The sequence below is a fragment of the Streptomyces sp. NBC_01092 genome (assembly GCF_045039535.1).
Taxonomy (GTDB): Bacteria; Actinomycetota; Actinomycetes; order Streptomycetales; family Streptomycetaceae; genus Streptomyces.
Map to the genome: position 1 here is coordinate 7400313 of NZ_CP108659.1, position 57211 is coordinate 7457523.

Annotated in this window: 52 protein-coding genes (2 of these 52 only partly in view); 37 read left to right on the top strand and 15 right to left on the bottom strand. The window is 71.2% G+C overall.

The window, feature by feature from the left end; all coding sequences use genetic code 11:
• The 3 genes from OG254_RS33740 to OG254_RS33750 form a co-directional block, all read left to right on the top strand.
• A protein-coding gene (locus tag OG254_RS33740; protein ID WP_405589319.1) for an ABC transporter ATP-binding protein crosses the window boundary here: on the top strand, positions 1-943 show its 3' portion. Its footprint begins 140 nt before the window's first position; the window shows 943 of its 1083 coding nt (coding positions 141-1083); the start codon falls outside the window, past its left edge; the stop codon is at positions 941-943.
• A gap of 14 nt (positions 944-957) precedes the next feature.
• Positions 958-2211 (top strand): ABC transporter ATP-binding protein, encoded by a 1254-nt coding sequence (locus OG254_RS33745; protein ID WP_405589322.1) that lies wholly within the window; start codon positions 958-960, stop codon positions 2209-2211.
• 63 nt (positions 2212-2274) lie between these two features.
• Positions 2275-2931 (top strand): trimeric intracellular cation channel family protein, encoded by a 657-nt coding sequence (locus OG254_RS33750; RefSeq protein WP_147993875.1) that lies wholly within the window; start codon positions 2275-2277, stop codon positions 2929-2931.
• On the opposite strand, the gene OG254_RS33755 is transcribed toward OG254_RS33750, so the two are convergent.
• The gene (locus tag OG254_RS33755; RefSeq protein WP_405589326.1) at positions 2840-4093 is read right to left on the bottom strand and encodes an alpha/beta hydrolase; all 1254 of its coding nucleotides are present in this window, start codon (positions 4091-4093) and stop codon (positions 2840-2842) included. The genes OG254_RS33750 and OG254_RS33755 overlap by 92 nt on opposite strands.
• Positions 4094-4217: 124 nt before the next feature.
• On the opposite strand from OG254_RS33755, the gene OG254_RS33760 reads away from it, so the two are divergent.
• Both OG254_RS33760 and OG254_RS33765 read left to right on the top strand, forming a co-directional pair.
• Positions 4218-5093: a thioesterase family protein gene (locus OG254_RS33760; protein WP_405589329.1), complete on the top strand. Its 876-nt coding sequence runs from the start codon at positions 4218-4220 to the stop codon at positions 5091-5093.
• A 127-nt stretch (positions 5094-5220) separates the two neighbouring features.
• On the top strand, positions 5221-5604 hold the full coding sequence (locus OG254_RS33765) for a hypothetical protein (RefSeq protein ID WP_405589332.1): 384 nt from the start codon (positions 5221-5223) through the stop codon (positions 5602-5604).
• A gap of 102 nt (positions 5605-5706) precedes the next feature.
• Here the strand turns inward: OG254_RS33765 and OG254_RS33770 are convergent, their stop codons facing one another.
• A complete protein-coding gene (locus OG254_RS33770) occupies positions 5707-6333 on the bottom strand; it encodes a TetR family transcriptional regulator (RefSeq protein WP_351188156.1) in 627 nt (208 codons plus the stop codon).
• Positions 6334-6397: 64 nt separating this feature from the next.
• Between OG254_RS33770 and OG254_RS33775 the strand changes: the two genes are divergently transcribed.
• From OG254_RS33775 to OG254_RS33785, 3 genes are all read left to right on the top strand, one after another.
• Positions 6398-6631 (top strand): DUF3099 domain-containing protein, encoded by a 234-nt coding sequence (locus OG254_RS33775; protein WP_405589335.1) that lies wholly within the window; start codon positions 6398-6400, stop codon positions 6629-6631.
• Positions 6632-6674: 43 nt separating this feature from the next.
• Complete coding sequence (locus tag OG254_RS33780) at positions 6675-6947, top strand: DUF4190 domain-containing protein (protein WP_147993880.1); 273 nt, start codon at positions 6675-6677, stop codon at positions 6945-6947.
• Between the two features lie 166 nt (positions 6948-7113).
• On the top strand, positions 7114-8289 hold the full coding sequence (locus OG254_RS33785; RefSeq protein WP_405589338.1) for a cysteine desulfurase family protein: 1176 nt from the start codon (positions 7114-7116) through the stop codon (positions 8287-8289).
• A gap of 43 nt (positions 8290-8332) precedes the next feature.
• Here OG254_RS33785 and OG254_RS33790 read toward each other — a convergent pair whose 3' ends face one another.
• The gene (locus OG254_RS33790; RefSeq protein ID WP_351188164.1) at positions 8333-9004 is read right to left on the bottom strand and encodes a peptidoglycan recognition family protein; all 672 of its coding nucleotides are present in this window, start codon (positions 9002-9004) and stop codon (positions 8333-8335) included.
• 60 nt (positions 9005-9064) lie between these two features.
• On the opposite strand from OG254_RS33790, the gene mnmA reads away from it, so the two are divergent.
• On the top strand, positions 9065-10195 hold the full coding sequence (gene mnmA, locus OG254_RS33795) for a tRNA 2-thiouridine(34) synthase MnmA (RefSeq protein ID WP_405589342.1): 1131 nt from the start codon (positions 9065-9067) through the stop codon (positions 10193-10195).
• 61 nt (positions 10196-10256) lie between these two features.
• Here mnmA and OG254_RS33800 read toward each other — a convergent pair whose 3' ends face one another.
• Entirely contained in the window at positions 10257-11036 is a 780-nt protein-coding gene (locus OG254_RS33800; protein ID WP_405589344.1) for an alpha/beta fold hydrolase, read from the bottom strand.
• Between the two features lie 37 nt (positions 11037-11073).
• Positions 11074-11397 carry a DUF427 domain-containing protein gene (locus OG254_RS33805; RefSeq protein WP_405589346.1) on the bottom strand — a complete coding sequence of 108 codons (324 nt, stop codon included), beginning with the start codon at positions 11395-11397 and terminating at the stop codon, positions 11074-11076.
• Positions 11398-11448: 51 nt separating this feature from the next.
• On the opposite strand from OG254_RS33805, the gene OG254_RS33810 reads away from it, so the two are divergent.
• The 5 genes from OG254_RS33810 (at position 11449) to OG254_RS33830 (ending at position 18492) form a co-directional block, all read left to right on the top strand.
• On the top strand, positions 11449-11988 hold the full coding sequence (locus OG254_RS33810) for a TIGR00730 family Rossman fold protein (protein ID WP_405589348.1): 540 nt from the start codon (positions 11449-11451) through the stop codon (positions 11986-11988).
• An 18-nt stretch (positions 11989-12006) separates the two neighbouring features.
• Positions 12007-12705 (top strand): SDR family oxidoreductase, encoded by a 699-nt coding sequence (locus tag OG254_RS33815; protein ID WP_405589351.1) that lies wholly within the window; start codon positions 12007-12009, stop codon positions 12703-12705.
• A gap of 61 nt (positions 12706-12766) precedes the next feature.
• Positions 12767-13777 (top strand): methionine synthase, encoded by a 1011-nt coding sequence (locus OG254_RS33820; RefSeq protein ID WP_405589354.1) that lies wholly within the window; start codon positions 12767-12769, stop codon positions 13775-13777.
• Between the two features lie 15 nt (positions 13778-13792).
• Entirely contained in the window at positions 13793-15985 is a 2193-nt protein-coding gene (ligA, locus tag OG254_RS33825; protein WP_405589357.1) for an NAD-dependent DNA ligase LigA, read from the top strand.
• Positions 15986-16257: 272 nt separating this feature from the next.
• Positions 16258-18492 (top strand): putative bifunctional diguanylate cyclase/phosphodiesterase, encoded by a 2235-nt coding sequence (locus OG254_RS33830; protein ID WP_405589360.1) that lies wholly within the window; start codon positions 16258-16260, stop codon positions 18490-18492.
• 58 nt (positions 18493-18550) lie between these two features.
• Here the strand turns inward: OG254_RS33830 and OG254_RS33835 are convergent, their stop codons facing one another.
• Entirely contained in the window at positions 18551-19132 is a 582-nt protein-coding gene (locus tag OG254_RS33835) for a TetR/AcrR family transcriptional regulator (RefSeq protein WP_405589363.1), read from the bottom strand.
• An 87-nt stretch (positions 19133-19219) separates the two neighbouring features.
• On the opposite strand from OG254_RS33835, the gene OG254_RS33840 reads away from it, so the two are divergent.
• The 6 genes from OG254_RS33840 (at position 19220) to gatB (ending at position 23798) form a co-directional block, all read left to right on the top strand.
• Positions 19220-19591: a DUF4267 domain-containing protein gene (locus OG254_RS33840; RefSeq protein ID WP_405589366.1), complete on the top strand. Its 372-nt coding sequence runs from the start codon at positions 19220-19222 to the stop codon at positions 19589-19591.
• Between the two features lie 37 nt (positions 19592-19628).
• Positions 19629-20123 (top strand): cupin domain-containing protein, encoded by a 495-nt coding sequence (locus OG254_RS33845; protein ID WP_405589369.1) that lies wholly within the window; start codon positions 19629-19631, stop codon positions 20121-20123.
• A 104-nt stretch (positions 20124-20227) separates the two neighbouring features.
• Positions 20228-20524: an Asp-tRNA(Asn)/Glu-tRNA(Gln) amidotransferase subunit GatC gene (gene gatC / locus OG254_RS33850; RefSeq protein WP_405589372.1), complete on the top strand. Its 297-nt coding sequence runs from the start codon at positions 20228-20230 to the stop codon at positions 20522-20524.
• Between the two features lie 5 nt (positions 20525-20529).
• Positions 20530-22032, top strand: a complete 1503-nt coding sequence (gatA, locus tag OG254_RS33855) for an Asp-tRNA(Asn)/Glu-tRNA(Gln) amidotransferase subunit GatA (RefSeq protein ID WP_351188187.1) — start codon at positions 20530-20532, stop codon at positions 22030-22032.
• Positions 22029-22268 carry a hypothetical protein gene (locus OG254_RS33860; protein WP_228625348.1) on the top strand — a complete coding sequence of 80 codons (240 nt, stop codon included), beginning with the start codon at positions 22029-22031 and terminating at the stop codon, positions 22266-22268. The genes gatA and OG254_RS33860 overlap by 4 nt, the downstream gene beginning before the upstream one ends.
• 15 nt (positions 22269-22283) lie before the next feature.
• Entirely contained in the window at positions 22284-23798 is a 1515-nt protein-coding gene (gatB, locus tag OG254_RS33865; protein WP_405589375.1) for an Asp-tRNA(Asn)/Glu-tRNA(Gln) amidotransferase subunit GatB, read from the top strand.
• A 62-nt stretch (positions 23799-23860) separates the two neighbouring features.
• Here gatB and OG254_RS33870 read toward each other — a convergent pair whose 3' ends face one another.
• On the bottom strand, positions 23861-24664 hold the full coding sequence (locus tag OG254_RS33870; RefSeq protein ID WP_405589378.1) for an SAM-dependent methyltransferase: 804 nt from the start codon (positions 24662-24664) through the stop codon (positions 23861-23863).
• 188 nt (positions 24665-24852) lie between these two features.
• Between OG254_RS33870 and OG254_RS33875 the strand changes: the two genes are divergently transcribed.
• From OG254_RS33875 to OG254_RS33905, 7 genes are all read left to right on the top strand, one after another.
• Positions 24853-25185 carry a hypothetical protein gene (locus OG254_RS33875; RefSeq protein ID WP_405589380.1) on the top strand — a complete coding sequence of 111 codons (333 nt, stop codon included), beginning with the start codon at positions 24853-24855 and terminating at the stop codon, positions 25183-25185.
• A 213-nt stretch (positions 25186-25398) separates the two neighbouring features.
• Positions 25399-27627 carry an MMPL family transporter gene (locus OG254_RS33880; protein WP_405589382.1) on the top strand — a complete coding sequence of 743 codons (2229 nt, stop codon included), beginning with the start codon at positions 25399-25401 and terminating at the stop codon, positions 27625-27627.
• On the top strand, positions 27605-28180 hold the full coding sequence (locus OG254_RS33885; protein WP_405589386.1) for a GNAT family N-acetyltransferase: 576 nt from the start codon (positions 27605-27607) through the stop codon (positions 28178-28180). The genes OG254_RS33880 and OG254_RS33885 overlap by 23 nt, the downstream gene beginning before the upstream one ends.
• 35 nt (positions 28181-28215) lie before the next feature.
• Positions 28216-28788 carry a hypothetical protein gene (locus OG254_RS33890; RefSeq protein WP_147993901.1) on the top strand — a complete coding sequence of 191 codons (573 nt, stop codon included), beginning with the start codon at positions 28216-28218 and terminating at the stop codon, positions 28786-28788.
• Positions 28789-28995: 207 nt separating this feature from the next.
• Entirely contained in the window at positions 28996-29193 is a 198-nt protein-coding gene (locus tag OG254_RS33895) for a hypothetical protein (protein ID WP_405589390.1), read from the top strand.
• Between the two features lie 128 nt (positions 29194-29321).
• On the top strand, positions 29322-32417 hold the full coding sequence (locus OG254_RS33900; RefSeq protein ID WP_405589393.1) for an AAA family ATPase: 3096 nt from the start codon (positions 29322-29324) through the stop codon (positions 32415-32417).
• A 39-nt stretch (positions 32418-32456) separates the two neighbouring features.
• Entirely contained in the window at positions 32457-32675 is a 219-nt protein-coding gene (locus OG254_RS33905) for a DUF6191 domain-containing protein (RefSeq protein WP_147993904.1), read from the top strand.
• Between the two features lie 6 nt (positions 32676-32681).
• Here the strand turns inward: OG254_RS33905 and OG254_RS33910 are convergent, their stop codons facing one another.
• Both OG254_RS33910 and OG254_RS33915 read right to left on the bottom strand, forming a co-directional pair.
• The gene (locus tag OG254_RS33910) at positions 32682-33842 is read right to left on the bottom strand and encodes a PQQ-dependent sugar dehydrogenase (protein WP_405589396.1); all 1161 of its coding nucleotides are present in this window, start codon (positions 33840-33842) and stop codon (positions 32682-32684) included.
• 128 nt (positions 33843-33970) lie between these two features.
• Positions 33971-34969: an aldo/keto reductase gene (locus tag OG254_RS33915; protein WP_405589399.1), complete on the bottom strand. Its 999-nt coding sequence runs from the start codon at positions 34967-34969 to the stop codon at positions 33971-33973.
• Positions 34970-35044: 75 nt separating this feature from the next.
• Here OG254_RS33915 and OG254_RS33920 point away from each other — a divergent pair, with 75 nt between their 5' ends.
• The 6 genes from OG254_RS33920 to serA all read left to right on the top strand — a co-directional run bounded on the left by OG254_RS33920 (position 35045) and on the right by serA (position 45047).
• The gene (locus tag OG254_RS33920) at positions 35045-35995 is read left to right on the top strand and encodes a 2-hydroxyacid dehydrogenase (protein WP_405589401.1); all 951 of its coding nucleotides are present in this window, start codon (positions 35045-35047) and stop codon (positions 35993-35995) included.
• 451 nt (positions 35996-36446) lie between these two features.
• A complete protein-coding gene (locus OG254_RS33925) occupies positions 36447-39464 on the top strand; it encodes a putative bifunctional diguanylate cyclase/phosphodiesterase (RefSeq protein WP_405589404.1) in 3018 nt (1005 codons plus the stop codon).
• Between the two features lie 237 nt (positions 39465-39701).
• Entirely contained in the window at positions 39702-41558 is a 1857-nt protein-coding gene (locus OG254_RS33930; RefSeq protein ID WP_351188212.1) for an acetolactate synthase large subunit, read from the top strand.
• A gap of 22 nt (positions 41559-41580) precedes the next feature.
• Positions 41581-42108: an acetolactate synthase small subunit gene (gene ilvN, locus OG254_RS33935; protein WP_147993910.1), complete on the top strand. Its 528-nt coding sequence runs from the start codon at positions 41581-41583 to the stop codon at positions 42106-42108.
• 119 nt (positions 42109-42227) lie between these two features.
• Positions 42228-43226: a ketol-acid reductoisomerase gene (ilvC, locus tag OG254_RS33940; RefSeq protein ID WP_351188214.1), complete on the top strand. Its 999-nt coding sequence runs from the start codon at positions 42228-42230 to the stop codon at positions 43224-43226.
• A gap of 231 nt (positions 43227-43457) precedes the next feature.
• A complete protein-coding gene (gene serA / locus OG254_RS33945) occupies positions 43458-45047 on the top strand; it encodes a phosphoglycerate dehydrogenase (RefSeq protein ID WP_405589408.1) in 1590 nt (529 codons plus the stop codon).
• A gap of 63 nt (positions 45048-45110) precedes the next feature.
• Here serA and OG254_RS33950 read toward each other — a convergent pair whose 3' ends face one another.
• Entirely contained in the window at positions 45111-46649 is a 1539-nt protein-coding gene (locus tag OG254_RS33950) for an MFS transporter (protein ID WP_405589410.1), read from the bottom strand.
• An 83-nt stretch (positions 46650-46732) separates the two neighbouring features.
• On the opposite strand from OG254_RS33950, the gene OG254_RS33955 reads away from it, so the two are divergent.
• Positions 46733-47317, top strand: coding sequence for a TetR/AcrR family transcriptional regulator (locus OG254_RS33955; RefSeq protein ID WP_405589412.1), 585 nt, complete (start codon positions 46733-46735; stop codon positions 47315-47317).
• Here the strand turns inward: OG254_RS33955 and OG254_RS33960 are convergent.
• From OG254_RS33960 to OG254_RS33975, 4 genes are read right to left on the bottom strand one after another with little or no spacing between them, the layout of a single operon-like run.
• Positions 47304-47975 (bottom strand): ATP-binding cassette domain-containing protein, encoded by a 672-nt coding sequence (locus OG254_RS33960; protein ID WP_405589415.1) that lies wholly within the window; start codon positions 47973-47975, stop codon positions 47304-47306. The genes OG254_RS33955 and OG254_RS33960 overlap by 14 nt on opposite strands.
• Positions 47968-48921 carry an ABC transporter ATP-binding protein gene (locus OG254_RS33965; RefSeq protein ID WP_405589418.1) on the bottom strand — a complete coding sequence of 318 codons (954 nt, stop codon included), beginning with the start codon at positions 48919-48921 and terminating at the stop codon, positions 47968-47970. Before OG254_RS33965 ends, OG254_RS33960 begins: the two co-directional genes overlap by 8 nt.
• The gene (locus OG254_RS33970) at positions 48911-50659 is read right to left on the bottom strand and encodes an ABC transporter permease subunit (protein WP_405589421.1); all 1749 of its coding nucleotides are present in this window, start codon (positions 50657-50659) and stop codon (positions 48911-48913) included. The genes OG254_RS33965 and OG254_RS33970 overlap by 11 nt, the downstream gene beginning before the upstream one ends.
• Entirely contained in the window at positions 50656-52149 is a 1494-nt protein-coding gene (locus tag OG254_RS33975; RefSeq protein WP_405589424.1) for an ABC transporter substrate-binding protein, read from the bottom strand. Before OG254_RS33975 ends, OG254_RS33970 begins: the two co-directional genes overlap by 4 nt.
• Before the next feature lie 122 nt (positions 52150-52271).
• Here OG254_RS33975 and OG254_RS33980 point away from each other — a divergent pair, with 122 nt between their 5' ends.
• Positions 52272-53840 carry an FAD-dependent monooxygenase gene (locus OG254_RS33980; protein WP_405589427.1) on the top strand — a complete coding sequence of 523 codons (1569 nt, stop codon included), beginning with the start codon at positions 52272-52274 and terminating at the stop codon, positions 53838-53840.
• Positions 53841-54144: 304 nt separating this feature from the next.
• Here OG254_RS33980 and OG254_RS33985 read toward each other — a convergent pair whose 3' ends face one another.
• Positions 54145-55341: a PucR family transcriptional regulator gene (locus tag OG254_RS33985; RefSeq protein ID WP_405589430.1), complete on the bottom strand. Its 1197-nt coding sequence runs from the start codon at positions 55339-55341 to the stop codon at positions 54145-54147.
• A 181-nt stretch (positions 55342-55522) separates the two neighbouring features.
• On the opposite strand from OG254_RS33985, the gene OG254_RS33990 reads away from it, so the two are divergent.
• On the top strand, positions 55523-56449 hold the full coding sequence (locus OG254_RS33990) for a proline dehydrogenase family protein (protein WP_405589433.1): 927 nt from the start codon (positions 55523-55525) through the stop codon (positions 56447-56449).
• Positions 56450-56480: 31 nt separating this feature from the next.
• On the top strand, positions 56481-57211 hold the beginning of the coding sequence (pruA, locus tag OG254_RS33995) for an L-glutamate gamma-semialdehyde dehydrogenase (RefSeq protein WP_405589436.1). 901 nt of this gene lie beyond the right edge of the window; the window shows 731 of its 1632 coding nt (coding positions 1-731); its start codon is at positions 56481-56483; its stop codon lies off the right edge, out of view.

Sequence of the window (57211 nt, forward strand, 5' to 3'; positions counted from 1 at the left end):
CAGCTTCGACGTGCGGCGGGGCAAGACCCTGGGCATCGTCGGCGAGTCCGGCTCCGGCAAGTCCGTCACCTCGCTCGGCGTGATGGGCCTGCACCGCTCGGCCAACGCCAAGGTCACCGGCGAAGTCTGGCTGGACGGCCAGGAGTTGATCGCCGCCGACCCCGACGACGTACGCCGGCTGCGCGGCCGCAAGATGGCGATGATCTTCCAGGATCCGCTGTCCGCGATGCACCCGTACTACTCGGTGGGCCAGCAGATCATCGAGGCGTACCGGGTCCACCACAAGGTCAGCAAGAAGGAGGCCCGCAAGCGGGCCGTCGAGATGCTGGACCGGGTGGGGATTCCCGAGCCCGACAAGCGCGTCGACGGCTACCCGCACGAGTTCTCCGGCGGTATGCGCCAGCGCGCCATGATCGCCATGGCGCTGGTGAACAACCCCGAGCTGCTCATCGCCGACGAGCCGACCACCGCCCTGGACGTCACCGTGCAGGCGCAGATCCTCGACCTGATCCGGGATCTGCAGAAGGAGTTCGGCTCCGCGGTCATCATGATCACGCACGACCTCGGTGTCGTCGCGGAGATGGCCGACGACCTGCTGGTGATGTACGGCGGCCGGCCCGTGGAGCGCGGCCCCGCCGACTCCGTCTTCTCCGAGCCCCGCCACCCCTACACCTGGGGCCTGCTCGGCTCGATGCCGCGCCTGGACCGCGAGGACACCGACCGCCTCATCCCGATCAAGGGGTCCCCGCCCTCTCTGATCAACGTCCCGTCGGGCTGTGCCTTCAACCCGCGCTGCCCGTACGCCGACATCCCGAAGGACAACGTCACCCGCACGGTCCGCCCCGAGCTGACCGAGGTCGGCGAGCGGCACTGGGCCGCCTGCCACATGGGCCAGGAGCAGCGGGAGCGGATCTGGACCGAAGAGATTGCGCCGAAGCTGTGAGCGACGAAAAAGCGGTGAGCATCCCGAAACAGAGCGGTCCGCCCCTGACCGAGGACAGTGCCGGCGACGGCGAGGTCCTGCTGAAGGTGACCGGTCTGAAGAAGCACTTCCCGATCCGCAAGGGCCTGCTCCAGCGGCAGACCGGCGCGGTCCGGGCGGTCGACGGCATCGACTTCGAGGTGCGCAAGGGCGAGACGCTGGGCGTCGTCGGTGAGTCGGGCTGCGGCAAGTCGACGATGGGCCGGCTGATCACCCGGCTGCTCGAACCGACCGGCGGCTCGGTGGAGTTCGCGGGCCGGGACATCACGCACCTCGGCGTCGGGCAGATGCGCCCGATGCGCCGTGACGTGCAGATGATCTTCCAGGACCCGTACTCCTCGCTGAACCCCCGGCACACCATCGGCACGATCGTCGGCGCCCCCTTCAAGCTCCAGGGCGTCGCTCCCGAGGGCGGCATCAAGAAGGAGGTCCAGCGACTGCTGTCGGTGGTCGGCCTCAACCCCGAGCACTACAACCGCTATCCGCACGAGTTCTCCGGCGGCCAGCGTCAGCGCATCGGCATCGCGCGCGCCCTCGCGCTCAACCCCAAGCTGGTCGTGGCCGACGAGCCCGTCTCCGCCCTGGACGTGTCGATCCAGGCGCAGGTGGTGAACCTGCTGGACGACCTCCAGGAGGAGCTCGGCCTCACGTACGTGATCATCGCCCACGACCTGTCCGTCGTACGGCATGTCTCGGACCGCATCGCGGTGATGTACCTCGGCAAGATCGTCGAGCTCGCCGACCGTGAGTCGCTGTACAAGGCGCCGATGCACCCGTACACCAAGGCCCTGCTGTCGGCGGTGCCGATCCCGGACCCCAAGCGTCGGGGCGTCAAGAGCGAGCGCATCCTGCTGCGCGGCGACGTGCCCTCGCCGATCTCCCCGCCGAGCGGCTGCCGCTTCCACACGCGGTGCTGGAAGGCGACGGAGATCTGCCGGACGACGGAGCCGCCGCTGCTGCAGCTGCGGCCCGGGCAGCAGGTGGCGTGCCACCACCCCGAGAACTTCGAGGACCAGCAGCCGCAGGACACCGTCCTGCTGACCGTGGCCAAGGAGGCGGCGGAGCTGGTGGCCGACGAGGTGCTCGCGGAGTCGGCGGCCACTTCGGCCACGGCGGAGGTGACGGAGGCGGAACCCGAGGGTGCCGTGTCCGACGAAGCCACGGAGGAGACGGCGGCCACGTCCGAGAACGAGGCCGAGGCGTCTTCCGCCGAAACCACCGAGAAGTAACCCAAGCCGGGCCCCCGCCTTCCTTTGCAAGGCGGGGGCCCGGTGCTGGGTGAGAATGTACGGGTGCTCCATCAACTGTTCAGCCCGTCCGTCCAGCACACGCTCGACCTGATCGGCATCTTCGTCTTCGCGATCTCCGGCGCCCTGCTGGCCGTTCGCAAGAACTTCGACGTCTTCGGCATCGCCGTCCTCGCCGAGGTCACCGCCCTGGGCGGCGGACTGTTCCGGGACGTGGTCATCGGCGCCGTGCCGCCGGCCGCCTTCACGGACCTGGGGTACTTCCTCACCCCGCTGCTCGCCGCGCTCCTGGTCTTCTTCCTCCACCCGCACGTGGAGCGCATCCAGACCGGCGTGAACGTCTTCGACGCGGCGGGCCTCGGCCTGTTCTGCGTCGCGGGGACGACGAAGGCGTACGACTACGGCCTCAACCTCACCGCCTCCGTCGCCCTGGGCCTCGCGACCGCCGTGGGCGGCGGTGTGCTGCGTGACGTCCTGGCCAACGAGGTCCCGTCACTGCTGCGCTGGGACCGTGACCTGTACGCGGTGCCTGCGATCGTCGGCGCCACGATGACCGTCCTGTGCATCCACTACGACGCCCTGACCCCGCTCACCAGCACGCTCGCGGCGATCACGGCCTTCGTACTGCGTCTGCTGGCGATGAGGTTCCACTGGCGAGCTCCGCGTGCCTGGAACCGTCGGTCGACGGTGCGAGAGGAGTAGTACCGCCGGAGCCCGAGCCCGGCGCCGTACGGGCCCGGTGCGGACCCCCCATCACCTCGCTCAGCCAGCGGAACGCCGGGACGACCTGCGGCTTCCACAGCGCCATGGTGTGGCCGCCGGCGCTGCTCGGGACGAACACGACGTCCACCCGCGTCGGCGCCTTCGCGATCCGCTTGAGGGCCATGGCCGCCTCGTACCCGTCGTTCGGCTGACCGGACATGTACAGGGCGATGCGCGGCGGGACAGGGGCGTTCTTGAGGAGCACGTACGGGTTGTTCGCGTTCCGCAGGGCCGGGGACTTGCCGGCCAGCGACTGGGGTACGGCGACGGGGTCGTTGTAGCCGGACATGCTGACCGCGGCCCGGTAGCGGTCGGGGTGGGCGACGGCCAGCTTGGCCGCGCAGTGCGCGCCCGCCGAGTACCCGGCGACCGCCCAGCCGTCCGGCGCGGCCTGGGCCCGGAAGTTGTCCATGACCATCTTCGGCACGTCGAGGCTGATCCAGCTGTCGGCGTTGACCTTGCCCGCGATGTTCGCGCAGCCGGTGTCCTTGCCGGGCAGCAGCGTGGTGCGCGGCGAGACGATGATGAACGGCTCGATCTGCCCGCTGCGCATGAGCGGCGCCAGCTGCTGGGGCGCGTCCATGGTGCCGTACCACGCCTTCGACGAGCCCGGATAGCCCGGCAGCACCTCGACCACCGGGAACCTGTGGTTGCGGTAGGCGGGCTCGTGGTACTGCGGCGGCAGCCAGACGTTGACCTCGGCGTGCACCCCGGACACCCGGCCCTTGAGCTGCGTGACGAGCACGCCGCCCTCCGCGCGCATGCCCGGACCCTTGCCCGGCTTGAAGGTCTGCCGGACCTTGGGCAGCTTCTCCAGGGCGATCCCGCCGGTGCCGCTCGCGCCGAGGTCGGCGGCCTCGTGCACATGGTCGCTGGTGCCGAGCAGGTCGCCCCAGTTGTCGTACAGCTGATTGGAGTTGTTGACCATCGTGAAGACCAGGGCGACGGCCGTGCCCTGGGCGAACAGCACCATCAGCACCCGGGCGGCGGCCCGCACCACCTGGGGTCCGCGCACCCGTGACCAGAAGATCAGGGGGAGGACGACGGCGACGACGCACAGCGCGACAAGCGTGTAGAGGAACGTGGTCCCGGTGAGACTCATGTCCTGATAGAGGGGGAGATCGGGCTTCGGGTTTCGGGCGAGCCGGACACTTACCGAAAAGTTGGCCACGTCTCGCCAGATTCCAAAGCTACCGCTTAGTAGTTAGCTGTTGTACCGTTCATCCATGCCAGAAGCAGCCTCTGCCCCGACGGCCCCGCGGGCCACCATCGGCGACAGCGAGTTCGACCGCGACACCGAGCTCACCCGCCGCGAACCCGGCGTCTACGACATCGACCTCTCCGCCGGCTGGACCATCATCAGCGCCGTCAACGGCGGCTATCTGCTGGCAGTCCTCGGCCGCGCCCTCGCGGACGCCCTGCCGCACGGCGACCCGTTCACGATCTCCGCGCACTACCTCACCGCCTCCCAGCCGGGCCCGGCGGTCGTCCGCACGGATGTGGTGCGCACGGGCCGGACCCTGTCCACCGGCCAGGCCTCGCTCTTCCAGTACGACGAGCAGGGCCGCGAGGTCGAGCGGATCCGCGTCCTCGCCTCCTACGGCGACCTGGACTCCCTGCCCGACGACGTCCGTACGACGGCCAAGCCGCCCGTGATCCCGCCGATGGATCACTGCTTCGGCCCCGAGGACGGTCCCGCGCCCGTCTCCGGCAGCTCGGCCATCGCCGACCGCCTGATGCTCAAGCTCGACCCGTCCACCCTGGGCTGGGCACTCGGGCAGCCCTCCGGCAAGGGCGAGATGAGGGCCTGGTTCGGCCTGGCCGACGGCCGCGAAGCCGACCCCTTCTCCCTGCTCCTCGCGGTGGACGCGCTGCCGCCGACCGCCTTCGAGATCGGCATCTCCGGCTGGGTCCCCACGGTCGAGCTGACGGTCCACATACGCTGCCGCCCGGCCCCGGGCCCCCTGCGGGTGTCGATCACGACCCGCAATCTCGCGGGCGGCTTCCTGGAGGAGGACGCGGAGGTCTGGGACAGTGCGGACCGACTGGTGGCTCAGTCGAGGCAGCTGGCACGGGTGAGGCTCGGCGGCGCCGGGAGCTGACGGCTCCGACTTGAGTCTTACTTTGCCGCGCGCACAGGCCGTCGACAGCAGGCCCCCAAGGAAGCCCTAAGCGCCGTTGGTTGAGTCCAGCCCAAGGACTTCCTCATCTTCCATGGAGCTGTTTCTCATGAAGCGTGCGCGTCTCCTCCCCGCCGTGGCCCTGCTGGCGCTCTCGCCCCTGGCCCTGGCGGCCTGCGGGTCCGGCGACTCGTCGTCGACGTCGAACGGCGGCAACTCCGGACAGCAGCAGTCGTGCCAACAGCCGTCGGGCGCGCCCTCGGGCATGCCGAGCGGGGCGCCGTCCGGTGCGCCTTCGGCCGGTGCCTCCGGTGCGCCGTCAGGTGCCCCCAGCGGTGCCCCCAGCGGCGCTCCGGGCGGGGGGCAGGGCGGTCCCGGTGGGGGACAGGGCGGCTGCGGGGGCGGTCCGGGCGGAGGTCAGGGCGGCGGGGCGGCGCCCAGCGGTGCCCCGAGCGGCGCGCCCAGCGCGGCGGCTTCGGCGACCAAGAGCTGACGTACGACACCGTACGAAGCCGAAACGCAGCCGAACGAAGCCGAACGGCGAGGGCGGCACTCCCGGTGACCGGGGGTGCCGCCCTCTTCCTGTTTGCGGTGCTCAGTCCAGCCAGTGCTCCCGGCCGATGCTTATCAGTCGCATCCGGCGGTTCGCGGCCCGCGTGACGCGGCGCCGCTCCTCCTGCGGCGCCTCCAGGACGTCCAGGAACAGCGAGGCGGTGATCAGCATCTGGTCGACGTAGAGGTTGGCCAGCATGAGGAGGTCGTCGTCGTTCCAGCCCTCGGAGATCGGGTCCTTGGCGAGCGCGACCTTCACCTCGTCGGCGAACCGGGCCAGTTGGTCCTGGATCGCCTCCCGCACGGACTGCACGCCGCCGTGCCGCTCGCGGGCGATGAAGCGGACGTGCGCCGGATGCGTCTCGACGTGGCGGGCGATCAGGTCGACGGCACGCTCCACGCGTTGGTCGCTCTCGCCGGCCGAGGACACGATCGTGCGGATCATCGGGTGCAGGCTCCCCAGCGCCTCCTCGACGAGGGCGACGCCGAGGTCGGCGGTGGAGCGGAAGTGCCGGTAGAAGGCGGTCGGGGCGACGCCTACGGCGCGGGTGACCTCGCGCAGGCCCAGGCTGCTCAGGCTCTGCTCCTCCAGCAGTGCCAACGCCGCGTCCAGCAGCGCCTGGCGGGTTTTCTGTTTCTGGGCCTGCCGAAGGCCGAGGGTGTGACTCATGCCATGCAGTTAACAACTGTTCTCTGGAATTGAAAAGCCGTGTGGCGCGCTAGACTTGGAGTCAGTGAACAACTGTTACTACAACTGTTCACCGAAACGTAACGAGAGAGATCGTCACGCGAGATCTCGGAGGGGGATCCGACCCATGCTGTTCCTCGTCGCCGCGCTCCTGCTGCTGGGCGTGATGCTGGGCGCCGTCGCCCACGCACCGCTCGCCTTCACCGTCGTCGCCGCCGCTGTGATCGCCGTCTGGCTGGCCGTCTTCGCCGCCCGCGAGCGTCACGCCCGCCGCAACTGACTCCATCCACCGGACCGAACCGACACCTCGGGAGCTGACACCCATGCAACTCACCGCACCGGCCACCGCCCGCCCCGGCACCCGCACCCGCGACGCCGACGGCATGGCCGTGGCGTCCTTCATCCTCGGCCTCCTCGGGCTGCTGGTCTTCAACGTCTTCCTCGGCCCGACCGCGATCGTCCTGGCCGCCGCGTCCCTCTGGCGGGGCACCGGCCGCAAGGGCCGGGCGTACCTGGGCATGGGGTTGGGGGTTGCCGACCTGCTCGTCCTGCTGGCGTTCATGCAGATGGACAGCACGCTGTCGTGGAGCTTCTGACAGTCGCCGGGGGCAGGGCCCCGAGCTTGCGGCAGGCGGCCAGGGACGAGCCGCAGCCGCGAGCCGAGCGCGCTGAAGCATCCGCGAAGCATCCCCGTCAGCAGCCGTTCCGCAAGGGGCCTTGACGCCAGGTCCCCTATCGGCGCCCCTTAGACTCGTGGTCACCATGGCTTACCTCGACCACGCCGCGACGACTCCCATGCTCCCGGAGGCGGCAGAGGCGCTGACCGCCCAGCTGAGCGTCACCGGCAACGCCTCCTCCCTCCACGCATCCGGCCGCCGCGCGAGGCGCACCGTCGAGGAGGCCCGCGAGACCCTCGCGGAAGCGCTCGGCGCCCGCCCCAGCGAGGTCGTCTTCACCTCCGGCGGCACCGAGGCCGACAACCTCGCGGTCAAGGGCCTTTACTGGTCCCGCCGCGACGCCGACCCGGAAAGGGCCCGCACGCGCGTCCTCGCCAGCCCCGTCGAACACCACGCCGTCCTCGACGCCGTCCACTGGCTCGGCGAGCACGAGGGCGCCACGATCGAGTACCTCCCGGTCGACTCCCACGGACGCGTCCACCCCGACGCCCTGCGCGAAGCCATCGCCCGCGACCCCCACGACGTCGCCCTGGCCACCGTGATGTGGGCCAACAACGAGATCGGCACGATCATGCCGATCCGTGAACTGGCCGACGTGGCAAGGGAGTTCGACGTCCCCCTGCATGCGGACGCCGTCCAGGCCTTCGGTCAGGTCCCCGTCGACTTCGCCGCCTCCGGCCTCGCCGCGATGACCGTCTCCGGCCACAAGATCGGCGGCCCGTACGGCATCGGCGCGCTGCTCCTGGGCCGCGACCGCACCCCCGTCCCCGTCCTGCACGGCGGCGGCCAGGAACGCCACGTCCGCTCCGGCACGCTCGACGTGCCCGCCATCGCCTCCTTCTCGGTCGCCGGCCGCCTCGCCGCCGAGCAGCGCGAGTGGTTCGACCGCGAGATCGGCGCCCTGCGCGACGCCCTGGTCGGCGCGGTCCGTACGGCCGTCCCGGACGCGATCCTCGGCGGCGACCCGGCACCCGGCGGCCGCCTCCCCGCCAACGCCCACTTCACCTTCCCCGGCTGCGAGGGCGACTCCCTGCTCCTGCTGCTGGACGCCCAGGGCATCGAGTGCTCCACCGGCTCCGCCTGCACGGCGGGCGTCGCCCAGCCCAGCCACGTCCTGCTGGCCACCGGCACCGACCCCGACCTGGCCCGCGGCACCCTGCGCTTCTCCCTCGGCCACACCTCCACGGAGGCCGACGTCGAGGCGGTCGCCAAGGCGATCGGCCCGGCGGTGGAACGCGCGCGGGCGGCCGGCCTAACGTAAACCGGCCGGCCTGACGTAGGGCGGCCGGCCTGACGTAGGGCGGCTACGCCTTCGCCTTCGCCGTACGAGCCGCCCGCACCAGCTTCATGTACCGGTCCCAGTCCCAGTGCTCCCCGGGGTCGGTGTGGTCCGTGCCCGGCACTTCCACGTGCCCGATGATGTGCTCGCGGTCGACGGGGATGTCGTAGCGCGCGCATATCCGGGCCGTCAGACGCGCCGAGGCCTCGTACATCTCGTCCGTGAGGTCCTGCGGGCGCTCCACGAAGCCCTCGTGCTCGATGCCGACGCTGCGCTCGTTGTAGTCGCGGTTGCCCGCGTGGTACGCCACGTCCAGCTCGCGGATCATCTGTGTGACGTGGCCGTCCTTGCGGACGATGTAGTGCGCGGCCGCCCCGTGCTCCGGGTCCTGGAAGACCTTCACCGCGCTGGCGAAGCTGCCCTGGGTGACATGGATGATCACCATGTCTATGCCGTAGTCGTCGGGCCGGTCCGCCCGCCGCCAGTTCGCGTCCGACGCCGCCACCCACCGCGCCCCGGCGAAGTCGACCTCGCCCTCCTTGCGCGGCTTCTCCACGCCCGGCACCCGCCACCACAGGCGCGCCAGCTCGTCGCGGGCCAGCACGGCAGTGCCCAGTGCGGCCGCCGTCCCCCCGATGAGCAACGCACGACGCCCGACCTTCCGGTCGCCGTCCTTCGAAGCCTTCCGCTGTCCCATGTGATCGTCAACGGATACTCGGGGGCCCTGGTTCCCGCGCCCCCTTACCCTGGAAGGGTTATGACTGACACCGCGCAGCCCTCCCGCCCCCTCCGCGTCCTCGCCGCCATGTCCGGCGGGGTCGACTCCGCCGTCGCCGCCGCCCGCGCCGCCGAGGCGGGGCACGACGTGACCGGCGTCCACCTCGCCCTCTCCGCGAACCCCCAATCCTTCCGCACGGGCGCGCGGGGCTGTTGCACCATCGAGGACTCCCGCGACGCCCGCCGCGCCGCCGACGTCATCGGCATCCCGTTCTACGTGTGGGACCTCGCCGACCGCTTCCGCGAGGACGTGGTCGAGGACTTCATCGCCGAGTACGAGGCCGGCCGCACCCCGAACCCCTGCCTGCGCTGCAACGAGAAGATCAAGTTCGCGGCCCTGCTCGACAAGGCGCTGGCCCTCGGCTTCGACGCGGTCTGCACCGGCCACTACGCCACGGTCGTGCTGGGCGAGGACGGCACGCGCGAGCTGCACCGCGCCTCCGACATGGCCAAGGACCAGTCGTACGTCCTCGGTGTCCTGGACGAGAAGCAGCTGGCGCACGCGATGTTCCCGCTCGGCGACACCCTGACGACCAAGGACGAGATCCGCGCGGAGGCCGAGCGCAGGGGCCTCGCGGTCGCGAAGAAGCCCGACTCGCACGACATCTGCTTCATCGCCGACGGCGACACCCAGGGCTTCCTGGCAGGCCGCCTCGGCAAGGCGGAGGGCGACATCGTCGACGAGGCGGGAGACAAGCTCGGCACCCACGACGGGGCGTTCGGCTTCACCATCGGCCAGCGCAAGGGCCTGCGCATCGGCACCCCGGCCTCCGACGGCAAGCCGCGCTACGTCCTCGACATCTCGCCGGTGAACAACACGGTGACGGTCGGCCCGGCGGCCTCCCTCGACGTGAGCGCCCTCACCGCGATCAAGCCCCGCTGGTGCGGCGCCGCCCCGACCGGGCCCGGCACCTACACCGCCCAGCTGCGCGCCCACGGCGGCGAGACCGAGGTGAGCGCCGAGATGGTCGACGGCGCCCTGGAGGTCACCTTCACCGAGCCGGTCCGTGGCGTGGCCCCCGGCCAGGCGATCGTCCTGTACGACGGCACGCGCGTGGTGGGCTCGGCGACGATCGCGTCGACGGTGCGGGCGACGCCGACGGCTGTCTGAGACGGGGCTCCCGGGCTGGGCCGAATTCCGGGCACACGCGTGTGCCCGTCCCCCGCCCCGATCACGCCCCGAAGAACTCCGCCAGCACCGGCCCGAGAACGTCCGGATCCACCATGTGGGTCTGCCCCTCCAGGCTCCGGTACGTCCCCTCGGGCACGCTCTGCGCGACCGTCCGCGTCGCCTCGCGCATCCACGCGGGGCTCGCGCTGCCCGCGACGGCCAGCACCGGCGCCGTGATCGAGGCGAGCCGGTCCAGGGGCACCAGACCGTCGCCCATGACGGCGTCGTCGTAGGCCAGGCTCGGCGCGATCGTCTCCATGCCGGCCCACATGGGGGACTGGCGGGCGCCCTGGATCATCTGCTCGGCCATCCCCGTCAGCCGCAGGAACAGCTCGACGGCATCCCCACGCCGGCCCTCGTCGAGCGCCTCGGTCAGCCGCTCGGTGTACTCGGCGCGCTCGCGCGCACCGCCCTCGTAGACGGCGAACGGCACCTCGTAGACCGCGACCTGGCGCACCGGCAGCCCGCTCGCCGCCGCCCGCAGCACCAGCGCGCCGCCCGAGGAGGTGCCGTACAGCGCCGCCTCGCCGCCCACCGCGTCGATCAGCGCGGCCAGGTCCTCGACCTCGCGCTCCACCGCGTACGGCGACTCCTCGCCGCTCTGGCCGCGTCCACGCCGGTCGTACACGACGACCCGGAACCGCTCCGACAGGGGCACGGCCAACGGCGCCACCGTGCCCCCGGTCGACATCGCACCACTGACGAGGATCACCGCCGGGCCGTCACCGCTGGTCTCGTACGCGATCGACGTCCCGTCGGCTGAATTGGTGTGCTTGTCCATGTCTGTGGAGATTGCCGTACGGCGCGGAACTAATCGTTCACGACACTTCGACTTCGTAGAAGCAGAGGTGGTCCTTGATCTCGGAAACGTCCGGCTTCGGGTCCGGGTACGACCAGACGAGGTCCGCCGCGTCCGGCAGTGACCAGTAGGAGGCCGTTCCCTTGAAGGGGCAGTAGGTGTGGGTGTCGGAGGGGGTCAGCAGCTCCAGTCGTACGTCCTCGGCGGGGAAGTAGTAGCGCACGGGACAGCCCGTCTCCCGCAGGGCCAGGGCCCGCTCGCTCTCCGCGAGGACCTGGCCGCCGTGAACGGCCCGCACGCGTCGTGTGTCCTGCTCGATCGTGATCGTGTGTCCATCAGCCATACCCGGAAAAGCACTCGCGGGGGCCGGGTTCTTCCCGCGTACGGTGGCTGCATGCGAATCTGCGTCTTCCTCTCCGCCGCCGACCTCGACGACCGTTACACGCGCCCCGCGCGCGAGTTCGCGAAACTGCTGGGCAAGGGCGGGCACACGCTCGTGTGGGGCGGTTCCGACGTCGGGCTGATGAAGGTCGTCGCGGACGGCGTGCAGGAGGCGGGCGGACGGCTCGTCGGGGTCTCCGTGGAGTTCCTGGCCGCCAAGGTCCGCCCGGGCGTGGACGAGATGGTGATCGCCAAGGACCTCGCCGAGCGCAAGAGGCTGCTGCTGGACAAGGCCGACGCCGTGGTGATCATGGTCGGCGGCACGGGCACCCTCGACGAGGCCACCGAGATCCTGGAGCTGAAGAAGCACGGCCACACGGACAAGCCGGTGGTCCTGCTCAACACCGCCGGCTTCTACGACGGCCTTCAGGAGCAGTTCCGCCGCATGGAGGACGAGGGCTTCCTGCCCCGCCCGCTGGCCGACCTGGTGTTCTTCGCGCAGGAGCCGATGGGGGCGCTGGCGTACCTGGAGGAGAGCCGGGGCGCGGAGTGAACGGGCACTGATGCGAGCATGGCGGGCATGGCTACACATGTGATCACCGGAGCCGGCTCCGGCATCGGCGCGGCCGTCGCCCGCCGCCTGCACGCGCGCGGGGACGATCTCGTGCTCCACGCGCGCGACGCGGCCCGCGCGAAGGAGCTGGCGGCGCAGTTCCCCGGCGCGCGCACCCTGGTCGGCGACCTGGCGGACCCGGACAAGCTGTCCTGGGCCTTCTCCCACCAGTCGCTGCCGGACCGGGTGGACTCCCTGCTCCACATCGCCGGCGTCGTCGACCTGGGCCCGGTGGGCGACCTGACCCCGAAGTCCTGGCGTCACCAGCTCAACGTCAACCTGATCTCCCCGGCCGAACTCACCCGCCACTTCCTGCCGCAGCTGCGCGTCGCCCACGGCCATGTGATCTTCGTGAACTCGGGCGCGGGCCTGCGCGCGAGCGCCGAGTGGTCCGCGTACGCCGCGTCCAAGCACGGCCTGAAGGCCCTGGCCGACTCCCTGCGCAACGAGGAGCACGACCACGGCGTCAGGGTCACGTCCGTCTACCCCGGCCGCACCGCCAGTCCCATGCAGGCGAAGGTCCACCAGCAGGAGGGCAAGGCGTACGACGAGTCGAAGTGGATCGACCCCGAGTCGGTCGCCACGACGATCCTGATGGCCCTGGACCTCCCGAGGGACGCGGAGGTCAACGACCTGACGGTACGCCCGGGAAACTGACGGCTCTTCCACGGCGCCGGTCCGGGCACGGTCCCCCCGGAGGGTTACGTACGCTTCGGGGGTGAGCGACAACAGCACCCAGTTCAGCTTCGGCGCGGCCACCGGCGTCGGTTCGATGCCCGGCGGCGACGCCCGCGAGGCCGCCAGGACCGTCACCGGGTCCTTCGAGGACTTTCCGTTCCTCGCCGAACTGCCCGCTCGCGGACCCGGCGCGGACATGATCGGCCGCACCGCCGGGATGCTCGTCGAGCTGTACGCGCGCGTGGAGCCCAGCGGGTGGCGGCTCGGCGACCGGCCGGGGCGGGACACCAGGCGGGCCCGGTCGTGGCTGGGGGAGGACCTCGACGCACTGGAGGAGTTCACCCAGGGGTACGAGGGGCCGCTGAAGGTCCAGGCCGTGGGGCCCTGGACGCTGGCCGCCGCCCTTGAGCTGAGGAACGGCGAGGCCGCCCTCTCCGACGCCGGCGCCTGCCGCGACCTCGCCGCCTCGCTCGCCGAAGGGCTGCGCCAGCACCTCGCGGAGGTCAGCCGCCGCTTCCCCGGCGCCCAGGTGGTGCTGCAACTCGACGAGCCCTCCCTCGTCGCCGTCCTGCTCGGACAGGTGCGGTCCGCCAGCGGGTACCGGACCCACCGCGCCGTGGACCGGCAGATCGTCGAGGCCGCGCTCCACGACGTCGTCGGGGTTCACGGCGAAGGACCCGTCGTGGTCCACTCGTGCGCACCGGACGTCCCGTTCGCCCTGCTGCGCCGGGCGGGGGCGGCGGCGATCTCCTTCGACTTCTCGCTCCTCACCGAGCGTGACGACGACGCGATCGGCGAGGCGGTGGAAGGGGGGACCCGGCTCTTCGCCGGTGTCGTCCCCGGCACGGACGGCCCATTGTCAGACCCTGCCGGTAGCGTCATGGGTGTCAGGACGTTGTGGCGCAGGCTGGGGCTGTCACCGGGGCTTCTCGCGGAGGCCGTCACGGTCACGCCGTCGTGCGGACTCGCGGGGGCTTCCCCCGAGTACGCACGCCAGGCTCTCGCCCACTGCGCCCGGGCGGCGAGATCCCTCGCGGACAACCCAGAGTAACGGGAGGACAACACGGTGGCCGGCGACAATCAAGCGGAGACGACGGTGCCCGTCGAGGCACGGGAGAAGCACGCGAAGATCGCTGAGCAGATCGAGGAGCACCGCTTCCGGTACTACGTGAAGGACGCTCCCGTCGTCAGCGACGCGGAGTTCGACGAGCTGCTGCGCACCCTCGAAGCGCTGGAGGACGAGTATCCGGAGCTGCGCACGCCGGACTCGCCGACGCAGAAGGTGTCCGTCGAGTTCCAGACCGACCTGGCCGAGGTCGAGCACCGCGAGCGCATGCTCTCCCTCGACAATGTCTTCGACGACGCCGGGCTCGCCGCCTGGGCGGAGCGCGTGCACAAGGACGTCGGCACCTCCGGGTACCACTTCCTGTGCGAGCTCAAGGTCGACGGCCTCGCGGTGAACCTGACGTACGAGAAGGGCAGGCTGACGCGCGCGGCCACCCGCGGCACGGGCCGGATCGGTGAGGACATCACCCCCAATGTCATGACGATCGCGGAGATTCCGCACCGTCTGACGGGCGACCACGTTCCGGAGCTCGTCGAGATCCGCGGCGAGGTCTACTTCCCGATGGAGGCCTTCGGGGAGCTCAACGAGCGCCGGGTGGCGGCGGGCGAGAAGCCGTACGCCAACCCGCGCAACTCCGCCTCGGGTTCGCTGCGGCAGAAGGACCCGAAGGTCACCGCGACCCTTCCGCTGCACATGGTCGTCCACGGCATCGGCGCCCTGGAGGGCTTCGAGGGCCTGACCCGGCTCTCCGAGGCGTACGACCTGCTCAAGTCCTGGGGCCTGCCCACCTCCACGCACAACAGAGTCGTCGACGACCTCGACGGCGTCGGTGAGTTCATCGCGTACTACGGCGAGAACCGCCACTCCGTGGAGCACGAGATCGACGGAGTGGTCGTCAAGCTCGACGAGATCCCGCTCCAGGGCCGCCTCGGCTCCACCTCGCGCGCACCGCGCTGGGCCATCGCGTACAAGTACGCGCCGGAAGAGGTCAACACCAAGCTCGTCAACATCCGTGTGGGCGTGGGCCGCACCGGACGGGTCACGCCGTACGCCCAGGTCGAGCCGGTCACGGTCGCGGGCTCGGAGGTCGAGTTCGCCACCCTGCACAACCAGGACGTGGTCAAGGCCAAGGGCGTCCTCATCGGCGACACGGTGGTGCTGCGCAAGGCCGGCGAGGTCATCCCGGAGATCCTCGGACCGGTCGTCGACCTGCGCGACGGCAGCGAGCGCGAGTTCGTGATGCCGTCCGAGTGCCCCGAGTGCGGTACGGCGCTCAGGCCGATGAAGGAGGCCGACGTCGACCTGCGCTGCCCGAACGCCCGCTCCTGCCCTGCCCAGTTGCGCGAGCGGCTGTTCTACCTCGCGGGCCGCAAGGCGCTGGACATCGAGCACTTCGGCTACGTCGCCGCCGCCGCGCTGACCAAGCCGCTGGAGCCCTCCGAGCCGCCGCTGGTGGACGAGGGCGACCTGTTCGACCTGACCGCCGAGCAGTTGCTGCCCATCAAGGCGTACGTCCTCGATCAGGACAGCGGCCTGCCCAAGCGCGATCCGAAGACCGGCGAGGAGAAGATCGCCACGGTCTTCGCCAACCAGCAGGGCGAGCTCAAGAAGAACGCGGTTTCGATGCTGGAGTTCATCGCCGCCGCCAAGGAGCGCCCGCTGGCCCGCATCCTCACCGGCCTGTCGATCCGTCATGTCGGCCCGGTCGCCGCCGAGGCGCTGGCGCGTGAGTTCCGCTCCGTCGACCGCATCGAGCAGGCGAGCGAGGAGGAGCTGGCGAACACCGACGGCGTCGGGTCGATCATCGCCGCCTCGCTCAAGGAGTGGTTCGCCGAGGAGTGGCACCAGGAGATCCTTCGCAAGTGGAAGGCGGCCGGCGTCCGCATGGAGGAGGAGAGCTCCGGTGAGGACGAGGGGCCGCGCCCGCTGGAGGGGCTCACGGTCGTTGTCACCGGCACACTGGAGCACTTCACGCGCGACGGGGCGAAGGACGCGCTCCAGAGCCGCGGAGCGAAGGTAACCGGTTCCGTTTCGAAAAAGACATCTTTTGTTGTGGTGGGCGACAACCCCGGCTCCAAGTACGACAAGGCCATGCAGGTCAAGGTCCCTGTTCTGAACGAGGACGGCTTCAATGTCCTGCTGGAACAGGGGCCCGACGCGGCGGCCGAAGTTGCCCTCCCCGCAGAGGAGTAGCGGTTGAAGGCCCCCCGATCGGCGCATATCAGATGCATACGGGTGGCTGGGGCGCATTCGGGCAACCGTCGACGACCGCTGCCCGTGGAAGCCTTATGCGGCCTACTGTTGAGATGTGCGCCTGCCGTGCCCAACTGCGGTTGGGGCATCCCCTTGCTCTGGAAGGGCTTTGGAGGGTGAGGGGAAGGGCTTTCCAACGCGGTGCCGTTGAGGGTCGTTGTCGGGCATCGGGCCGCGTGGCGTGGGCACCGCCGGCTGTGAGAGGGACGGGAATGGAACCGACCGAGAGCGCCGCCCCGCACTCACGGCTGCGTCGGATGGCCGACGCATGGCGAGGGTGGGCGACGCGGACCGCGAAGCGTTCGCGCGCGGAAAGAGGCGCGGGGAGTGCCGCCGGGCCGCCCACTGTGGCGGACGGCCGCACCGCCGTGCAGCTCGGCGTCGACCACTCCGCCGGGCTGCCGCACGCCGAGCACGACCGCCACCTGTCGTGGCCCGCCCTGCCCTCGGCGGTCGTCGCGGCCGCCGGGTTCGTCCTCGGCGCCGGGTTCTACCGGGCGTTCACCGACCACCACGCCCTCTTCCCGTCCGGCACGGTCGGCTGGTCGCTGGCCGTGCTGACCGGCGTCATCGTCGGCCATCTCGTCGCCCTCGGCCGCGCGCGCTGGTGGGGCGGCACCGGCTCCGGCGCCGCCCTCACCCTCGCGGTGCTGATGCTCTACGGCTGGGTGCCGGCCGGCATGGTCAGCCTCACCGTCGTCGTCCTGGTCGGGGTGGCCCGCCGCAACCGCTGGCGCCAGGGCGTGCTGCACGGCGCGGTGGACATCCTCGGCATCGCCGCCGGAGCCCTGGTGCTGGCCGCCTTCGGCCGGGTGCCGACCGTCGAGAACCCCTGGAACCCCGACAGCTGGACGCTCTACACCGCCCCCGGCGTGGTGCTCGTCGCCGCCGCGTATCTCGCGGTCACCCGGGTCCTGTTGTGGTACCTGCAGTCCCCGCGCGGCGGCCTGCCCACCGTCGAGCGCACCGCGCTGGTCAGACAGGGCCTCGTCGCGGTCGCGCTGCTCGGCATCGCGCCCCTGGTGTGTGTCGTCGCCATCGCCAAGCCCCTGCTGCTGCCGCTGTTCGCCATCCCGCTCGTCGCCCTCGACTCCACCCTGTGGATAGCGCGGGCCCGGGCGGAGGAGCAGCTGCGCGATCCGCTGACCGGGCTGCCCAACCGGCAGTGGCTGTTGGAGCGCATCTGGACCGCACTCGACGACGCCGAGCGCATCGGCGCCCGGTCCGCCCTGATGCTGATCGACCTCGACCGCTTCCGATCGGTCAATGACACGCTCGGTCATCTGGCCGGTGACCGCTTGCTGTTGCAGATAGCGGACCGGCTGCGCCTGGCGCTGCCGCGCGGAGCGGAGGCCGCGCGGCTCGGCGGTGACGAGTTCGCCGTCTTACTGCCGGTCGCCGACTCCACGACGTCCGCGACGCGGGTCGCCCGCGCGCTGGTCACGGCCCTGAGCTCCCCGCTCGACCTCGACGGCCTCACCCTGGTCCTGGAGGCCAGCGCCGGAGTCGCCGTCTTCCCGGACCACGCCCTCGACGCCGAGGGGTTGCTGCGGCGCGCGGACGTGGCGATGTACCAGGCGAAGCGGGACCGCACGGGCGTGGAGGTCTACGAGTCGAAGCGCGACTCGAACACCCCCGACCGGCTGGGCCTGCTCGGGGACCTGCGGCGCGCCCTCGACGCGCAGGAGGTCGAGCTGCACTACCAGCCCAAGGTCCGCTTCGACGGTCAGGTCGCCGGGCTGGAGGCCCTGGTCCGGTGGGTGCACCCGGAGCGGGGGAGGGTGGCGCCGGACGAGTTCATAGCGATCGCCGAGTCGTCGGGGCTGATGCCGCATCTGACGGAGTACGTGCTGGAGACGGCGCTCGCGCAGGTGGCCCGGTGGCGGGCCCAGGGGCTCTATGTGCCCGTGGCGGTCAACGTCTCGCCGCGTGACGTCCACACCCCCGGGTTCGCGGGCTCGGTCGCCGCGCGGCTCGCCCGGCACGGTGTCCCGGCGGGAGCGCTCCAACTGGAGATAACGGAACACGTCCTGCTGGAGGACCCGCAGCGGGCCGCGGACACGCTGGCCGGGCTGACCGGGCACGGCGTGAAGATGTCCTTGGACGACTTCGGCACGGGCTACTCGTCCCTCGTGCATCTGCGACGGCTGCCGGTGAGCGAGCTGAAGATCGACCGATCGTTCGTGGCCCGGCTCGCGGTGGACAACGAGGACGCGGAGATCGTGCGCTGCACGGTGGACCTGGCGCATTCGCTGGGCCTGCTCGTGGTCGCCGAGGGCGTCGAGGACGACGAGACGTGGGAGCGGCTGCGGGACCTGGGCTGCGACGCCGTACAGGGCTGGCTGGTGGCCGCCGCGATGCCGCCGGAGGAGACGACGGCATGGCTGCGGGCGCGGGGGTCGCGGGGTTGGCAGCGACCGCGCGCGGCGTTGCCGGCCGCCGAGTAGTTCTCCGACAGGGGGACCCCATCGCGGCGGAGTCGCAGATCGATACCGCCCCGCCCCTTCAGGGCGCTGCTGCGAAGTGTCCGATCAGCAGCGCCAACCTCTGTTCATGAGCTCTCTCCGGCAGTCGGCCGCTGCGCATCAGCGTGACCAACCCATGGAGCCCTGCCCAGTACGTCTCCGTCAGCACTCCCAGATCCTCGCCCTCCTTGGCGGTGGGCTCCACCGCCGCTGCCAGCTCACCGAAGGCCCGCTTCAGCGGCTCCGGGGCCTCGGCGGTGGCGAACGGCAGGTCCACCCGGTACGTGAACATGGCGTCGTAGAGCGCCGGTCGTCGTCGGCCGAAGGCCGTGTACGTCTCGCCCACCGCCGCCAGCGCCTCGCGCGTGCCCTTCGCTGCCGTGCGGGCCGTGCGTAGTTCCTCCGCCAAGTCGGCGCAGCCCTGCACCGCCACCGCGGCCATGATCGCGTCCTTGCCCTTGAAGTGGCTGTAGAGGACGGGCTGGCTGTACTCGATCTCCGCCGCGAGGCGGCGCGTCGTCACCGCGTCCCAGCCCTCCGACTCCGCGAGTTCCCGCGCGGCCGTGACGATCAGCCGCTCGCGTTCCGCTCGTTCGCGCTCCTTGCGCGTCTGGATCGACATGCCCGAAATTCTAGCACTGCTAGCACATCTGTCGACGCTCTGCTAGCTTCACTCCTGTCCCTAGCGCTGCTAGCAAGGAGTGAAGACATGACCGTGACCGCGTACACCCTGGCCGTCGTGCTCAACCTGTTCTGCGTGTTCCTCGGCTACCGGTTCCTGTTCCAGCCCGCCTCCGCCGCCACCGGCTACGGCGTCCCGGCCCGGCCGGAGGGCGACGCCGGCGCCTATCTCTCCGTCAAGGGCCTGCGGGACGGCACCTTCGGCCTGGTGGGCCTGGCGCTGCTGTTCTTCGTCGGCGCCCGCGCCGAGGCCTGGTTCATGCTCGCCGTGGCGATCGTGCCGATGTTCGACACACTGATAGTGCTGCGGCACGGCGGCACGAAGGCCGTGGCCTTCGGGATTCACTTCGCCACGGCGGTCGTCGTGCTCCTCAGTGCCGTTCTGCTCTTCCTCGTCTGAGTACGTCCACAACGTCATCGCACCGGGGGTTGGGGAAATGTCGCTGTTCGTTCCGAAGTTCGACGAGTCCGTGATCGTCCGCGAGGCCGAGGCCGAAGTCGTCGGCCGGGCGCCCACCACCGTCCGGCTGCTGGCCGACAGCAGCCGGACCGGCGGCGCGCTGTCCACCCAGCGCGTCACGCTCACGAGCGGCGCCGACGGCGCCAAGCCGCACTGGCACGACAACTCCGCCGAGATGTTCTTCCTGCTCGACGGCGCCGCCGAGATCCTCTCCGGCGACGACGTCGTCACCGCCGGCCCCGGCGACCTCGTCGTCGTGCCGCCCGGCAAGCCGCATGCCTTCTCCGCCGTGCCGGGCGCCGACGCCGACCTGCTGATCGTCATCACCCCGGGCGTCGAGCGCTTCGAGTACTTCCGCCACCTCCAGCGCATCGCCCTCGGCGAGGCCACCGTGGAGAGCCTGTTGGAGGTGCAGGAGCGGTACGACAACCACTTCCTCAGGAGCGAGGCCTGGGACGGGCGCAGCCGGTGACGAGGCACCCACCGGCGCGGGGCCGGGAAACCGTTTCACGGCCACGGGCCCCCGCCCCATAGGATTGGCCTCAAACACACACACTCACCCCAGAGGATCGCTGCATGCCTGGCATCACGCGCGAGGAGGTCGCCCACCTCGCACGGCTGGCGCGTCTGGAGCTGAAGCCCGAAGAGCTCGAGCACTTCGCGGGACAGCTGGACGACATCATCGGCGCGGTCGCACGCGTCAGCGAGGTCGCCGACCAAGACGTACCGCCGACCTCGCACCCGCTCCCGCTGACGAATGTCATGCGGGCGGACGAGGTCCGTCCGTCGCTCACCCCCGAGCAGGCGCTCTCCAGCGCCCCGGCCCAGGAGCAGCAGCGTTTCAAGGTGCCGCAGATCCTGGGGGAGGACTAACCGCCATGACGGACAACGTCAACATCATCAAGCTGACGGCCGCCGAGACCGCCGAGAAGATCGCCTCCGGCGAGCTCACGGCCGTCCAGGTCACCGAGGCACACCTGGCCCGCATCGAGGCCGTCGACGAGAAGGTGCACGCCTTCCTGCACGTCGACCGCGAGGGCGCCCTCGCGCAGGCCCGTGCCGTCGACGACAAGCGCGCCAAGGGCGAGAAGCTCGGCCCGCTGGCCGGCGTCCCGCTCGCGCTGAAGGACATCTTCACCACCGAGGGGATTCCGACGACCGTCGGTTCGAAGATCCTCGAAGGCTGGATCCCGCCGTACGACGCCACCCTCACCAAGCGTCTCAAGGCCGCCGACGTCGTCATCCTCGGCAAGACCAACATGGACGAGTTCGCCATGGGGTCGAGCACCGAGAACAGCGCGTACGGGCCCACCGGCAACCCCTGGGACCTCACCAAGATCCCCGGTGGCTCCGGCGGTGGCTCCTCCGCCGCCCTCGCCTCCTTCCAGGCCCCCCTCGCCATCGGCACCGACACCGGCGGTTCCATCCGCCAGCCGGCCTCCGTCACCGGCACGGTGGGCGTGAAGCCGACGTACGGCGCGGTCTCGCGGTTCGGCATGGTCGCCTTCTCGTCCTCCCTCGACCAGGGCGGCCCCTGTGCCCGTACGGTCCTGGACGCGGCCCTGCTGCACGAGGTCATCGCCGGGCACGACCCGCTCGACTCCACCTCCATCGACGCCCCGGTCCCGCCGGTCGTCGAGGCCGCCCGCAACGGCAGCGTCCAGGGCATGCGCGTCGGCGTCGTCAAGCAGTTCCGCGGCGAGGGCTACCAGGCCGGTGTCATCCAGCGGTTCGACGAGTCCGTCGAGCTGCTGAAGGAACTGGGCGCCGAGATCGTCGAGCTGGACTGCCCGTCCTTCGACCTCGCCCTGTCGGCGTACTACCTGATCGCGCCCTCCGAGTGCTCCTCCAACCTCGCCCGCTTCGACGGCCTGCGCTACGGCCGGCGGACCGGCGACGACGGCACGCACTCCGCCGAGGAGGTCACCTCCCTCACCCGTGAGGCGGGCTTCGGCCCCGAGGTGAAGCGCCGCATCATGCTGGGCACGTACGCGCTGTCGAGCGGGTACTACGACGCGTACTACGGCTCCGCGCAGAAGGTCCGCACGCTCATCACCCGGGACTTCGAGAAGGCCTTCGAGCAGGTCGACGTGATCGTCTCTCCGACGACACCGACCACCGCCTTCGCGATCGGCGAGCGTGCCGACGACCCGATGGCGATGTACCTCGCCGACCTGTGCACCATCCCCACCAACCTCGCGGGCAACGCGGCCATGTCGCTGCCCTGCGGTCTGGCCCCGGAGGACAACCTCCCGGTCGGGCTGCAGATCATCGCGCCGGCACTGAAGGACGACCGTCTTTACAAGGTCGGCGCCGCCGTCGAGGCCGCCTTCGTGGAAAAGTGGGGGCACCCGCTGTTGGAGGAGGCACCGTCGCTGTGAGCAAGCTGTCCAAGGCGAAGGACTTCAAGAAGTCCAAGTCCGGTACGTACCTGTCCATGGCCACCACCGCGTTCGGCGCGTTCGGTGTCGCCAAGCAGATCAAGAAGGCCCGCGCCGAGCACGACACGCTGCGGCTCGTCGACGCCACCGTCTCCGCGGTCGCGATCGTCACCGGCCTCGCCATCCTCTATCGCGAGCTGAAGCGGCTGGGCGACGACGACGTCCTGCTGGGCTGAGAGGGAAGTTTCACCGTGACCACCACGACCGACCTGGTGTCGTACGAGGACGCGCTGGCGTCGTACGACCCCGTCATGGGCCTTGAGGTCCATGTCGAACTCGGCACCAAGACCAAGATGTTCTGCGGCTGTTCGACGACGCTCGGCGCCGACCCGAACACCCAGACCTGCCCCACCTGCCTCGGCCTGCCCGGCGCGCTCCCGGTCGTCAACGCGACCGGCGTCGAGTCGGCGATCAAGATCGGTCTTGCGCTGAACTGCGAGATCGCCGAGTGGTGCCGCTTCGCCCGGAAGAACTACTTCTATCCGGACATGCCGAAGAACTTCCAGACCTCCCAGTACGACGAGCCGATCGCCTTCAACGGCTACCTCGACGTCCAGCTGGAGGACGGCGAGACCTTCCGGGTGCAGATCGAGCGCGCCCACATGGAGGAGGACACCGGCAAGTCGACGCACGTCGGCGGCGCGACGGGCCGTATCCACGGCGCCTCGCACTCGCTGCTGGACTACAACCGCGCCGGCATCCCGCTCATCGAGATCGTCACCAAGCCGATCGAGGGTGCGGGCGAGCGCGCCCCCGAGGTGGCGAAGGCGTACGTCCGTGAGCTGCGCGAGCTCATCAAGGCGCTCGGTGTCTCGGAAGCCCGCATGGAGATGGGCCAGATGCGCTGCGACGTGAACCTGTCGCTGCGCCCGAACGGCACCGAGAAGTTCGGCACCCGCTCCGAGACGAAGAACGTGAACTCGCTGCGTTCCGTGGAGCGTGCGGCCCGCTTCGAGATCCAGCGGCACGCGGCCGTCCTCGGCAGCGGCGGCACGATCATCCAGGAGACCCGGCACTTCCACGAGGACACGGGGTCCACGACCTCGGGCCGCGTGAAGGAGGAGGCCGAGGACTACCGGTACTTCCCCGAGCCGGACCTCGTGCCGGTGGCACCGCCTCGCGAGTGGGTCGAGGAGATCCGCGCCGGGCTGCCGGAGATGCCGCTGGCCCGCCGTAACCGGCTGCTCGCCGAGTGGGGCATCTCCGCCGTCGAGATGCAGGCGATCCTCAACGCCGGTGCGCTGGACCTGATCGTCGCCACGATCGACGCCGGTGCCGACGCCGCGTCCGCCCGCAAGTGGTGGATGGGCGAACTGGCGCGCAGCGCCAACGAGTCGGGCACGTCCCTGGACGAGCTGTCGATCACGCCGCTGCAGGTCGCCCGCGTCTGCGAGCTGGTCTCGAAGGGCGACCTGAACGACAAGCTCGCCCGCCAGGTCATCGAGGGCGTCCTCGCGGGCGAGGGCACGCCGGACGAGGTCGTCGACCAGCGCGGTCTGAAGGTCGTCTCCGACGAGGGCGCCCTGACCACCGCGGTCGAGGAGGCCATCGCCGGCAACCCGGCCATCGCCGACAAGATCCGCGGCGGCAAGGTGGCCGCGGCCGGCGCCCTGGTCGGCGCGGTCATGAAGGCGACCCGGGGTCAGGCCGACGCGGCGCGCGTCAAGGAGCTGATCCTGGAGCAGCTGGGCGTCAGCGAGGGCTGAGCCCGTAGCCGTACACCCCGAGGGGGACGCATCGACCGTGATGCGTCCCCCTCGGCGCGCTATCAGATACGGCGGCCCACCAGCCGTACGAAGCCCAGCGCACGCCCCTCGTCCAGCCGCACCATGTCACCGACCTGGCGGGCCATCGTGCGATGGAACTCCTCCGGGCTCTCCTCGGCGACCACGTCGCACCACAGCAGCCAGTCCCGCCAGCCGTCCGGCTGCCAGTCGGCGGCCTCGACCTCGACGGCGCCGCTGCGGGTCCACTGCCGCCGCCACCAGTCGGCCGAGTGGAAGCACCAGTAGTCGGGCTCCCAGTAGGGCTTCAGATGCTCTGGCGGCTCGATCCCGTCCGGCTCGTCCCGCAGCGCCGGTACGACGACGCCGATCCGCCCGCCCGGCTTCAACAGGCGGGTGAGCGTGGGCAGATACAGATCGTTCGTGCCGAAGTACTGGTAGGCGTCGATGCTCACGATCGCGTCGAAGCCGCCCTCGGCGAACGGCAGGTCGTGCGCCTCCACGCGGACCGGCAGCACACGGTCGGCGAAACCGGCCTCGGCGACGCGCCGGGCGTTGTCGTCGGGTTCGATCCACAGGTCGGCGGCGGTGACTTGGGCGTCGTACTCCCTGGCCAGGAACACGGAGGTCATCGCCCGGCCACAGCCCAGGTCGAGGACGCGTGCGCACGGGCGCAGGGCGTCCAGGCCGAGGGCGGGGGCCAGCCACTCCAGCAGCCAGAGTGCGTTCGGGCCCATCTGGTTCTCGACGACCCAGCGGGGGTCGTAGCTGTTGCTGCGCGGGTGGCCTGGGTGGGTCAGCCGCTCGGCGAGGTCCTCATCCGAGGTCCTCCGGGTGACGTTCGGCATCGGTGAACGGGCTCCTTGAGTCCGGGGAAGCGGAAAGGGATACGAAAGGAGCTCGGTCGGACGCTCAAACAATGCACCTGCCCAGGTCGGCGGCGGTGTGCCGCGAGATGGTCGACCTTCGGAAGCTAGCAGTCGGCCGCGCGGCCCCGCACCCGCTTTCGCAGCGCGACGCGCTACGCTCGCCCGCCATGAGTGGACGCGGTGATTCCGAGATATCCGAGACGGGGGAGGACCGTACCGACGAGACCGAGCACGTGGAGGATGCCGACCCGGCGCAGGTGGCGCGGCGGGCCCGCTGGACGGCCGTCGTGACCGGGGCGCTGCTCGCCCTCGCGGGGCTGGCCGCCTCGACGCTGCGTCTCAGTGGGGCGGCCCCGCCCCTCGTCCCGGCCGCCTACGCCTTCGGCGCCGCGGTCTGCGCGCTCGCCGCGTTCCTCGGGTCCCGGGGGCGCACCCGGCGGGCGCTGTGGCTGCTGGTGGCCGGAGTGATGGTGATGGCGCTGGGAGACCAGTTCGACTGATGTGACAGGCGCCACTCGGCAACGACAGAGTGAACGTTACTGTCCTGTGATCTGCCTCCCATTCCTGTGAATAAACCCACGAACGAGGCAAACGATCTCGCCCTCCTGCGAGAGTTTGCTTCACATCGCTCATGCGTTCTTTGCGGGCTGTTCACTTTCCTGAACGACTGATCCCGGTCAAAGATCCACAAATCGTCCCCCGGGAGCACGTTCGTGGCAGCTCTTGCACGCTGGTGTGTCCAACGTCGCCTCGTCGCCGTACTGCTCTGGCTGCTCGCCTTCGGCGGGGTGACCGCGGGCGCCGTCGTGACGGGCACCGCGTACTCGAACGACTACCAGGTCCCCGGCACCGAGTCCGGCCGCGCCACGCAGCTCCTGCAGGACGGCTTCCCCGGCCTGGGAGGCGACAGCGACACCGTCGTCTGGCACACCCCGTCCGGCACCGTCCGCGCCGCCGACGTCGAACAGACCATGACGCGCACCCTCGACGAGATCGCGGAACTGCCCGGCATCGCGGCCGTCACCAGCCCGTACGACAAGCAGGGCACCGCCCAGATCAGCGAGGACGGGCACACGGCGTACGCCACCGTCACCTTCGACGACAGCGCCGAGAACCTCGACAAGGGCGAGGCGCAGGCCGTCGTGAGCGCGGCCAAGGACGCCGAGGCCGACGGGCTTCAGGTCGAGCTGGGCGGCAGCGCCGTCGCCCTCACCGAGTCCTCGGGCGGCCATCTCGCCGAGGTCGTCGGAGTGGCCGTCGCCGCGGTCGTGCTGTTCCTCGCCTTCGGCTCGCTCGCCGCCTCGCTGTTGCCCATCGCGACCGCACTGGTCAGCGTCGGCACCGCGTACGCCGCGATAGCGCTGCTCGGGCACGCCATGACCGTGGCCGACTTCGCGCCCATGCTCGGGATGCTCATCGGGCTCGGCGTCGGCATCGACTACGCCCTGTTCATCGTCACCCGCCACCGGCGTGGACTGAAACGCGGCCTGCCCGTCGCCGAGTCGATCACGAACGCCGTGTCGACCACCGGACGGGCCGTGGTCTTCGCGGGCGCGACGGTGTGCATTGCCCTGCTCGGCATGCTGATCCTGCAGCTGAGCTTCCTCAACGGCGTCGCGATAGCGGCCTCGCTGACCGTGGTCCTCACCGTCGCGGCCTCCGTGACCCTGCTGCCCGCCCTGCTGTCGTTCATCGGCATGCGCGCCCTCAGCCGCCGCGAGCGGCGCCGGCTGACCGAGCACGGCCCCGAGCCCGAGCTGCCCACCGGGTTCGCCGCCCGCTGGTCGGCGTTCGTGGAGCGCCACCCCAAGGCGCTCGGTGCGATCGCCCTGGCCGTGATCACGGTCCTCGCACTGCCCACCCTGGGCCTGCGCCTGGGCACCTCCGACCAGGGCAACGCCCCGCAGACCTCGACCACCCGCCAGGCCTACGACCTGCTCGCCGACGGTTTCGGGCCCGGCGTGAACGGCCCGCTCACCCTCGTCTCCAAGGTCGACGGCGGCGACGACAAGCTCGCCCTCGACAACCTCGACGCCACTCTGCGGGGCACCGAGGGCGTCGCTTCGGTGACGCCGGTGACCTACAACTCCGGCGGCGACACCGCGTACCTCACCCTCGTACCGGAGTCCTCCCCGCAGTCGCGGCAGACCAGCGACCTCGTCGACCGGCTGCGCGACGAGATCCTGCCCCGCGCCCAGACCGGCACCTCGCTCGATGTGAACGTCGGCGGCATGACGGCCGGCTACGACGACTTCGCCGACGTGATCGTCGGCAAGCTGCCGCTCTTCGTCGGCGTCGTCGTCGGACTGGGCTGTCTGCTGCTCCTGCTCGCCTTCCGGTCCGTCGGCATCCCGCTGAAGGCCGCCGTGATGAACGTGGCTGCCGTCGCCGCCGCCTTCGGTGTCGTCGTCGCGATCTTCCAGTGGGGCTGGGGGAGCGAGCTCCTCGGACTGGGCCGCGCCGGGCCGATCGAGCCATTCCTCCCCGTGATCATGGTGTCGGTGCTGTTCGGCCTCTCCATGGACTACCAGGTCTTCCTGGTCAGCCGGATGTACGAGGAGTGGCTGGAGACCGGCGACAACCGGCGGGCCGTCCGGATCGGCCTCGCCGAGACCAGCCGGGTGATCAACTCCGCCGCGGTCATCATGATCTCGGTCTTCCTCGCCTTCGTCCTCAGCGGCGACCGCGTGATCGCCATGTTCGGCATCGCCCTCGCCGCCGCCGTCGCCCTGGACGCCTTCGTCCTGCGCACCCTCCTCGTCCCCGCCCTGATGCACATGCTCGGCGGCGCCAACTGGTGGCTGCCGCGCTGGCTGGACCGGCGCATGCCCCGCATCAGCATCGAGCCGCCCGAGTCCCGCGCCGCCCATGAGAGGCTCACCGACGTCGTGGCGGAACTGGAGAAGGAGCAGCGGGGCGATGTACGCGATATCGCTGGGTGACGACGGATCCGAGCTGAGGCCCCTGGAGCCCTGGCACGCGGAGGAGTTCCTCGCGAACCTGGAGCGGGGCCGGGAGTTCATCGGGGAGTACATCCCGTTCGGCTCGAACGCCACCGACGTGGCGTCGGCACGGGAGACACTCCAGCGGTACGCGGACATGCGCGCCGCGGACACGGCGTCGTACCACGGCATCTGGCTGGACGGAAAACTCGTCGGCGGGGTTCTCACCCTGAACTTCGACGCGGCGACCGGCAACTGCGAGGTCGGGTGCTGGCTGGAGCCCGCCGCGACCGGACGCGGGCTCATCACCCGGGCCATGCGGGTGCTCATCGACTGGGCGGTCGAGGAACGCGGCATCCACCGCGTCGAATGGGTCGCAGCCTCCGGGAACACCGCCAGCCTGAACGTCGCCCGGCGGCTCGGAATGACCCGCGACGGCGTACGCCGCCAGGCTCACCCCTATCGTGGGGTGCGGCACGACCTGGAGGTGTGGTCGATCCTCGCCCCGGCGTGGCGTGAAGCACGCGCGCGTGCCGCACACAACGATCATTAAGACACCTCTCAGAGAGCGTCCGTACGGTGCGAGACATGGGAACGAAGACAGTGGACGAGACCGGAGCCGAGACGGGCACCGACGCGAAGACCGACGAGGAGAAGGTGGACGTCACCAAGACGGCCGACGCCACTGACTCCACCGACGCCGACGAGGCGACGGAGACCGACGAGCTGGACGAGGAGGTGGCCGCCGAGGCCACGGAAGAGGCGCCCTCCGGCGTCGGCCAGGGCGCGGGCGCGGTCGTCTCCGCGGCGCTCGGCCTCGTGTCCCTGACCGGCGGCTGGATCGGTACGGTCGCCGCCGCCCGCGAGACCCTCGTCGGCCAGCTGGAGACCGCTTCGAACGCGAGCGTCTCCCAGCAGATCAAGGAGGTCTACGGCGACGCCTGGCAGACCTCCGCCCTGTGGGCCGGCGTGTTCGCGCTGGCCGCGCTGATCGTCGGCGTCGTCGTGCTCGCCCGTCCCGCGTTCGGGGCGCCCGGCAAGCCGCAGGCCGTGTGGATCAAGTCGGTCGCCTGGGGCGGCGTCGCACTCGGCGTCATCGGCCTCCTGCTGGCCGTCCTCAAGTACACCGACGCATTGCTCGGCCTGCCCTCAGCAGGCTGAGTCACCGCAGGTCCCGAGGGGCCTCAGAGCCGCCGTAAGCACCTTAGACGGCGCCCTGAGGCCCCTCACGCGCGTCTAAGGCCCCTCGGGCCGTCGAAGATGCGGAACTCTCCCGATGTGGCGGACCCGCCTGGGAGAGGAAGGTTGAGACATCGCCGAAAGCGACGCCAGAAACCACCTCTCACCAGCGAAAACGAGGGTCCATTCATGTACGGGTACGAACTCCACCACATCCGTTCCGCCGAACTGATCCGCAGGGCCGAGCACCAGCGCCTGGTCCGCGAGGCGATCCGTGGCCGCCGCGCGGCCCGCCGCGAGGCCGCGGAGCGCTCCGCGCACGGTTCCGCGGAGACGGAGTCGCATACGTTCCGCCTCCGTCGGCACCGGCCTCCGCGCGCCGCGTGAGGGCCGGCGCCGGTCCGCGGCCATCGGTCGACACCGGGCCGCACTTCCCGACGCCGGGCCGGGCCATCGCAGCGATACCGACTCCGAGCCCGGCAAAAACCGGTGCCCTCCTGTCGGCGCCGCGTGCGATGCTCGGCCCCGTGGAAAACCGGTCAGTCAGCCCCGTGTTCGTCGGTCGCGCAAGCGAGTTGGAGACGCTGAACGACGCGCTCGCCCGTGCCGCCGCGGGCGAGCCGCAGGCATGGGTGATCGGCGGTGAGGCAGGGGTCGGCAAGACCCGCCTCGTCGAGGAGTTCGCGACGGCCGCCGCCCGTGAGGGCGCCGTCGTCGTGCTCGGCGGCTGCGTCGAGATCGGCGCCGACGGCCTGCCGTTCGCCCCGTTCTCCACGGCGCTGCGCGCCCTGCGCCGCGAACTGCCCGACGAACTGACCGCCGCGGCCGCAGGCCAGGAAGAGGAACTGGCCAGGCTGCTCCCCGAGTTGGGCGAGAGCGCCCCTTCGCGAGGGTCGGACCGCTCCGACGAGGAGGGCATGGCCCGCCTCTTCGAACTCACCGCCCGCCTCCTGGAGCGCGTCGCCGCCGGCCGCACGGTCGTCGTGGCCCTGGAGGACCTGCACTGGGCCGACGCCTCCACCCGCCACCTCCTCGCCTATCTCTTCCGCACCCTGCGCACCGGTCGCCTGATCGTCCTCGCCACCTACCGCTCCGACGACATCCACCGCCGCCACCCGCTGCGCCCGCTCCTCGCCGAACTCGACCGGCTGCGCACGGTCCGCCGTATCGAACTCGGCCGCTTCAACCGAGCCGAGGTCGGCCGCCAGATCGCCGGCATCCTCGCCTGCGAACCCGACCCGGCCCAGGTCGACGAGTTCTTCGAACGCTCCGACGGCAACGCCTTCTTCGTCGAGGAACTCGCCGTCGCCGCCCACGAGGGCAGCTGCACCGGCCTCACCGACACCCTGCGCGACCTGCTCCTGGTCCGCGTCGAGGGCCTGCCCGAGAGCGCCCAGCGGGTCGCCCGGATCGTCGCCGAGGGCGGCTCCACGGTCGAGTACCGGCTGCTCGCCGCCGTCGCCCAGCTCGCCGAGGACGACCTCATCGAGGCCCTGCGAGCCGCCGTGGGCGCCAACATCCTCATCGCGGCGCCCGGCGACGACGGCTACCGCTTCCGGCACTCCCTGGTCCGCGAGGCCGTCGGCGACGATCTGCTCCCCGGTGAGCGCTCCCGCCTCAACCGCCGCTACGCCGAGGCCTTGGAGGCCGACCCGACGCTCGTCCCGGCCGGCGAGCGCGTCATGCGGCTGGCCAGCTACTGGTACCACGCCCACGACCCGGCCAAGGCCCTGCCCGCCGTCCTGGACGCCTCCGTCACCGCCCGCCGCCGGCACGCCCACTCCGAGCAACTGCGGCTGCTGGAACGCGCGATGGAGCTCTGGGACTCCGCCCCCGAGGACACCCGCGCCACCCTGCGCCCCGTCGACTACACCGAGGTCTACCCTCCCTGCGGCTGCGACCCCGCCACCACACCCCTGCGCTACCTCGACCTCATGGCCGAGGCCGCCGTCGCCGGACGGCGCTGCGGAGAGCGCGAACGCGCCCTGAAGATCACCAAGCGCGCCCTGCACCTGCTGGAGGAAGAGGGCGATCCTTCCTCAGGCTCTCAACTGCGTTCGGGCAGGGGGGACCCCCAGCGCGCCGCGTGGTTCTGGGTCCAGCGCTCCCGGCTGGTCCAGGCCATGGCCCGCGGCGACGGCTGGAAGGAGCTGGGCACCGCCCAGGAACTCGTGCGCGGCCTGCCGCCGTCCGAGGTGCACGCCGAGGTGCTGGCCACCGCGGCCAACTGGTCGATGCTCCGCGCCCCCGGCCCCGACGCCATGTCGGCCGCCGAACGGGCCGTGGAGTACGCCCGCATGGTGGGCGCCGAGGACATCGAACTCAACGCGCGCCTCACCCTCGGCGTCCTCATGGTCGACGCCGGCGACATCGCGACCGGCCTGGCCCAGATGCACGAGGTCAAGGACGAGGTGCTGGCCCGTGGCCTCACCACCGTGGTGGGCCGCAGCCATGTGAACCTGCCGTCCGTGCTGGAAGGCGTCGGCCGCTCGCAGGACGCCGTCCGCATCCTGCGCGAGGGGCTGCGCCTCACCCAGGAGTGGGGCCTGCGTGACTCCGAGGCGTGGATGTGGTCGAACCTTGCCGAGTCACTGCTCTCCCTGGGCCGCTGGGACGAGGCCGCCGAGGCCGCGAGGAACGCCCAGCGCACGGGCCAGTCCGCCAAGCCGCTCGGTGGCGGCTCCAACCGCCTCGCCCACCTCGCGCTCGCCCGCGGCGACGTCGCCGAGGCCGCCCGCCATCTCGCCGCCGCCCGCACCTCCTACGGCACGCACGACCCCATGCCGCAGAACAACCTGCCGATGTCCTTCCTCGCCCTGGGCATAGCCGCCGCCGAGGGCCGCTTCCTCGACGCCCGAGCCGAAGCCGACCGGGCCCTGAGCGCCGGCTTCCCGCCCGGCACCCAGCGCTACGCCTGGCCGCTGCTGCTGGCCGCCGCCGTCGCCGAGTCCGACGTCCGCGCCCAGGCACTGCCCACCGCCCAGGAGGGCCGCACCGCCTTCCTCGCACGGCTCTTCGAGGCCGTCCGCAAACTCACCACGGGCGCGCCCCTGTGGCTGGCGTACGAGAAGTGGACCCGCGCCGAACTCGACCGTGCCGACGGCCGGACCAGCGCCGACGCATGGTCGGAGGTGGTCACCGCGGTCGAGCCCCTGGAGCGCCCCTACGACCTCGCCCGCGTCCGCCACCGCCTGGCCGAGGCCCTCCTCGCGAGCGGCGGCGACGACGAGCGCGCCCGCGCCACCGAACTGCTCCGCCTGACCCGGGCCACCGCCGCCCACCTGGGCGCCCGCCCACTCGTCGACGCCTCGACCCACCTGGCCCAGCGAGCCCGCCTCACCCTCAGCGTGACCCCGCCCCTGCCCACGGACGACCCCGCCGACTCCCTCGGCCTCACCACCCGCGAACGGGACGTCCTGCGCCTGGTCTCCGCCGGCCGCACCAACCGCCAGATCGCCGAGGAACTCTTCATCTCCCCGAAGACCGCCAGCGTCCATGTGTCGAACATCCTGGGCAAGCTCGGCGTCTCGGGACGGGGTGAGGCGGCGGCGGTGGCGCATCGGCTGAGGCTGTTTCCGGCCGAAACACTCACATCCGGGACGAGCGGCTGAGGTTTACGCTGTAAGGGACGTCAGTGCAGGGAGGGCTTCGTGTTCAACGCGTTCGAGGAACTCTTCGCCCCCGGCCGCAAGCACACCCGGGACGAACAGAACCGCCTGGAACTGACCCGCGAGGACGTCGGCGACAACGACCCCGGGCACGGACCGATAGATCTCGCGTCCGGGAAGGTCATCGTGCGCCCGCCCGAGCCGTCGGGCGAGAAGACCGACGAGGACACCGAGGCCGACGAGGACGGCGGCAAGCAGTAGGCCCGCTCAGGTCACCTGCAGCTCCAGGATCCGGTCGTCCCCGTCCTTGGGGTCACCCCGCCCGTCCGTGTTGCTCGTCATCAGCCACAACTTGTCCCCGCCCGCCGGGACGACCGTCCGCAGCCGGCCGTACTCGCCCTCCAGGAAGGCCTGGGGGTCCGCCGAGGCCTCCGTGCCGTTCAGGGGGATGCGCCACAGCCGCTGGCCCTTCAGGCCCGCCATCCAGAGGGACCCCTCGGCGTGGGCGATGCCGCTCGGGGAGGCGTCGTCGGTGCCCCACTGGGCGAGGGGGTTGTGGAACGCGGTGTCGTCCGACTTGCCCTCGGCCTCCGGCCAGCCGTAGTTGTCACCCGGCTTGATCGCGTTGAGCTCGTCCCAGGTGTCCTGGCCGAACTCGGAGGCGAACAGCCGCTGTTCGGAGTCCCAGGCCAGGCCCTGCACATTGCGGTGGCCGAACGAGTACACAGGGGAGTCGGGGAACGGGTTGCCCGGCGCCGGCTCGCCCTCCGGTGTCAGACGGAGGATCTTGCCGCCCAGGGACTCCTTGTCCTGGGACAGGCCCGTGTCACCGCTCTCCCCGGTGCCCGCGTACAGCATCTTGTCCGGGCCGAAGGCGATCCGGCCGCCGTTGTGGATGTAGCCCTTGGGGATACCCTTGAAGATCGTGTCGGGCGCGCCCAGCTGGTCGCCGGCAGGCCGCTGCTCGTCGTACAGCATGCGGACGATGCGGTTGTCCGAGGCCGAGGTGAAGTACGCGTAGACCATGTGGTCCGAGGCGTAGTCCGGGGACAGCGCCAGGCCCATCAGCCCGCCCTCGCCCGCCGGGGACACCCCGGCCACCTCGCCCAGCTCGGTCTTCTTGCCCGTCTCGCCGTCGACACGGGTGATCGTGGCGTCGTCGCGGGAGGAGACGAGCAGGTCGCCGTCCGGGAGCGGGGCCAGGCCCCACGGGGTGTTCAAGCCCTCGGCGACCGTGCGCACCACCTTGACCGAGCCCTGCGCCGGTGGGGTCTCGGCCGCCTGCGCGGTGGGCGAGGCCGTGGTCCTGCTCGGTGCACTGTCTCCGCCCTTGGCCGGCGAGTCCCCGTCGTCGGAGGAACAGCCGGCCGTCAGCAGGAGTGCAGCCGCGGCCAGTACGGCCGACACAACTCGACGTTGCACGATCACGGTCCCTTCGATGCGGCGGGTTCTACTGTTCTTACACCGCTCGCGCCTCAGAGGTTCCCGATCCATGAACCCTGAATCAGCGACGCCCCCGGGTCGTTTCCCGCCAGGGCCGCAGAACCCTCGCGGCGTCAGTCCCAGGATCCCCGCGCCCTGGGCAGCTCCGCCACCTCGGCCAGGTCCTGTGGGGTCAGCCGCAGCGCCCCGGCCCCCGCGTTCTCCATCACCCAGCGTTCCTGCTTGGTCCCCGGTATCGCGACGACGTGCCGTCCCTGGGCCAGCACCCACGCCAGCGCCACCTGCGCCGACGTGACCTGCTCCCCGTGGCGGGCCGCGACGCGGCGCAGGCCGGCCACGATCGGCTGGTTCGCCGCCATCATCTCCGCGGTGAAGCGGGGATGCCGGGCGCGCACGTCGTCCGGTTCGAAGCCCTGGCCCGGGGTGAGCGTGCCGGTGAGGAAGCCGTTGCCCAGCGGCATCGCCGCCAGGAAGCCGACGCCGCGGGCCTCGCACCACGGCAGCAGCGCCTCCAGTGCCTCCGGCGACCACACCGACAGCTCGGCCTGCACGGCGCTCACCGGGAAGACCTGCTGCACCCGCTGCAACTGCCGGATCGTCGCGTCGTGCAGGCGCGTTCCGAGGCGGCGGCCGCCTCGCGCGCCCACCGCGCACAGCCCCAACGCCCGTACCTTTCCCGCCCGGACGAGGTCCGCCATCGCGCCCCACGTCTCCTCGACGGGCACTTCGGGGTCGGCGCGGTGCAGTTGGTAGAGGTCGATCACATCCGTCTGAAGGCGGCGCAAAGAGGCGTCGCAGGCCCGCTTCACATAGCCGGGGCGGCCGTTGGCCACGATGTGCTGTTCGCCGACCAGCAGGCCGACCTTGGTCGACACGAACGCGTCCTGGCGGCGCTCCTTCAACACCCGCCCCACCAGCAGCTCGTTGGTGAACGGGCCGTACATGTCGGCCGTGTCCAGCAGCGTCGAGCCCAGATCGAGCGCCCGGTGCACCGCCCTGACCGACTCCTCGCCCCGCTGCCGCGACGAGCTGTAGGCCCAGCTCATCGGCATGCACCCGAGCCCGACGGCTCCCACCGCGAGTGCCGCCGCGCCGATCGTCCTGCGCTCCACCTGGCCGTAACCCTCCCTCTTCCGGCACCCCAACCTAACCTCTGCGCTCAAGTTCCCTGACATAGCCTCCTGACCATGACTGCTGACGTCTGGCTCCCCATCCCGCCGCAGGAGATCGAGGGCCTCCCCGAAGGCCCCCACTACCGCTTCTGGAACGGCGCCGAGGACTTCCCCGCAGACCCGGCCGAGTGCGCCTTCTACGTCGTCCCGTACATGAAGCCGCCCGGGCTCGGGCAGCGTCCCCTGTCGCAGATGTCCAACGTGGAGGTCGTGCAGACGCTCTCCGCCGGCACCGACCACGTCGAGCCCGGCCTCAGGCATCTGCGGCCCGGCGTACGGCTGTGCAACGCACGCGGGGTGCACGAGGCGAGCACCGCCGAGCTCACGCTCACGCTGATCCTCGCCTCGCTGCGCGGCGTTCCCGACTTCGTGCGGGCGCAGGAGCGGGGGGAGTGGCTCGGCGGGTTCCGTCCCGCATTGGCGGACAAGAACGTCCTCATCGTGGGATACGGCTCGATCGGGGCCGCCATCGAGGACCGGCTCGCGCCCTTTGAGCTCGCGCGGGTGGCGCGCGTCGCGCGCTCTGAGCGCACCACGGCGCGCGGCGTTGTGCATCCGCTCACCGAACTGCCCGCTCTGCTTCCGGAAGCCGACGTCGTCATCCTGTCCACGCCCTTGACGGACGCCACCCGGCACCTGGTCGACGCGGACTTCCTGGCCCGGATGAAGGACGGTGCGCTGCTGGTCAACGTCGCACGTGGGGGCGTCGTGGACACCAAGGCGCTGCTGGCCGCGCTGGAGAGCGGGCGCGTCACCGCCGCCCTGGACGTCACCGACCCCGAGCCGCTGCCTCAGGACCACCCGCTGTGGCAGGCCCCGGGAGTCCTGATCAGCCCTCATGTGGGCGGTCCGACATCGGCGTTCCTGCCGCGCGCCAAGCGGCTGCTGGTGGACCAGTTGAGTCGTTATGTGAACCGGGAGCCCCTGCGCAACGTGATCCTTACGACGGGCACGACGCACGCGTGACGCTCACGGGTTGACTATCGCGCGGGTGCCGCGCGTGTCGTGCGTAACAGGCCCATAATCCGGTTCGAGTACCGTCCGCAACCTCCCGGAAGCGGTCCGTACTCGCATATGCGCTGGTCGTCACGGAGCGTAGAGATGCTATGTCCCTGAGTGACGAGACTGGTGTATCGTCCCGACAGGGGCAGCGCCGCGTACTTTCGGCGCCGGGGATGGACATTTCAGATTTGTGAGGGGGGCGACGGGCGATGCACGGCCTATGGACGAGCGATCGGACGCGACGGGGCCGTCGGCGGCGACCCTGGCGAGCGGCCGCGCGCAGACGCGGTCACCACGGCACCCACGGCTGCCGTCACAACCATCACCACCGCAGGCACAGCAGCCGCAGGCGGCATGAGCACCCAGCGGGGCGGGACCCTCGGGACCCGCGAGCGGCGCGGACCGGGAGGGTCCGGTGAGCTCGCCACCGCCCCCCACGACGACGCTCGACGGAGCGCTGCGCGCCCAGCGCCCGTCGGCGGTGACACTGCCTCGTCCCTCGTCGAGCGGCAACGGCTCGGGACTGTTTCCGCAACTCGCTCTGGCCCTGGTGTGCGCGGGATACGCCGTCGGTTCCGCGGTCGGCTGGGGTTCGGACCAAGTCGCGCTGGTCATGGGTGACTTCGGGCTGGCCGCCGCGGCGGGCGCCGCCGCCGTGTCCTGCTTCCGCTACGCCCGCAGGGGCCGTATCCGCTTTCGCCCCGCATGGCTGCTGTTCGCGCTCTCCTCGGCCATGGCGGCCCTCGGCAACCTGGTCTGGGGGTGGTACGAGGTCGTCCTGGAGCTGCCCGTGCCCAGCCCCTCGTACGCCGACGGGTTCTTCCTGTGCTTCGCGCCGCCCGCCATCGTGGGACTCCTGGTGCTCGCCAAGCGCCCGGTGACCAAGGCCGGCTGGGTCTGTCTCGGGCTGGACGCCTGGCTGATCGGCGGCTCGCTGCTGACGCTGGCGTGGAGCCTCGCGCTGGCCCAGGCGGCCAAGATCGACTCCAGTGGAGGGGCGAGCGTGGCGCACACCGCGCTCTCGCTGGCCTACCCGCTGCTCGACATCGCGCTGGTCAGCATGGTGCTCGCGCTGCACTTCCGGCGCTCCTCGGCCAACCGCACCGCGGTCAACACCGCGATCGGGGCGCTCGCACTGACCGTGATGTGCGACGCCCTGTTCACCTCGCCCCTGCTGCACAACAACTACCGCTCCGGCCAGCTGCTCGACGCGGGCTGGTTCGCCGGCTCGCTGCTCCTGGCCTACGCCCCGTGGGCCCAGCCCCGGAACGGGCAGGAGGAGTGCGACCGGCACGGCACATCGGGGCACACGCGCGTGGTGCACGAGCACCTGCCGGGCCAGCGCTCCGGAAGCCATCACCACACACCCCCGCAGGGAGGTGATCACACCCGGTACCCGGTCACCCGCCCGATCGCGGGCTCCCTGGCCGCGCTCACCCCGTACCTCGCCGCCGCCGTCTGCACCCTGGGGATCCTCTACAACGTCCTCAACGGCCGCAGCGTCGACCGCGTGGTGCTCATCACCGGTGGCACCGTCGTGCTGGCGCTCGTGGTGCGCCAGGGCATCATGCTGCTCGACAACATCACCCTCACCCAGGAACTGGCGCAGAAGGAGAACCACTTCCGCTCCCTGGTGCAGGGCTCCAGCGACGTCATCATGATCGCCGCGCCCAACGGCATCCTCCGGTACGTCTCCCCGGCCGCCGCCGGGGTCTACGGCCGCCCCGCCGAGGACCTGGTGGGTACGGAACTGGCCAATCTCATCCACCCGGAGGACCTGGGCTGCGTGGTGCACGAGGTGCGCCGCTTCCTCGCCGCCAGCCCACTCGAGGAACCCACTACGCGCATCGAGTGCCGCTTCCGGTCCGGCGAGGACCGCTGGCTCAACGTCGAGTCGACCGTCAACCGGCACCACGGCGGCCTCATCTTCAACAGCCGGGACGTGACCGAAAGAGTGCGCCTCCAGGCGCAGCTCCAGCACAACGCCGAGCACGACCCGCTCACCGACCTGCCCAACCGCGCGCTGTTCACCCAGCGCGTCCAGCAGGCCCTGTCCGGCCGCCGGGCCTCCGACCGGGGCATCGCCCTGCGCAACACGGCCGTCCTCTTCATCGACCTCGACGGCTTCAAGGGCGTCAACGACACCATCGGACACCAGGCCGGCGACGAGCTGCTCGTCCAGGCAGCCCGCAGACTCCATGAGGCGGTCCGGCAGGGCGACACGGCCTCCCGGCTGGGCGGCGACGAGTTCGCGGCCCTGATCGTCGGGGACAACACCCGTGACCGCGCCGCCCGTGAACGCCACATCCTGGAGCTCGCCGACCGCCTCAGGCTGACGCTGTCGCAGCCCTACCTCATCGACGGCAACGATGTCCGGGTCAACGCCTCCATCGGCGTCGCCTTCGCCGAACCGGGCCTCGGCGCGGGGGAGTTGCTGCGCAACGCCGACCTGGCGATGTACCGCGCCAAGGCGAGCGGCAAGGGACGCGTCGAGCTCTACAAGCCGCAGATGCAGCAGGACGTCGTACGCAAGGCCGAGCTGGCCACGCGCCTGCGGGCCGCGCTGCACGACGGCGAGTTCGCGCTGCTGCACCAGCCCGTGGTGTGCCTGGCGGACGGCCGGATCACGTCGGTCGCCGCCCAGGCGCGCTGGCGGTCCTCGCAAGGGGTGCTGTTCACGCCCGCCGAGTTCCTGCGGGTGGCCGAGGACAGCGACAAGACCGCCGAGCTGGGCCGCTGGATGCTGGAGGAGGCCGTCGAGCAGGCCGCCGAGCGCACCGCGACCGGGCTCGCCGTACCCGTCGCGGTACGGATGGGCGCGCGCCGGCTGCTGGACCGGTCGATGCCGCTCGGGTCGATCGAGGCGCTGCTGACCCGGCACGGGCTGCCGTCCGGGTCGCTGGTCATCGAGCTGTCCGATCTCGACCCACGGATCTCGCTGGACGATCTGGAGCGCCGCCTGAGCGGCCTGCGCAGACTCGGTGTCCGGGTAGCCCTGGACGGCTTCGGCAGCGGGTACGCGGCGATCACCGCACTGCGCAGGCTCCCCGTCGACGTCCTCAAGCTCGATCGCGGTCTGGTCGAGGGCGTCGTCGAGTCCGCGCGGCTGCACAAGATCACCAGCGGGCTGCTGCGGATCGCCACCGACCTCGGGCTGCAGTCCGTGGCCGACGGCGTGGACCTGCCGGAGCAGGTCGTCGCACTGCGGGCGATGGGGTGCATGCACGGGCAGGGCATGGCGTTCTCCGGGCCACTGGACGAGTACCGGCTGCGCCGGGCGCTCAGTTCCGGCCACTATCCGGTACCGCACGGGCCGGCCGAGCCCGCGTTCGCCGGTGGGGGCGCGGGGGTGTACACCAGTGGTGTCCCCGTTGTTCTCGGAGGCGGCAGTGCCCTTCGCTCACATAATGAGACTCCCGTCCCACCTACTTGACAGTGGGTGGGCGCCGGGGGGAGGGTCAGTGCCATGCGCACCCGAATTCTCGTACTTGGAAAGCGCGTCGGCTGAAGCTGGTGACGTCCGGACAGACCCGGAACTCCCAGCGACCACCACCGGCGCGCTCCCCTCGCTTGCCTTACGGCACGAGGGGTTTTTTGTTGCACAGGCACCAGTCGTGCAGCATCGAAACTCCGCTCAAACTTCGCAAAAACCCTCAGCATCGAGAAGAGAATGCCGATGACCGAGCAGGCCACCGGGGCCCATAATCCGCAGCCGCGGCCCCGATCCGGAGGACACCAGTCCGCGCCCGAGCACGTCACGGGTGCGCAGTCCCTCATCCGTTCGCTCGAGGAGGTCGGCGCCGACACGGTATTCGGCATTCCCGGTGGTGCGATCCTCCCGGCGTACGACCCGCTGATGGACTCCACCAGGGTGCGCCACGTCCTGGTCCGGCACGAGCAGGGCGCCGGTCACGCCGCCACCGGCTATGCGCAGGCCACCGGCCGGGTCGGCGTCTGCATGGCGACCTCGGGACCGGGCGCCACCAACCTGGTCACGCCGATCGCCGACGCGCACATGGACTCCGTGCCGATGGTCGCGATCACCGGCCAGGTCGCCTCCAAGGCGATCGGCACGGACGCCTTCCAGGAGGCGGACATCGTCGGCATCACCATGCCGATCACCAAGCACAACTTCCTGGTCACCAAGGCCGAGGACATCCCCCGGGTGATCGCGCAGGCGTTCCACATCGCCTCCACCGGCCGCCCCGGTCCGGTCCTGGTCGACATCGCCAAGGACGCCCTGCAGGCGAAGACCACGTTCTCCTGGCCGCCCGTCATGGACCTGCCCGGCTACCGGCCCGTCACCAAGCCGCACGCCAAGCAGATCCGCGAGGCCGCCAAGCTGATCACCGCCGCCAAGAGGCCCGTCCTCTACGTCGGCGGCGGCGTCATCAAGGCCGGTGCCACCACTGAGCTGAAGGTCCTCGCCGAACTCACCGGAGCGCCCGTCACCACCACCCTGATGGCGCTCGGCGCATTCCCCGACAGCCACCCGCTGCACGTGGGAATGCCGGGCATGCACGGTGCGGTCACCGCCGTCACCGCGCTGCAGAAGGCCGACCTGATCGTCGCCCTCGGAGCCCGCTTCGACGACCGCGTCACCGGCAAGCTGGACAGCTTCGCCCCGTATGCCAAGATCGTCCACGCCGACATCGACCCCGCGGAGATCGGCAAGAACCGCGCCGCCGACGTGCCGATCGTCGGTGACGCCCGCGAGGTCATCGCCGACCTGGTCCAGGCCGTCCAGAAGGAGCACGCCGAGGGCCACAAGGGCGACTACACCGCCTGGTGGAAGGACCTGAGCCGCTGGCGCGACACCTACCCGCTCGGCTACGACCAGCCCGAGGACGGCTCGCTGTCCCCGCAGCAGGTCATCGAGCGGATCGGTCAACTCGCCCCCGAGGGGACGGTGTTCGCGGCGGGCGTCGGCCAGCACCAGATGTGGGCCGCGCACTTCGTCCAGTACGAGAAGCCCGCGACCTGGCTGAACTCCGGCGGCGCCGGGACGATGGGCTACGCGGTCCCGGCCGCGATGGGCGCCAAGGCCGGAGTGCCGGAGAAGGCGGTCTGGGCGATCGACGGCGACGGCTGCTTTCAGATGACCAATCAGGAACTCACCACCTGCGCCCTGAACAACATCCCGATCAAGGTCGCCATCATCAACAACGGCGCCCTCGGGATGGTCCGCCAGTGGCAGACCCTCTTCTACAACCAGCGCTACTCCAACACCGTGCTGCACAGCGGCCCCGAGGCCGACGGCAAGCAGCCCAGCGCCGGCACCCGCGTCCCCGACTTCGTGAAGCTGTCGGAGGCCATGGGCTGCTACGCGATCCGGTGCGAGAACCCGGCCGACCTCGACAAGGTCATCGAAGAGGCGAACTCCATCAACGACCGTCCGGTCGTCGTCGACTTCATCGTCCACGAGGACGCGATGGTGTGGCCGATGGTCGCCGCCGGCACCTCCAACGACGAGATCATGGCCGCCCGGGACGTCCGCCCCGACTTCGGCGACAACGAAGACGACTGAGCGAGAGAGACGTAAAAAGACCATGTCCAAGCACACGCTCTCCGTCCTGGTGGAGAACACGCCGGGCATCCTCGCCCGGATCGCCGCCCTGTTCTCCCGGCGCGGCTTCAACATCGACTCGCTCGCGGTCGGCGTCACCGAGCACCCGGAGATCTCCCGTATCACCATCGTGGTGAACGTGATCGAGGACCTGCCGCTGGAGCAGGTGACCAAGCAGCTCAACAAGCTCGTCAACGTGCTCAAGATCGTTGAGCTGGAAGCGGGTTCGGCTGTTCAGCGCGAACTCGTTCTGGTGAAGGTGCGGGCCGACAACGAGACCCGCTCCCAGATCGTCGAGATCGTCCAGCTGTTCCGCGCCAAGACCGTCGACGTCTCCCCGGAGGCCGTCACCATCGAGGCCACCGGCTCCAGCGACAAGCTGGAGGCCATGCTGAAGATGCTGGAGCCGTTCGGCATCAAGGAGCTCGTCCAGTCCGGCACGATCGCGATCGGACGTGGCGCGCGTTCGATCACGGACCGGTCGCTGCGCGCCCTCGACCGGTCGGCGTAGCCACGCTTTCGGGCGGCCGGGGGGAAACCGGCCGCCCGTATTCCGAGACCCTGCGACTTCCCCCACCGCCACCGTCATACGGTGGGACGCAACATCTGCACACAAGGAGAGAACCCAAAGTGGCCGAGCTGTTCTACGACGCCGACTCCGACCTGTCCATCATCCAGGGCCGCAAGGTCGCGGTCATCGGATACGGCAGCCAGGGCCACGCCCACGCGCTGTCGCTCCGTGACTCGGGTGTCGACGTGCGTGTCGGTCTGCACGAGGGCTCCAAGTCCAAGGCGAAGGCCGAGGAGCAGGGCCTGCGCGTGGTGACGCCGTCGGAGGCCGCCGCCGAGGCCGACGTCATCATGATCCTGGTGCCGGACCCGATCCAGGGCCAGGTCTACGAGGAGCACATCGCCCCGAACCTGAACGACGGCGACGCCCTGTTCTTCGGTCACGGCTTCAACATCCGCTTCGGCTTCATCAAGCCCCCGGCCGGCGTCGACGTCTGCATGGTCGCCCCGAAGGGCCCGGGCCACCTGGTCCGCCGCCAGTACGAGGAGGGCCGCGGCGTTCCCTGTATCGCGGCCGTCGAGCAGGACGCCTCCGGCAACGCCTTCGCGCTCGCCCTGTCGTACGCCAAGGGCATCGGCGGCACCCGCGCCGGCGTCATCAAGACGACCTTCACCGAGGAGACCGAGACCGACCTGTTCGGTGAGCAGGCCGTCCTCTGTGGTGGTACGGCCGCGCTGGTCAAGGCCGGTTTCGAGACGCTGACCGAGGCCGGCTACCAGCCGGAGATCGCGTACTTCGAGTGCCTGCACGAGCTGAAGCTGATCGTGGACCTCATGTACGAGGGCGGCCTGGAGAAGATGCGCTGGTCGATCTCCGAGACCGCCGAGTGGGGCGACTACGTCACCGGCCCGCGGATCATCACCGACGCCACCAAGGCCGAGATGAAGCAGGTCCTCGCCGAGATCCAGGACGGCACCTTCGCCCAGGCCTGGATGGACGAGTACCACGGCGGTCTGAAGAAGTACAACGAGTACAAGAAGCAGGACTCCGAGCACCTGCTTGAGACCACCGGCAAGGAGCTGCGCAAGCTCATGAGCTGGGTGAACGAGGAGGCGTAAGCCTCATTTGACGGGGCCGGAGCGTGCTGCTCCGGCCCCGTTGTCCAACCCGTCGCATCACGGACGGGTGATCCTTCCGCGGAGGCGCAAGACGCCTCTCACCGCGCCACTACACTGCCTTACTACATACGCGTCAGGCCCACAGCGTCGTGCGTCTTCCACGCGGCTAGCAACCCTCCACCGCCTGCGGCCGTCGGGACGGCCGTCCGCATTGGACTTGTGAGGACTCACGTGAGCTCGAAACCCGTCGTACTCATCGCTGAAGAGCTGTCGCCTGCCACCGTCGACGCGCTCGGCCCCGACTTCGAGATCCGGCACTGCAACGGAGCGGACCGAGCCGAGCTGCTCCCGGCCATCGCCGAGGTCGACGCGATCCTGATCCGCTCCGCCACCAAGGTCGACGCCGAGGCGGTCGCCGCGGCGAAGAAGCTCAAGGTCGTCGCACGAGCCGGCGTCGGCCTGGACAACGTCGACGTCTCCGCCGCCACCAAGGCCGGCGTCATGGTCGTCAACGCCCCCACCTCGAACATCGTGACCGCCGCCGAGCTGGCCTGCGGTCTGCTCGTCGCCACCGCCCGCCACATTCCGCAGGCCAACGCCGCGCTGAAGAACGGCGAGTGGAAGCGCAGCAAGTACACGGGTGTGGAGCTGGCCGAGAAGACCCTGGGTGTCGTGGGTCTGGGACGGATCGGTGCGCTGGTCGCCCAGCGCATGTCCGGCTTCGGCATGAAGGTCGTCGCCTACGACCCCTACATCCAGCCCGCGCGCGCCGCGCAGATGGGCGTCAAGGTGCTGTCGCTTGACGAGCTGCTCGAGGTCTCCGACTTCATCACCGTCCACCTGCCCAAGACCCCCGAGACCGTCGGCCTCATCGGCGACGAGGCGCTGCGCAAGGTCAAGCCGAGCGTGCGGATCGTGAACGCCGCGCGCGGCGGGATCGTCGACGAGGAGGCGCTGTACTCCGCCCTCAAGGAGGGCCGGGTCGCCGGTGCCGGTCTGGACGTGTACGCGAAGGAGCCCTGCACGGACTCCCCGCTCTTCGAGTTCGACCAGGTCGTCGCCACCCCGCACCTCGGTGCCTCCACCGACGAGGCGCAGGAGAAGGCCGGTATCGCCGTCGCCAAGTCGGTGCGCCTCGCGCTCGCCGGTGAGCTGGTCCCGGACGCGGTGAACGTCCAGGGCGGTGTCATCGCCGAGGACGTCAAGCCGGGTCTGCCGCTCGCCGAGCGCCTCGGCCGGATCTTCACGGCGCTCGCCGGTGAGGTCGCGGTCCGCCTCGACGTCGAGGTGTACGGCGAGATCACGCAGCACGACGTGAAGGTGCTGGAGCTCAGCGCCCTCAAGGGTGTCTTCGAGGACGTGGTCGACGAGACCGTGTCGTACGTCAACGCCCCGCTGTTCGCCCAGGAGCGTGGCGTCGAGGTGCGGCTGACGACCAGCTCGGAGGCGACCGACCACCGCAACGTCGTCACCGTGCGCGGCACGCTGTCGAACGGCGAGGAGGTGTCGGTGTCCGGCACGCTGGCCGGCCCCAAGCACCTGCAGAAGATCGTCGCGGTCGGCGAGTACGACGTGGACCTCGCGCTGGCCGACCACATGGCCGTGCTGCGGTACGAGGACCGTCCGGGTGTCGTCGGCACCGTCGGCCGGATCCTCGGCGAGGCCGGGATCAACATCGCCGGTATGCAGGTGTCGCGTGCGGTCGCCGGTGGCGAGGCGCTGGCCGTCCTGACCGTCGATGACACGGTGCCCTCCGGGGTGCTGGCCGAGGTCGCGGCGGAGATCGGGGCGACGTCCGCTCGTGCCGTGAACCTGACCTGAGTAGACGGTGACTGGGGGCTGCCGCCCCCAGACCCCCGCTTCGGCCCTGAAGGGGCCTCGTCCTCAAACGCCGGACGAGCTGAGGTGACTCGGCTCGTCCGGCGTTTCGCATGCCGGCTCCCGCACCTCGACCCGCCGCAGCGTGACCGCCGCCAGCACCGCCGCTCCCACCAGCAGCAGCGCCCCCGCGATCGCCGCGCCCTGCATCCCGCTGGTGAACGCCTCGCGCGCGACCGTGGCAAGACCCGGGACCTGATCGGCGACCGCCAGTGCTCCGCCCAGCGTCTCGCGGGCCGCGTCCGGGGCCGAGTCCGGGATGTCGTGACGGTAGATCGCCGTACCGATCGAGCCGAGCACCGCCATGCCCAGCGCGCCGCCGAACTCTCCGCCGGTCTCCATCAGGGAGGACGCGGCGCCGGCCCGCTCCACCGGGGCGGTGCCCATCGCGAGGTCCATGATCTGGGACATCACCGTGACGCCTCCGACGGCCAGCACCGCGCACGAGGTCAGCACCAGCCACATCGAGTCCGTTCCGGCGAGGGCCAGCAGCGCGAAGCCGGCCGCGGCGATCACGAAGCCCGCCGTGACGACGTGGGCCCGATCGACGCCCTTCTGCACCAGCTGGGTCGCGATCGGACCCGCCGCCCCGATCGGCACCGACGGCAGCAGCGCCCACAGGGCCGCCTCCAGCGCGCCCATGCCGAGCACCGACTGCAAGTACTGCGTGGTGAAGTACGACGAGCCCATCACCGCGAACATGCAGACGAGGTTCAGGGCCACCGATGGCGCGAAGCCGCGCCCCCGGAACAGGGCCGGGGAGATCATCGGTGAGGTGCCGGTGCGCTGGCGGTGCACGAAGAGCGCCGCGAACAGCAGGCCGACGGTGATCGAGACGACGTAGCGGACGTTCCAGCCCTCGGAGGGAATCTCCTTCAGGCCGTAGACCACGGGGAGCACGGCCGCCAGCGACAGGGGGACGCTCAGCAGGTCGAAGCGGCCGGGGGCCGGGTTCTTCGACTCGGGGAGCAGGAGCGGGCCGAGGATCAGCAGAAGCGCCATCGCGGGCAGGTTGACCAGGAAGACCGAGCCCCACCAGAAGTGCTCGACCAGCACGCCGCTCATCACCGAGCCCAGCGCGATCCCGCCGGTCATGACGCCGGACCACACGCCGATCGCCTTCGCGCGCTGGCCGGGGTCGGTGAACATCGTGCGGAGCATGGCCATCGTCGACGGCATCAGGGTCGCGCCGCCGATGCCGAGGGCCGCGCGGGCCGCGATCAGCATCTCGGCGCTGTTCGCGTACGCCGCCGTCAGTGAGGCGGTGCCGAAGGCGGCGGCGCCGATCAGCAGGAGCCGGCGGTGGCCGATGCGGTCGCCGAGCGAACCCATCGTCATCAACAGGCCCGCCAGGACGAAGGCGTAGATGTCGAAGATCCACAGCTGCTGGGTGCCGCTCGGCTCCAGGTCCGCGCTGATCGCCGGGATCGCGAAGTAGAGGACCGAGACGTCCATCGAGACCAGCAGCAGCGGCAGCATCAGCACGCCCAGGGCGGTCCATTCGCGGCGGCCGGCGCGGGATGTGCTCGTCGGGTTCGTTGTCATGCCGAGGAATGTACGCGCGTCTTAAACGCTTGTCTAGAACGGATGTATAGGACGGTTGTATGGACCGGCGGTAGGGTGGTCGCATGGGACACCGTGAGGATCTGCTGGAGGGCGCCAAGCGCTGCCTGCTCGACAAGGGCTTCGCGCGCACGACGGCGCGGGACATCGTCAAGGAGTCGGGGACCAACCTGGCCTCGATCGGCTACCACTACGGCTCCAAGGACGCGCTGCTGGCGCAGGCGTACGTATCGCTGGTCGAGGGGATGAGCGATGCCTTCGACGGTGACGGGAGCGCCGGGATCACCGCCGAGCCGGGCTCGTTCGAGAGGTTCGAGCAGGTGTGGTCGAACATCATCGGCACCATGCGCGAGCCCGGTTCGATGTGGCGGCTCAGCATGGAGATCGTCGTCATGGGCGACCGGCTGCCCGAGCTCCGCGACCATCTGGCGGCGGCTCAGCGGGAGGCCGGGCGCGGGATGATTCCGCTGCTCATGGGCGGACGGGAGGAGGACGTCCCGGAGGAGGCCGTGGACACGCTCGGCATGTTCTACGTGACCCTGATGACGGGCCTCATCGCGCAGTGGACCTTCGACCCGAAGACCGCGCCCGGCGCGGAGCAGCTCACTGAGGGGCTGCGCCAGGTGTTCGAGGCGGTCACGAGGAAATGACGCGCCCCTCGCGCATCTCGATCGCCCGGTCCGCGAAGTGCCTTACGACGGCCCGGTCGTGGCAGATGAAGAGGTAGCCGAGGCCGAGGTCGTCCTGGAGGTCGGCGAGCAGGTTCAGCACGCCGGCCCGGACCGAGGGGTCCAGGGACGAGACCGGTTCGTCGAGAACCAGCAGGCGCGGCTGCGACGCCAACGCGCGGGCGATTCCGACCCGTTGGCACTGGCCGCCGGAGAGCTCGTGCGGGCGACGGTCGCCGTACGACCGGTCCAGGCCGACCCTGTCGAGCAGTTCGGCCACCTGGTCGGGGGTGGGCCGGCGACCCTGGATTCGCAGCGGTTCCGCCACCGCGTCACGGATGCGCTGGCGGGGGCTCAGCGAGCCGTACGGGTCCTGGAAGACGGGCTGCATGCGGGAGCGGATCGGGCGGAGTTCGGCTTCGTTGAGGGCGGTCAACTCGCGTCCTTCGAAGAGGACTTCGCCGGCGTCCGGGCGGCGCAGCTGGAGTATCGCCAGGGCCGTCGATGACTTGCCGCAGCCGGAGGGGCCGTTCAGGGCGAGGGTCTCGCCGGCTGCCAGGGTGAAGGAGACGTGGTCGACGGCGGTCGTATCGCCGTAGCGGACCACGAGGTCGCGGACGTCCAGCAGCGGGTCACTCATGGAACAACTCCGTTGCTGGATGGGGGAGTTCGGGCCAGCGGTGGCAGGCGACCAGGCGTTCCCCCACCTGCTGCGGCTCCGGTTCTGCCGTACGGCAGGGGTCGGCCGCGAGCGGGCAGCGCGGGGCGAAGGCGCAGCCCGGCGGGAGTGCGCCCGGTGGGGGCGGGGTGCCGCGCAGGGCGGGGAGGCGGCGGCCCGGGGGCGCGTGCTGGGGGAGGGAGGCCAGTAGGCCCGCCGTGTAGGGGGCGCGGGGGCGGGACAGTACCTCGTGCGCCGGGCCGAGCTCGGTGAGGCGGCCGGCGTACATGACCAGCACGCGGTCCGCGTGGTCCCGTACGACGTCCATGTCGTGCGTGACCAGGACGAGCGCGGCGCCGACCGCCGCCCGCCGCTCGGCCAGCACTCGCAGCACCTGGTCGCGATGCTCCTCGTCCAGGGCGGACGTCGGCTCGTCGGCGACGACGATCTCGGGCTCGTTGACCGTCGCCATGGCGATGACGGCGCGCTGCCGCATGCCGCCGGAGTACTCGTGCGGATACGCCCGCGCCTTGCGTCCGGCGTCCGGGATGCCCACCCGGTCCAGCGCGGCGACCGCCCGGGCGCGGGCCTCCTTGCGGGAGACGCGGGCCACCGACCGTACGGCGGCGGCGAGTTGGTCGCCCACCGGGTGCACGGGGGAGAGGGCGGACAGGGCGTCCTGCGGGACGAGGGAGATACGGCGGCCGCGGTGCGCCGTGAGGTCCGGCCGGATCGTTCCGCTCGTCGTCGAGCCCTTGGGCAGCATGCCCAGCAGCGCCCGGGCGGTGAGGGACTTGCCCGCGCCCGACTCGCCGACGATCGCCAGGACTTCGCGTGGGCGGACGTCGAAGGACAGGCCGCGCACGGCCTCGACGCCGTCGAAGGCGATGCGCAGGTCGCGCACCGACAGCAGTGCGTCAGTCGGCAACGGAGGGCTCCTTCCGTACGGTCCGTGCTCCCCGGCCCCGCACGGCCGCCGCCCCCGACACCGCCAGGCCCGCCAGCAGGGCCAGCGCCACGGCCGGGGCGAGGGCCGCCCAGGGGGCGCGTTCGACATAGGCGCGGGACTCGTCGAGCAGCAGGCCCCACTCGGGCGCCGGCGGCTGGGCGCCCAGGCCCAGGAAGCCGAGGGAGGCCAGGGCCAGGGCGATGCCGGGCAGGCGCAGCAGGGCGTGGCGGGCGACCGGGGCGGCGACGGACGGCAGGACGTGCCGGGTGAGGATCCAGAACGGGGTCGCGCCCATGGCCCGTTGGGCGGTGAGGAACGCCGACGCCCGCACCTCCTGCACGAGCGCCGCCGCGTGGGCCGACAGCGCCGGCCAGGAGATCAGCGCCACGGCGAGGGCCGCGCCCGCGGTGCCGGGGCCGGTGGCCGCGGCGACCAGGATGCCGACGATCACCGGGGGCAGGGCGTTGGCGATGTCCGCCGCGCCCGCCGCGACGCCGGGCAGGAAGCCCAGCGTGAGCGCGAGCAGCAGGCTCAGCGCACAGATCGCGGCGGCCGTACCGACCGTCGAGGCGGCGCCGTGGCCGAGCCGGGCGAGCACGTCGCGGCCGAGGGCGTCCGTGCCGAGCGGGTGCGTCCAGGTCGGGGCGGCGAGCCGGGCAGCGGTGTTCACCGTGTACGGGTCGCGCAGCAGACCCCAGCCGACGGTGCCCAGCAGCACGGCGGCGAGCGTCAGCGGGAGCGCCGGGTGGGCGCGGACCGGGCGGGCCGGGGGCAGGGTCAGCCCCGCGTCGCGCAGGGCGGGGCCCAGCAGCCGGCGCCGTACGCCCACCGCCAGCGCGCCCGCGGCCAGGCCGAGCAGCAGCAGGGCCAGCACCGAGCCCTGGAGCAGCGGCAGGTCCTGCGACTTGGCCGCGCCGAGCGCGGTGCGGCCGATGCCGGGCACCGCGAAGACCGTCTCCACCGCGACCGCGCCGCCGGTCAGACCGACGGCGACCATCCCGAACTGCGGTACCAGCGGGGGCAGTACGCGCTTGAGGGCGGCCGCCGAGATCGTCGTACGGCCCACTCCCGCACCCCGCCACAGCTCCACCCACCGTTCGTCGAGGACGGCCGGCAGCGCGTCCGCGACCAGCCGGCCGAGCAGACCGCCCGCCGGGACGCCGAGGGCGAGCGCGGGCAGCACCAGATACTCGGGGCCCGCCCAGCCGGACGTCGGCAGCCACCCCAGCCATACTCCGCACACCAGCAGCGCGACCGTGGCCAGCAGGAACTCGGGTACGGCGGCCAGCATGGCGGCGAAGGATCCGGCCGATCCACGCCCCCGCACCAGCACGGGCGCCACGAGCGCGGCGGCCAGCGCGACCGCGACGCCGAGTGCCGCGCCCATCAGGCCCAGCGACACCTGGACGCCGGTGACGACGGACGGCAGCACGTCGGTCCCGGACACCCAGGAGGTGCCGAAGTCGCCGTGCAGCAGGTCGGCGGCCCAGCTCCCCAGCAGGGCGAGGGGGCCGGCGTCCAGGCCGAGGTCCTTGCGGATCGCGGACAGCGCCTCCTCGGTCGCCTCCCGCTCGGCCGACCGGGCGCGCAGCACGGTGAGCGCGGGGTCCCGGTGCGAGAGCCAGGGCAGCAGGCCCACGGTGGTCAGGGCGGCGACCAGACAGGCGAGGCGGGTCAGCCCGGCCGGGCCGGCCAAATTCCTTACGGCGAGCTTCACTTGACGTGCGTGTCCACCGTGACGAGCTCGCGCTCGCGCGGGTCGTGGGCGGCGTCCACGACACCGGCCGCGTCGCCCTGGATCACCCGCTCGTGGAGCATGGGGACGGCCGCGTCCGTGGCGAGCACGGCGGCCTCGGCCGCGATGATCGCTGCGCGGCGGGCGTCGCCGACCTTGGTGTCGGAGGCCTTCTTCAGGGCCGCGTCCACGTTCTTGTCGGTGAGCTGCGACAGGTTGAACGTGCCGTCGGAGGCGAAGTCGCTGTAGAGATAGGCGGCCGGGTCACCGGAGTCGAGGACCGTGGCGCGGGAGAGGACGAACGCGTCGAACCGGCCGGCGAGGGCGTCGGCCTCGATGTTGGTGTACTCGCGGACGTCCAGCTTCACCCTGAATCCAGCCTTCTGGAGCTGCTGTTGCAGCGTGGCGGCGACCTCGGGCATCTCGGCCCGGTCGGTGTACGTCCCGATGGTGATCGCCTCGCCGTTCGGTTCTGCGGCCTTGGTGCGCCGGACGGGCGACCGCAGTTCGGCGGCCCAGGGCAGCGCGGGCCCCAGCAGTCCCTCGGCGACATCGGCGCGACCCTCGTACACGCCCTTCACCAGCGCCTCGGCGTCGATCGCCGCGCGGGCCGCCGCCCGCAGCGCGCGGTTCTTGAAGGCGCCCTTCCCGGTGTTGAGGTAGAGCGTGTTGGTGCGCGGCATCGGGACTTCGGTGATCAGGTCCTGGTCGAGCACCGCGGCCTGCGAGACCGGGATCGCCTCGACGATGTCGGCCTCGCCGCTGCGCAGCGCCGCCGCGCGGGCGGTGCCGTCGGGGACGAACTTCACGTCGATTCCGGGGGACTCGGCCCTGCCGCCCCAGTAGGCGTCGTAGCGGTCGAGGGTGGCGGAGGCGGTGCCGTCGACCTTTGTCAGCTCGAAGGGGCCGGTGCCGGCGCCGACGGGGTTCACCGTCTTCCCGCGGTACGCCTTCGCCGCCAGGACCGACAGCTGCGGGGAGCTGAGGCGCTGCGGGACCAGAGGGTCCTCGGTGCCGGTCGTGACGGTGACCGTGTCGGTGTCCTCGGCCTTCGCGGTCAGGTCGACGCCGTCGAGGATGCGGGGCTTGGGGGAGGCGGTGGCCGCCTTGGTGAGGGAGCGTACGACGGCCTTGGCGTCCAGCTTCGTGCCGTCGTGGAAGGTCACGCCGTCGCGTATCTCGAAGGTCCAAGTGCGGCCGGACTGCTGCCACTTGGCGGCGAGTGCGGGCTGAGCGTCGCCGGCCTTGTCGAGCTTCACCAGGGTCTCGGCGGTCGACCAGCGCGACAGCTTGAACGCGTCGTCGGAGAGCGGGGACAGCCCGGAGCGCGGGGGCTGCAGCATCGCGACGCGTACGCGCCTGCCGTCGGTCCCGGCGTCCGTGGACTGCGCACCGGCGAAGCAGCCGGTGAGCAGCGCGGAGGCCGCGGTGAGGGCGGTGACGGGGAGCAGACGGTTCGCGGGCAGGCGCACGGGACCCTCCGGGTAAAAGGGCGGTCAAGAGAGCGGTTGCTGCGACCGTAGCATGATGACAATCGTTTCCAATAGTCGCGTCTGCTTTGTGGCTTCCGATCGGGGTGCGGATGATGGATCCCATGCAGTCCGAGATGCCTGTGGCAGGCGCCGAGGTGGACGTTCTGATCGTCGGTGGCGGGCCCGTCGGGCTCACCGCCCGAGCGTTGCTCGAACGCTGGGGCGTACGGACCCTGCTGGTCGAGAAACGCCGTGAGCTGTCTCCGTTTCCGCGCTCCCGGCTGGTCAACGTGCGCTCGATGGAGATCTTCCGCCAGCTCGAACTCGCCGAGCCGATCACGGCGGCCGCGTTCGCGCCGGAGTACGGCCGTATCCGCTTCCGGGACACCCTGCACGCCCCCGACTTCGCCTCGGCGGCGATGATCGGGGTCAACGGGCCGGTGCCGGAGAGCCCGGTCACCGGTGCGGTCACCTCGCAGGACCGGCTGGAGCCCACGCTGCTCGGCGCGGCGTCCTCCGAGGTGCGCTTCGGTGTCGAACTCCTCGACCTGACCGAGGAGGACGAGAGTGTCCTGGCCTTGCTCGCCGACCATGGCGACGGCGAGCGGTCCCGCGTCCGCGCCCGCTACGTACTCGCCGCCGACGGCGCCAACTCCACCGTCCGGGAAAGGCTCGGCATCGCCGCCGAGGGTCCCGGCGCGGTCGGCCGTGTCACCACCGTCGTGTTCGACGCCGACCTCGGCCAGTGGTCCGCCCGGCAGCCCGCCGGGGTCTACCTCACCTCACAGGGGTCGTTCCTGCCGCTGTATCCCGAGGGCGGCTGGGCCTGGTTCGTGCCCACGCCGCAGGACACCGACGGCGCCGACTGGCCCGGCATGGTCTCGCGCTCCCTCGGCGCCGACGCGCAGGTCGACGTCCTGCGGGTGCAGCACTGGGTGGTGAACGCCTTCGTCGCCGAGCGCCTGCGCCACGGCCGGATCCTGCTGGCCGGCGACGCCGCCCACGCGATCCCGCCCGCCGGCGGACTGGGCATGAACGTCGGCGTCGCCGATGTGCACAACCTCTGCTGGAAACTGGCCGGCGTGCTGCGCGGATGGGCCGGGCCCGGCCTGCTGGACACCTACGACAAGGAGCGACGCCCGGTCGCGAGGCGGACGCTCGGCCAGGCCGTGGAGAACGCCAGGATGATGTTCCAGGTGCAGGACGTGCGCCGCGAGCAGCTCCAGGCCGCAGCGGGCCGGACCCCCGACCGGGTCGAACCGCCCTGGTCGGAACAGTACTTCGCGCAACTCGGACTGGTACTCGGCGTCGCCTACCGCTCCGAAGCCGTCCTGACCGGCGCCGGCACCCCACCGGGGCCGCCCGAGACGGGCACGACCTACATCCCCACGGCCGAACCGGGCCACCGGGTGCCGCATCTGTGGCTCACGGACGGGCGCTCCACGCTCGACGCGTTCGGCGAGTGGTTCACCCTGCTCACCGCCGCCCCCGCCCACTGGGAGTCGACCACCGCCGCGCCCTGGCCGCTGCGCGTCGAGCCGTTGCCCGCCGAGCACACCGAACTGTGGGACCTGCCCCCGCAGGGCGCGCTGCTCGTCCGCCCCGACGGCCACATCGCCGCCCGCTGGAGCGACGGACCGCCGGGCGACGCCACGCTCCACGACGCCCTCACCGCCGTAACCTCGCGCTGAGCGGGCCGGCACGGCCAGGCCCTGTCGTTTGGATCAGCCCGGCTGCGAGGATCGGTTTCTCTCGGCCGACCCGAGCGGGGCGATGGGGGTGCCCCCGCGCGAGCCGAGCGAAGCCGGTTCGAGCGTGGGGGAGCGTGCAGCTGCAAGGCGGAGGAGGGAGTCGACGCGGTGGGGGCACCTCCCGGCCGAAGGCTGGGGGACGTCGGCGACCGACGACAACGCGGCTGGGGGTCCCCCCTGCTCGAAGAGCTTGGGGGAGTGCGTGCCAGGGCCCGCGACGCCGGGATGATCCAAACGACAGGGCCTACAGCCGCGCGCCCTTCAACGCCATGTGCAGCAGCAGCCGGTCCTCGCCGTCGTCCAGGTCCAGGCCCGTGAGCTGTTCGACGCGGGAGAGGCGGTAGTACAGGGTCTGGCGGTGGATGCCCAGCTCGGCGGCGGTGCGGCCGGCCTGGCCCGCGCAGTCGAGGTAGACCTCGGCGGTGCGGGCGAGTTCGTGCTGCGCGGGGGACAGGAGAGGGGCGACCACGGGGTCGTGCACCGTCTGCGGGGCCAGGGAGGTCAGCAGGCGGTACGGGCCGATGTGCGACCACTGCGCCACCGGGCCGAGCCGTGGTTCCGCGAGTGCCGCTCGGGCCGCGGCCGACGCCTCCTGCCAGAGCGCGCCCAGGTCGGCGAGGCCGGTGCGCGGTTCGCCGAGGCCGGCCGCCGCCGGTGCCCCGCCCTTCGCGCGCGGCCGGGCGGCCGGGCCCTCCTTCAGCAGCCGGGTCGCCGCCGCCTGCGCCGCCGTACGCACCTCGGGCGAGCGCAGCCGTACGAGCACGGCCAGGCTCTGGTCGGCGGCCCCCCACGGGACCGTGCACAGCGCGGTCGCGTGCGGCACCGTCCGCACCGACGGGGCGTCGTCGGGGTCGGCCGAGGGCCAGGGGGCCACGCAGACCACCGTATGGACACCGTCCGCCCGCGGACCGAGGGCCGTGCGCAGCTCGGCGATCGCCATGTCCCCCTGCCAGCCGCGCTCGCCGGTCAGCGCGGCCCGCAGCTCCCGGCTGAGGTCCGCCCCGTGCTGCGCCTCGTCCGCGAGCAGCGCGCCGATCCGGGCCGCGACCTCCATCGCGGCCGCCAGCTGCCCGTCCGTGGGTCCCGGATCGTCGTCCAGGAGCCAGACGTAGCCCCGCACGACACCCCTGTGGCGTACGGGGAGGCAGATGCGTCCGCGGTACACCCCCGCCTCCGGAGTGCGGGGGATCCGCACCGGCCCCGTGGCCCGCGTGATGCCGAAGCCCTCGAACCAGGTCCGTACGGCCGACGTGGAGCGCCGCGTCAGGATCGAGCGGGCGCGCACGGGGTCCAGGGCCGACGCGTCGAGCTCGTCCTCGCTGTCGTAGGCCCCGAACGCGATCAGCTCGAAGTCCCGGTTCTCCAGCGTCGCGGGGGCGCCCAGGAGCTCCGAGATCTCGTCGACCAGCTCCTGGTAGTCACCCTTGAATTCCGACGTCACCCGGGCATTCTCCCGCATTTCCCGAGCGGCTTCATACATCTGTCTGAGATCTGCGGCACGGATGCGTGACAGCTGTCGATGGCCGACGATCGGAGGGATCCTTAGGTTTCACGGTGGTTCTCCGTGCCGTACCCGACTGGTTGGGATTCGGCTGCTTTTCTCCTGTCTGTGGAGGTGCCCCGTGCTGGGTCCCGTGATTCTTGCCGCGTCGCGCAGCGACCGGATGCGACGCCTGATCTCGGCGGCCCCGGTGACCAAGCAGGTCGTCGACCGCTTCATCCCGGGTGAGACGGTCGACGAGATCGTGCCGATCATCAAGGACCTCAGCGAGCGAGGTCTGGAGCTGACGATGGACGTCGTCGGCGAGGACATCACCCGCCCGGAACAGGCCGCGGCCGCCCGGGACGCCTATCTGCTGCTCATCGACCGGCTCAAGGAGCTGGAGCTGGGCACCAGGGCCGAGATGTCCGTGAAGCTGTCGATGTTCGGGCAAGCGCTGGAGGGCGGCCACGAGCTGGCGCTCGCCAACGTCCGCCCCGTCGTCGAGGCCGCCGCCGCGATCGGCACCACCGTCACCCTCGACGCCGAGGACCACACGACCCTCGACTCGATGTTCGCCATCCACGAGGAGCTGCGGAAGGACTTCCCGCAGACCGGCTGCGTCATCCAGGCCTACCTCTTCCGCACCGAGGCCGACGCCCGCCGCCTCGCGGACAGCGGCAGCCGCGTTCGGCTCGTCAAGGGCGCCTACAAGGAGCCCGCCGAAGTCGCCTACCAGCAGAAACACGAGATCGACAAGGCGTACGTCCGGATCCTGAAGATTCTGATGGAGGGCGCCGGGTACCCGATGATCGGCTCCCACGACCCCCGCCTGATCTCCATCGCCCAGGAACTGGCCCGCACGGCCGGGCGAAAGCTCGACGAGTACGAGTTCCAGATGCTCTACGGGATCCGCAGCGACGAGCACCTGCGCCTCGCCGCGGAGGGCCACCGCATGCGCGTCTACACCGCCTTCGGCACCGACTGGTACGGCTACTTCATGCGGCGCCTCGCCGAGAAGCCGGCCAACCTCCTGTTCTTCGCCCGCTCGATCCTCACCAAGGGCTGACCCACCCGCTCAGTAAGGAGTTACGGAACCCATGGACGCTGTGACCCAGGTCCCCACCCCCGTCAATGAGCCGGTGCACGGCTACGCCCCCGGCTCGCCCGAGCGCGCCCGCCTTGAGGTCAAGCTCAAGGAGCTGGCCGAGAACCCGATCGACCTGCCGATGACCATCGGCGGCGAGAAGCGGTTCGGCGGCGGCGAGCGCGTCGACGTCGTGCAGCCGCACAACCACAAGGCCCGCCTCGGCACCTACGGCAACGCCACCCAGCAGGACGCCCAGGACGCCATCGACGCGGCCCTCGCCGCCGCGCCGGCCTGGCGTGCGATGTCCTTCGACGACCGCGCCGCGATCATCCTGCGCGCCGCCGAGCTGCTGGCCGGCCCCTGGCGCGAGACGCTGGCCGCCTCCACCATGCTGGGTCAGTCCAAGACCGCTCAGCAGGCCGAGATCGACACCCCCTGCGAGCTCGTCGACTTCTGGCGCTTCAACGTCAGCTACGCCCGCGACCTGCTCGCCGAGCAGCCCCCGGCGAACTCCCCGGGCGTCTGGAACCGCCTCGACCACCGCCCGCTGGAGGGCTTCGTCTACGCGATCACGCCGTTCAACTTCACGGCCATCGCGGGCAACCTGCCGACCGCCCCGGCGCTCATGGGCAACGTCGTCGTCTGGAAGCCGTCCCCGACGCAGACCCACGCCGCCGTGCTGCTGATGCAGCTCCTGGAGGAGGCCGGTCTGCCCAAGGGCGTCATCAACCTCGTCACCGG

What these genes read in the sequence shown, in the direction of transcription:
- OG254_RS33840 (WP_405589366.1), top strand. Translation starts at nt 19,220, where the DNA reads ATGACCGTGACCGCGTACACCCTGGCCGTCGTGCTCAACCTGTTCTGC.
- ilvN (WP_147993910.1), top strand. Translation starts at nt 41,581, where the DNA reads ATGTCCAAGCACACGCTCTCCGTCCTGGTGGAGAACACGCCGGGCATC.
- OG254_RS33805 (WP_405589346.1), bottom strand. Translation starts at nt 11,397, where the DNA reads ATGGCTGATGGACACACGATCACGATCGAGCAGGACACACGACGCGTG.
- OG254_RS33885 (WP_405589386.1), top strand. Translation starts at nt 27,605, where the DNA reads ATGTACGCGATATCGCTGGGTGACGACGGATCCGAGCTGAGGCCCCTG.
- OG254_RS33955 (WP_405589412.1), top strand. Translation starts at nt 46,733, where the DNA reads ATGGGACACCGTGAGGATCTGCTGGAGGGCGCCAAGCGCTGCCTGCTC.
- OG254_RS33920 (WP_405589401.1), top strand. Translation starts at nt 35,045, where the DNA reads ATGACTGCTGACGTCTGGCTCCCCATCCCGCCGCAGGAGATCGAGGGC.
- OG254_RS33875 (WP_405589380.1), top strand. Translation starts at nt 24,853, where the DNA reads ATGAGTGGACGCGGTGATTCCGAGATATCCGAGACGGGGGAGGACCGT.
- OG254_RS33895 (WP_405589390.1), top strand. Translation starts at nt 28,996, where the DNA reads ATGTACGGGTACGAACTCCACCACATCCGTTCCGCCGAACTGATCCGC.
- OG254_RS33980 (WP_405589427.1), top strand. Translation starts at nt 52,272, where the DNA reads ATGCAGTCCGAGATGCCTGTGGCAGGCGCCGAGGTGGACGTTCTGATC.
- OG254_RS33950 (WP_405589410.1), bottom strand. Translation starts at nt 46,649, where the DNA reads ATGACAACGAACCCGACGAGCACATCCCGCGCCGGCCGCCGCGAATGG.
- OG254_RS33870 (WP_405589378.1), bottom strand. Translation starts at nt 24,664, where the DNA reads ATGCCGAACGTCACCCGGAGGACCTCGGATGAGGACCTCGCCGAGCGG.
- OG254_RS33755 (WP_405589326.1), bottom strand. Translation starts at nt 4,093, where the DNA reads ATGAGTCTCACCGGGACCACGTTCCTCTACACGCTTGTCGCGCTGTGC.
- OG254_RS33790 (WP_351188164.1), bottom strand. Translation starts at nt 9,004, where the DNA reads ATGGGACAGCGGAAGGCTTCGAAGGACGGCGACCGGAAGGTCGGGCGT.
- OG254_RS33785 (WP_405589338.1), top strand. Translation starts at nt 7,114, where the DNA reads ATGGCTTACCTCGACCACGCCGCGACGACTCCCATGCTCCCGGAGGCG.
- gatC (WP_405589372.1), top strand. Translation starts at nt 20,228, where the DNA reads ATGCCTGGCATCACGCGCGAGGAGGTCGCCCACCTCGCACGGCTGGCG.
- OG254_RS33835 (WP_405589363.1), bottom strand. Translation starts at nt 19,132, where the DNA reads ATGTCGATCCAGACGCGCAAGGAGCGCGAACGAGCGGAACGCGAGCGG.
- OG254_RS33765 (WP_405589332.1), top strand. Translation starts at nt 5,221, where the DNA reads ATGAAGCGTGCGCGTCTCCTCCCCGCCGTGGCCCTGCTGGCGCTCTCG.
- OG254_RS33960 (WP_405589415.1), bottom strand. Translation starts at nt 47,975, where the DNA reads ATGAGTGACCCGCTGCTGGACGTCCGCGACCTCGTGGTCCGCTACGGC.
- OG254_RS33845 (WP_405589369.1), top strand. Translation starts at nt 19,629, where the DNA reads ATGTCGCTGTTCGTTCCGAAGTTCGACGAGTCCGTGATCGTCCGCGAG.
- OG254_RS33760 (WP_405589329.1), top strand. Translation starts at nt 4,218, where the DNA reads ATGCCAGAAGCAGCCTCTGCCCCGACGGCCCCGCGGGCCACCATCGGC.
- gatA (WP_351188187.1), top strand. Translation starts at nt 20,530, where the DNA reads ATGACGGACAACGTCAACATCATCAAGCTGACGGCCGCCGAGACCGCC.
- OG254_RS33830 (WP_405589360.1), top strand. Translation starts at nt 16,258, where the DNA reads ATGGAACCGACCGAGAGCGCCGCCCCGCACTCACGGCTGCGTCGGATG.
- OG254_RS33815 (WP_405589351.1), top strand. Translation starts at nt 12,007, where the DNA reads ATGGCGGGCATGGCTACACATGTGATCACCGGAGCCGGCTCCGGCATC.
- OG254_RS33770 (WP_351188156.1), bottom strand. Translation starts at nt 6,333, where the DNA reads ATGAGTCACACCCTCGGCCTTCGGCAGGCCCAGAAACAGAAAACCCGC.
- OG254_RS33900 (WP_405589393.1), top strand. Translation starts at nt 29,322, where the DNA reads ATGCTCGGCCCCGTGGAAAACCGGTCAGTCAGCCCCGTGTTCGTCGGT.
- OG254_RS33810 (WP_405589348.1), top strand. Translation starts at nt 11,449, where the DNA reads ATGCGAATCTGCGTCTTCCTCTCCGCCGCCGACCTCGACGACCGTTAC.
- OG254_RS33930 (WP_351188212.1), top strand. Translation starts at nt 39,702, where the DNA reads ATGCCGATGACCGAGCAGGCCACCGGGGCCCATAATCCGCAGCCGCGG.
- OG254_RS33780 (WP_147993880.1), top strand. Translation starts at nt 6,675, where the DNA reads ATGCAACTCACCGCACCGGCCACCGCCCGCCCCGGCACCCGCACCCGC.
- OG254_RS33890 (WP_147993901.1), top strand. Translation starts at nt 28,216, where the DNA reads ATGGGAACGAAGACAGTGGACGAGACCGGAGCCGAGACGGGCACCGAC.
- OG254_RS33800 (WP_405589344.1), bottom strand. Translation starts at nt 11,036, where the DNA reads ATGGACAAGCACACCAATTCAGCCGACGGGACGTCGATCGCGTACGAG.
- mnmA (WP_405589342.1), top strand. Translation starts at nt 9,065, where the DNA reads ATGACTGACACCGCGCAGCCCTCCCGCCCCCTCCGCGTCCTCGCCGCC.